This window comes from Rhizobium phaseoli, assembly GCF_010668805.1.
Lineage (GTDB): Bacteria > Pseudomonadota > Alphaproteobacteria > Rhizobiales > Rhizobiaceae > Rhizobium > Rhizobium phaseoli_A.
On record NZ_WUFT01000019.1, the window covers coordinates 1 to 54293 of the forward strand.

The window sequence follows — 54293 nt, forward strand, 5'->3', positions numbered from 1 at the left end:
TGATCCAACATCCTGGAAATCGATCGGCGTTCGTCAAAACTCAAATGCGAAAAGGTACGGATCAAACCACGGCTCCCGAAAAGCAGGCAGCTTAGCGCCTTTGTTGCAGTTCGAGATAGAATGTACCCCGCTACATACAGATGTCGCATAAGACAGATTATGGAACAAGAATACGCCATTTGGTTACAATGACATAAATCGTCATCCAGCTCAGCGCGTCCCACTATTTCAAAGCGGTCCTCCGAATTTGGGTTTTGAAGCACATCTCCGACTTCCACTCCGGAGGTTGCCGCGTGGAGCCGCTGAGCATTGCCCACAGACTGTTTCGAGACCCGTGTCTCCGACGATGCGCGCTTGGCGACAACGGGGTCAGAGATTGCTTCGACAGCATTCAATGGAAATTGCCCGTGGCTTCGACGCAGTTATTCCTCAGGTGTCGGGATGACTTTTGATGGCCTTTGGAGCTCCGCCGCGGCGGCGGAAGCTGCTGCATCTCCCGTTCCACTGGAAACATGAACGGTCGGGGTTGCAAACTGGATGCCTTTTTCCGCGAATGTCTTCCTGAGCATGGCAAGCGCCTTCCGGCGAACGCCGAATTGTTCGCCGGGTTTCGCCATGAATTTCAGCCGAATTTGCACACCGTAATCGGCCATCTGCTCGATGCCCTGCATTTTCAAGGGCTCGATGATGTTGGGCCCGAGTTCGGCATCCTCCAGAAGTTCGACGCCGATGCGCTTGATGGTCTTGCGAACCTCCTCAAGGTCGCTGTCATAGTTCAGGGTCAGCGTAATGATGTCGATCACCCAGTCGCGGCTGAGGTTCTGCACCGCGCCGAGTTCGCCGAAAGGAACGATGGTGACCGGACCGCGATGGTGTCGCAGGCGGATGGATCGCAGCGAGAAACCTTCGACCGTCCCTTTATATTTTGCCGCTTGAATGTACTCACCGATGCGAAAGGCATCGTCGAACAGATAAAAGACGCCGGAGATGATGTCCTTGACGAGCGTTTGTGCACCGAAACCGACGGCGATGCCGACGACGCCGGCGCCCGCCAGCAGCGGCCCGATCTGAATGCCGATTGCATCCAGGATCATCAGGAAACCGACAGCCCCGATCGCCAGAAACAGCACGTTGCGAAGGATGGGAAGCAGCGTATTCAACCGCTGGCGCCGACGCGCTTCAGGTCCGTCCAGGTGCCCCGCCTCCGCACTTCGCGACGCCACCGCCATCTGACTGTCGATCAAAGTGCTTGCGAGCTTCCAGATGACGTCGGTCACCAGCAACACGATAACGATGCGGATACCTGCACGGATCAAACGTGTGGTCACCGTTTCGGCAGCGGCAAGGTCACTGAGATTGACATTCCAAGCGCGGGCAATGAGCAGCGCGGCGACCACGATCAGGCCGTTACGCAGAGTTTGCATGATAACGACCGACCATCCGACGATGGCCGGATCTTTGATGGCGTGCTCGCCACCGGATCGTATAATACGACCGATGACATCACGCGCCACGGAAGCGGTAAGCGGCAGAAGCGTCAAGACGATCAACGTCCAGAATGCCCCGCGCAGCCCGGACACCCATAACAGCCACGATAGCACGATGCTCGCGCTGAAGCCGACACAGACCAGCCGGTTCACCGGCGACCCATCAGAACGGAAATGCCGCAGCCAAATCATGACGATCAGCGTGATTGAAACGACACAGAGCCACGCCGCTGTAAAGAGGTCGACCAGGATGGGTGATGCCCCGATGGTCTGAAACACTTCGATGATTGCCCAGCCCGCCGCCATCACAGCGACGATTGCGAGGAGCCAGTAATACCAGAACCATGCCAGCGAGGTGACAAGCGTCAGAAGCCGCATATGCGGCAGCCGGGCACCGGGCGCGATAACGATGCGGCCCACAAGCACGCCGAGGCGCACCATCAGCGCCGCTGACAGCAGAATGAGCGCAATATCGCGAAAGACGGCAGGCCAAGGAAAGAGGATAAACGCGCCGAGGCTGCCGATCAGGTAACCGGCCAACGCAAGAAGACCCATTGAAAGCCGGCTCGCATGGAGCTTGATCCGCTGCCGGACAGTGTCGGCAGGCGCGGTCAGCACAAAATGAAGAAGCCCTCGCCCGGACCACCAGGCAAGGCGCTGCGCAGCGAATCCGCCTGCAATGAAGAGTGTCACCGCCAGGATCAGTCCGACGGCATCGATACGATCATCCATTTGGAAAACCCGGATCGCCGTTTGAACCTGTCCCGGAAGGGTTGGAACGGCATCGACGAGCGTGAGCAATCTCTGGCGCAAATCCTGCAATGCGGTGGCAATCGACGGCGGTGCCGCCTCTTGCGGGGCCGCTGCCGGCTGCGCCTGTTCCTGAGTGCTTGGGACGATCCGGTTGACCAGCGCGCGTCCGGCATCATCATTCGGCAATTCGATGATAACCCGGATCGGTCCCGAGGAATTGGTCTGTTCGGCCGCTGTGGCTATGGTTACGCTCGCGAACAGAAGCGTCGAAAATATCACCGTCAGGAGTGTGGACACTCTACCGAAAAAATGACGGTCGTCGGTGATGCGCATATAGCCTGGTCCCCGCGAAGCTGGCATCGTTTCTAGAGCATGTCGCGCAAAACTGTGCAGCGGTTTCCCAGGCAAAGTGCGAAGCGCTTTTGCCGGGCAAAGTGCGAAGCGCTTTTGCCGCAACGACATGCGTAAAAACAAGGAGCTAAAGCGCAAGGAGCGAATCTGAAAGATCGCAACGCGCTTTAGCAACTTCGGACGTTGTGAAGCGTTGCGTAATCAACGTCAATCGACGACCTGTCTGACGGCGCAAAGCTTACCGTGCCCCCGCCCCCGAAAACTCGCCGATCAGCTGTGCCGTCGCTCATGATCGCACGGTTTTGAACCCTGCCCTGATCTCCTGACTGAAGAGTTCCGGCTCCTCCCAGGCCGCGAAGTGGCCGCCCTTGGAGGCGCGGTTGTAATAGACCAGCTTCGGATAGGCCTTCGACAACCAGTGCTTTGGCGGTTTGTAGACCTCTCCGGGGAATATGGTGACGGCGACCGGTACTTTGACCTCCGTGAGCTTCGCGCCCGACATGGCGTTTTCGAAATAGATGCGGCCACTCGAGGGGCCGGTGTTCGTCAGCCAGTACAGCGTGATGTTGTCGAGGATGGCATCCTTGCCAAGCGCCTGTTCCGGATTGCCTCGGGTGAACACCCAGTCGGCGATCTTGTCGTAAAGCCAGGCGGCGAGGCCAACGGGAGAATCCGCAATGCCGTAACCGACCGTCTCCGGACGGGTGCTCATGATTGCGGCGTAGCCGAAGCCATTGTTGAGGAAGTCCCGCGCCTCATCGAAGACGACTTTTTCGTCCGCAGACAGGGTGTCGGGAGCAGGTCCTCCATTTCTAAGGGCCTGGGCTGCATCCGATGGGAATGTCGTGGCCCGCTCGATCCTGTTGACGTGGATCGCAAGCAGCCCATCGGGTGCCTGGCGACCCAAGGCGTCGCTGATGATCGCGCCCCAGTCGCCGCCTTGCGCGACGTAGCTGATATAGTCGAGCCGCTTCATCAGCACGTCCCAGGCAGCCGCTATCCGCTGCGGGTTCCAACCCGTCGCCGGAGGTTTCCCGGAAAAGCCGAATCCTGGAATCGAAGGGATCACCAGGTGAAAGGCGTCCTCAGCCGAGCCGCCGTGCGCCGTAGGATCCGTGAGCGGCCCGATGACATCGAGCAGTTCGAACACCGAACCCGGCCAGCCATGAGTCATGATCAGCGGCAGCGCGTTTTCATGGCGGGAACGGACATGGATGAAATGGATGTCCACACCGTCGATATTGGTGAGAAATTGCGGAAAGGCATTCAGCCTGCTCTCAGCCTTGCGCCAGTCGTAGGACGACTGCCAGTAGCCCACCAGCGCCTTCAGCCTATCGGGCTCAACACCCTGCGAACGATCCGTGACGGTTTCACCGTCGGGCCATCGGGTTTCGGCAAGACGCCGCCTGAGATCGGCGAGCGCTGCCTCGGAAACCTCGGCCTTGAACGGTCGGATCTCCGCGCCTGCGGCGGCGGTGACATCGGCAGCCTCTGATGCGAGCGGAAGGAAAACCGCGGATATGCCGGCCGCCGCCCCTCCCAACAGCAGCGAGCGTCGAGACATAGGCCTGTGGTTCAAAGAGGTCAGCAGTGCCATGACGCGTGTCCTTTCATGACATCGAGGGTCAACGGACAGGTTCGACAAGGGCTGCCCCCTTGGTGACCACATGGTTCAATTCGGTCAGTCATATCAGTTCTTCCTTATCCTGTCGCCCGACGCTCTGCCGTCCGCATCCATGCGCAGCGAGCTTTTCAAATTGGCAGCTGGTGGCTATTTGGGTGGGTCGACGGAGCGCCGACACCTCGGGAAATCAAGAGGCTTCCTCTCATTTTCCTCGGCTGCCGCGCGCTGATAGCGTGGCCATATATTGCGTAGACAGGGCGCATTCGGACCCGTCGTTCAGGAAAGGATCTCGTATGTCTGAGAACAAAGCCGCAGAAGCACCGCATTGCGACATCGACTTCATCGAGATCGATGAGTTCCTCACGCTGAGGAGAATGATTGTTCGCGCCACTGCGTCAAAAGGCACCGTGCTTTTCCTGCATGGGTTTCCGGAAACGCTGACGGTCTGGAAGCATATCGCGAGCACGCTTGCTCGCGACTATGACGTTCACGCCTTTGATTGGCCGGGCTACGGCCAGTCGTCGCGCCCGATCCTGCAACAATTCTCCTACGCGCCGCAGGCCTACGCGGCGGTATTGAAGGCCTATATCGAGAGGGCAGGCATCGACCGGTCGAACCTCGTGATCTATGCGACCGATATCGCCGCCCTCCCCGTTCTGCTGCTTGCTCTCGAGGAGCCGGCGATCGCCAGGCGGATCATCGTCGGAGACTTCGCTCCGTTCGACCGGCCGCAATACATGTGGGAGAGCCTGCAGAACCTCAAGGCCGAGCCGACCGCCTCGCCGACCCGAGCCTATATGAACAAGACAAGCGACGAGATCCTTCAGAACGTGCACAGGCGCGGCCTATCGCCCGCTGAGCAATTCGATCTGCCGACCGACGTTCAGCGGGACATGGCCCATTCGTGGAGCCTCGACGGTATGACGTCAGCGGACGCCTTTGCCCATTATTACGCAAATTTCACGCGCGATCAGAACGTCCTCGAGGCCAACCTCGAACGACTGAAGACGCCGGTCAAAGTCATCTGGGGCGAAAAGGACCTCTACATCAAAAAGGAAATGGGCATCGAATTCGCTGCCAAGATCGGTGAGAAAATCGATATTCTGCCGGGTATCGGCCACTTTCCACATCTTCAAAATGCGGAACATACGGTTGAAGAGATTCGCGCATCATTCAGATAAGACTTGGTTATCTTCCTTCTCCGATCGTGCGCGTAATCTGGGTAGAGCCCAGTCGACAAAAGCGCGTACCTTCAGCGCCAGAATCCCCTGGCGCGCGTAGACGATATGAATCGGTTGTGGTGCTCCATCGAAATCCCGCAGGATGGGCACGAGCGCGCCAGACGCCAGCTGGTCCGGAACCTGGTAATCGAAGAGCCGCGCGATTCCTGCTCCGGCGACGGCTGCTGCGACGCAATTCGCCGCGGTATTCACTTCCAGCCGGTTGCGGGGCGCCGCCTCCACCGGCCTGCCGTCGACGTCGAATGTCCAGAAGAATGTCGGCTTGTTGAAGACGATCCCGTCGCGATCGATGAGATCGTCCGGACACTCAGGTTCGCCATGCCGCGCGAGATAGGCAGGGCTCGCGCAGGTCAGCAGGCGGAATTCGCCGATTTTGACCGCATGGAGGAAGCTGTCGGCGAGCTCGCCGAGACGGATGGCGATATCCACCTGCTCGGACACGAGATCGACCGTGCGATCAAGCGATAGCAGGTTCAGCGACACCTGCGGGTATTTGTCCAGGAAACTGAGCGCAACCGGCAGGACGTAACGGTTCCCATATTCGATCGGCATCGTGATCGTCAGCGCGCCTCTGGGCGTCTGGTATTCGCCCGACGCCCTTCGCTCCGCCTCATCGAGATCCGCTATGATTTTTCGGGCGGCGTCGACATAGTCGCGGCCGGCATCGGTGAGCTGAAGATTGCGGCTGGTGCGGACGATGAGGTTTGCGCCGAGATGGCGTTCAAGCTCGGCCACCTTGCGGCTGACGCTGGGCAAAGGCGCGTTCAGCCTCCTGCTGCCGGCAGAGATGCTTCCGGCGTCGACGACGGCCAGCAATATGCGCATCGCTTCGAGACGATCCATCGGTCCCCGCCCGTAAGATATCGCTTCTGCTCATCAGACAATCCTAATCCAGCAGCCTGCGTATGGCCATGATCCCCTTTGCAGCATCCGACCAGGATTGACGCCAGATCAAAACGCCGACGCTGAGGATCGTTGCGACGATGAAGGGGATCGGCCCGATGAACCAGAAGGCCGCAGCGACGGTGAAGTAGTAAGATCGGACGCCGACGCTGAACGAGCGAAGAGCCGGGTTCAGAACCAGAGTGAGCGCGTTTGTCCAACTGACGATGTCCCTGTCTTCATCGCGCGACGGGCTCGCCCCGATCGCCGCAAGGCAATAGTTGATCTGCCGGACCGCCCAGATGAAATCGGACAGGCCGCGCAGCAGCGTCGCCATGATCAACAGAACCTTGCACTGGAAAAACCAGGCGGGATCCTGCGCCGCAAACTTTGCGATCAGCCCGCTGCCCGATCCATAATTCGGCTCCATGAACAGCGCACCGCTGAGCCCGACGATGACGATGAGGTTGGCCGATCCGAAGAAGGATGCCGAATTGATCGTGTGCCCGAGGATCGCCGCGTCGCCGATGAAGTTGTTGTCTCGCGTCAGCACCTCCCGCATCCAGGCCGCGCGAATGCGCACCATGTCGACGGAAAGACTGTCGTTTCGCCGCGGCCACCCCATTGCCATCAAAGGCTCGAGTGCCACCCAGACGAGAAGGAAGAATACGATCGCCGCGACGTTCAAAAAATCCATGGTGTCCCCCGAACTGAATTGTGTTTTTCCAAACAATACTTCGAGGAAACGGCGGCTCCAAGCGTCTATCGCCGTCCCAGGGTTCCTTCGGTGCGCACAGGCGCCAGGCGCTACCCGGCGGCGCGGCGCGAGCTTCTATGGCGTGTCGCATGCAGCAGCAAGATGAAAAGTCGATATTGCGTCCGGTCGAAAGGGGGCTAAGATTGGGGGCGCCAGCCGCGTGACGTGGTCAACCGGCAGGTCAGACTTGGGGATACGGAATGGACCTTGCCGAAGAGCCTGGCATCTTCACGTGGGACTTGGCGACCGACACGGTTTACGCGGATTCGGCGCTGGCAAACCTCTTTGGGCTTGATCCAGAGCAGACCATCGCCGGGCTGCCGATCATAAAATACCTCGACAGGATTCACCCCGACGACAAGCCATCCGTGGCCAAGGCGATTTCAGACTCGGTGGTGACGGGCGATCCCTACCGCCACGACTATCGGGTATTTGATCGAAGCGGGCAAATCGTAGCCGTTGCCGCCTTCGGCCGCTGCTTCAGGGATGAAACCGGAAACCCGTCGCACTATGCTGGTATCGTATTTCGGTCGAATGATCACGTCCAGCAAGACGACTTGTCTGCTCACTGCAGGGAGGCGCTGAGAATTGCGCAGTCATCCGGCCTGCAGACGACGGCCGATGCGCTTGAGGCGATTCTGAAAGAGCTCGCCAAGCCGAAGCCTTCCGACGCTATGCCGATTCATTGATTCCCCTCCCGCATTGGTTTCAATGATTCAGCTCTTGCCCCTACCCTCAGCCGGTCACCGCCGCCTCGCCTCCCAGGCATGGCCGGCAGATCCCGCAAGGAGCACCTCGAACGGCAGGCGTCGAACCAGTCTGGCAGCAACGAAGGTCGCAGCGATCGCCGCGGCTAGCTTCGCCCAAGGATAGTCGCCGAGCTGAACATGGGCGTTTGCATCGACTGATGTGGCCTTGGCTTTGAGGGCCGCTTCGGCATCCTCGCGCAGCGCGGCTATGCGGACCCGCAGCAGCCTTAACTCCTGCCGCAGGGCGTTCAGGTCCTGATCGGCTTTCTCACGCGCGGTCTCGGCGGCGGCATCCGCAAACGGCGGCTCACCTTCGGCGATCAGTTCATCGGGGTCGAGCGAAAGGTGGCCGTCCCGGTTGATCGATGATTGCATGGACATGTCCTCCAATGACGGGTGGGAGAAAATACGGCCCGGCATTGCCGCCGGGCCGCGGGCTATGGCAGGTGCTCATCAGTGGTCGCGTCGGAAACTCTGGCTCTGATGGGATCCGCCTTGCGACTGGGTTTGCGATTGGCGATTGTCATCCTCCGACGGCGCGGCACCGCTGCCGCTCAATGTGTAGGCACGCACCTTGGCGCTTCCATGCGCGCTGTCGCGCATTGCGACCGGGCGTGCATCATCAGAAGCCGACGCCTCGAAGGCACTTTCGGACACAGCGAGGTCTTCTGACGCTTTGCCGCCAGAGGATTGGCCGGCAAAACCGGTATTGGATGCGCCCTGCTGCCGGTCCTCTAACGACCAGAGGTCCGCCCGCTCATCCATATCGATGCTGCCCTCATCGTCCAGAATATCGTGGACGGTCTCATAGAGCGCGTCATCGATATCATTGACCTGGACGAGGAAGCCGCCTCGCCGCAGCCCTTCTGCGTAGACCGCACGATCCTCATCGGGAAAGAAGAAGTCCGCCAGCGCGTCGAAGAAGCCGCTGCGGTCGTCGCTCATCGTGCCGGCAGTTTTTCCATCCGCCTCATATCCTGGCATCAACCTGATTCTCGCAACCGGCACGCCCGCGTCCTCCAGACGAGACACGGCGGATTCGGCTTCCGAGCGGCTGTCGAAAAATGCGGTGAGGCTGCCGCCCCCTGTCGGGTGCGAGAAGGCTGGATTGGTATCGTTGTAAAGGCTGCTCACGGGAAATCTCCTCTCGATGCATAGACCCACGCCGCCGGTCCGGCGGCTGGTTTCCTGATCAGAAAAACAGGTGGGCGAATGGAATGTTCCAAGCGAATGCGAGGGAGGTAATCGCGGCTCACCGACATTAAAATGAGGAACGGTTTCGCATCGAGGATCGTTGTCCCGCGCTACCGCAATTCAAGGCGTTCTAGCGGTTGACGTCAAACCGTCGAGACGCTAGCACGGCTTTTGACGCATTGGGGATATTTCATATGGACATCTTTACGGCAGCCGGCCTTACGGCTTTGCTGCAGGTCATTGCTATCGACCTCGTTCTTGCCGGCGACAACGCCGTGGTTATCGGTCTCGCTGCTGCCGGGCTTGAGGCCACGCAGCGCCGAAAGGCGATCATCGTCGGCATAGCGGCCGCGACCATCCTGCGTATTCTCTTTGCCAGCGTTGCTGTGTATCTCTTGGCAATCGTCGGCCTGCTGCTGGCCGGCGGACTTCTGCTCCTGTGGGTCTGCTGGAAGATGTGGCGCGAACTTCGCGCCGGCCATGGCGACAATCATGACGCGGCGGGCGCCAAAGGCGCGCCGAAAAAGACCTTCTTCCAGGCGGCGACCCAGATCGTCATCGCCGACGTATCGATGTCGCTCGACAACGTGCTCGCCGTCGCCGGCGCCGCGCGCGAACATCCAAGCGTGCTGATCATCGGTCTTGCCCTGTCGATCGCGCTGATGGGTATCGCCGCCAACCTGATTGCCCGGTTGCTCAACAACCATCGCTGGATCGCCTATGTCGGCTTGCTGATCATCCTCTATGTCTCGATCGACATGATTTATCGCGGCGCCGTTGAGGTTATGCCTTACATGCAGTGAGCCTACGTGTCGGGTCGGGGTTCAGGCCCCGATCCTCACTTCGATTTCGAAACTCATCTGATCATAGGCCGGCACCACATGGTCCGGCGTCTTAGCCATCACCGCGTCGTAATCGAGCGGCGTGTGCATATGCGTGAGGATCGCTCGCTTCGGCTTCAGCCGGCCGATCCAGTCGAGCGACTGTTCCAGCGACAGATGGCTCGGATGATAGGTATATTGCAGCGCGTCGATGATCAGCACATCAAGGTTCTGAAGCTTATCGACGGTCTGCGGCGGAAAATCGCTGATATCACTGCAATAAGCCACATCGCCGATGCGGAAACCGAGCGAGTGAATATCGCCGTGCTGCTGGATATGCGGATGAAACTGTATCTTGCCGCCGGGGCCGCGGATTTCGACGGGTTCGTCGAGGTTTTCGATGACAACAGGCAGCACGATCGGCGGATAATTGCTGCCTGGCGGCGTTTCCAGGCAATAGCCGAAGGCCTCCCGCAGCCTGTCCATCGTATATTGGTCGGCAAAGATCGGCACCCGGCGGCGGGTGTTGTGAAAATAGCCACGCAGATCGTCGATACCATGAATATGGTCTGCATGTGGATGGCTGTAGAGCACGGCATCGACATGGTCGGCCCCTGCGCTGATCATCTGCTCGCGAAAATCCGGTCCGGTGTCGATGACGACGGTGGTGACACCGCCATCCGGCGCAAATTGCTGCACCATGAAGGCGGCGCGCGTGCGCCGATTCTTCGGATTGTCGGGATTGCAGGCGCCCCAGTCGCCGGTAATGCGCGGCACGCCGGGTGACGACGAACAGCCGAGAATGGTGAAGCGTCGCCGGTAGAGCACGCTCTCAGACCCTCGGCATCTTCGTAAACAGGCGCAAAGCGTTCTCCGTCGTGATCCGCGCGACGTCGGCATAGGAAAGGCCGATCGTCTCGGCGAGCACCTCGGCGGTGTTGACGACATAGGACGGTTCGTTGCGCTTGCCGCGCCAGCGCTTCGGCGCCAGATACGGCGCGTCGGTTTCCACCAGCAGCCGATCCCGAGGGATCGTCTTGGCGATCTCGCGCAGCTCTTCCGATTTCGGGAAGGTCAGGATGCCCGAAAAGGAGACATAGCCGCCGAGTTCGACGCCGGTTCGTGCCAGTTCCGGACCTGCCGAGAAGCAGTGCAGGATGAAGGGGAAGGCCCCCTTCCCCGTTTCCTCGGTCAGCATCGCTGCCATATCCTCATCGGCGCTGCGGCTGTGGATGACGAGCGGCAGCTGTGTGGCGCGCGCCGCCGCGATATGGCGGCGAAAGCCGGTCTGCTGGTCCTCGGGCTTCTGCGTATCGTAGAAATAATCGAGGCCGGCCTCGCCGATCGCCACCACTTTCTCATGGGCATTGGCAAGGCGCACCAGATCTTCCGTCTGAATATCCAGCTCTTCGTCGGCATTGTTCGGATGCGTACCGACCGAGCAGAACACCGAAGGATATTTCTTGGTGATCGCAAGCAGCCCGTCGAGCTTGCGCACCCGCGTCGAAATCGTCACCATCTGCTTGACGCCCGACTGATGGGCGCGCGTCACGATCTCGTCGCGCTCCGCCTCGAAGTCGGCGAAATCAAGATGGCAATGTGTATCGATCAGCACCGCTCAAGCCTCCGGAGCCACGTAGCGCGGGAAGACAGGCGTCGGCGCTTCGAGCGGTGTTCCGGCAACCAGACGGCCGGATTCGCCGAGCGCAGCAAAATCGCGCTTGTCTTCAGGTGCCGCGACCAGATCGAGCAGCTTGCTCGATGACTCAGGCATGAAGGGCTGCAGCAGGATGGCGATCTGGCGCACGACTTCGGCTGTGACATAGAGCACCGTGCCCATACGCTCGGGATCGGTCTTCTTCAGCGCCCACGGCGCCTGCCCGGCGAAATAACGGTCGGTCTCAGAAACGACCGAAATGATCGAGGCGAGCGCTCGGTGGATCTGCTGCTTGCCCATGTCCTCGCGTGTCGAGGCATGCAGCGCGTCGGCCTGCGCCAGCATTGCCTTGTCCTCGTCGGTCAAAGGCCCGCATTCTGGAATCTTGCCGTCGCAGTTCTTGACGATCATCGACAGCGAGCGGCTGGCAAGATTGCCGATGCCGTTGGCGAGGTCGGAGTTGATGCGGATGCCGATCGCTTCCTCGCTGTAGCTGCCATCCTGGCCGAACGAGACTTCGCGCAGGAAGAAGTAGCGCACCGGGTCGAGGCCGAAATGGTTTACCAGATTGACGGGATCGACGACGTTGCCGAGCGACTTCGACATCTTCTCGCCCTTGTTAAGCAGGAAGCCATGGGCAAAGACCCGCTTCGGCAGCGGCAGCTTTGCCGACATCAGGAAGGCCGGCCAATAGACAGCATGGAAGCGGATAATGTCCTTGCCGATAATGTGCACGTCGGCCGGCCAGTATTTTGCCAACGGACCGTTCTTGTCCTCGATATAGCCGGTCGCGGTGATGTAGTTGGTCAACGCGTCGACCCAGACATACATGACATGCGCCGGATCGTTCGGCACCTTGATGCCCCAGTCGAAGGTCGTGCGCGATACCGAGAGGTCTTTCAGGCCAGACTTGACGAAGGAGATCACCTCGTTGCGGCGCTCGGCCGGGCCGATGAAGTCGGGATTTGCCTCGTAATGGGCAAGCAGCTTCTCCTGATATTCGGAGAGCTTGAAGAAATAGCTTGCCTCTTCCACCCATTCCACAGGCGTGCCCTGCGGCCCGTAACGCACGCCGTCAGCGCGCAGCTCCGTCTCGTTTTCCTGGTAATAGGCCTCGTCGCGCACCGAATACCAACCGGCATAGCTGTCCTTGTAGATGTCGCCATTGTCGGCCATCAGGTTCCAGATGTTGCGCGATGTCTCGTGATGACGCTCCTGCGTGGTGCGGATGAAGTCATCGTTCGAGGCATTGAGCAGCTTGGCCATTGCCTGGAATTCGCCCGAATTGCGATCGGCGAGCGCCTGCGCGGTGATCCCTTCTGCGCGCGCCGTCTGCTGCATCTTCTGCCCGTGTTCGTCGGTGCCGGTCAGGAAGAACACGTCCTTACCGTCAAGGCGCTGGTAGCGCGCCATCGCATCCGTCGCGATCAGCTCATAGGCATGGCCGATATGCGGCTTGCCATTGGGGTAGGAAATCGCGGTGGTGATGTAGAAGGGTGTCTTGTCTGTCATGGCGGCCAATGTCCGGCTAAGTCTATAAAAATGGTCAGCCGCTCTTAGCGCATGTCACCGTCAAGCGAAACATCAAGTTTTACCGCCGCCAATGATTTCCGGGACGTTGGCGTGGTGAACTTGACTTAGCTTCTGCCGCAATCTACCCGTCATGGAAAAGAGGGCGGGACAGAACGAAGTGCCAGTTTTCATCTATCCGGTTTGTCGTGGCCGTGCGCCGTCGGAGGCGCTTGATTGACATTCGAACCTCTCTATTCACTTTCGGGCCTGTTTGTCGGCGCGCTCGTCGGCATCACCGGCGTTGGTGGCGGTTCGCTGATGACACCCTTGCTGGTGCTGCTCTTCGGCGTCCATCCTGCAACCGCCGTCGGCACCGATCTTCTCTATGCGGCGATCACCAAGACCGCCGGCACCGCCGTTCACGGCATGCACGGGCGCGTCAACTGGAAGATCGTCGGCAGCCTCGCGATCGGCAGCGTGCCGGCCGCCTTGCTGATGCTCTGGCTGCTGGCGGGCGTCGACCGCAAAAGCATCGGCGTCACCAACACGATCACCTCGGCGCTTGGCTGGCTTCTTGTCATGACCGCGATCATGCTGATCTTCCGAGCCCAGATACTTGAATTGGCGCGGCGCGCCTTCGGCGATCGCACGCCGCCCCAGCCGCGAACCATCCTTGCCCTCACCGTCGTTCTCGGATTCCTCCTCGGCGTCCTCGTCACCCTGACCTCAGTCGGCGCCGGCGCGCTGGGTGTGACGATCCTGTTGGTCCTTTATCCCAGGCTCGACGTGCGCGAGATCGTCGGTTCGGACATCGTCCATGCGGTCCCGCTGACCCTGATCGGCGGGACGGGCTATTGGTTGATCGGCGAAATCGACTGGCCGATGCTGTTTGCCCTGCTCATCGGCTCTATCCCCGGCATCATCATCGGCAGCTTGCTGGCGCCGAAGCTGCACGAGCGCACCATCCGCATCGTCCTCGCCCTGACACTCGCCGTCGTCGCCTGGAAGCTCTTGACCGGCTGACCGGAGCATCAGCATCCCGAGGTTAGAGGCCCGGCTGCTTGATGTCGGCGAGAATGCTGATGATCGTCTGTTTGCGGTCGAGATTATAAGCATCCGAAATGGTAAGCCGCTCGGTGATCTCGGAATAGAGCCGCGCCAGCCGCTCAGCCGCCGCGATCTGCCCCTCGCCTGCCGCTGTGCGAGCCCGGTTCATGATGTCGTCGCCGACATGGCTGACGAAGAAATCGAAGATCGTGTCACTTTCCCTGCCCGAAAGCGCGTCGGCCAGCCGATGCATCGCCTTGCGGGCCGTCGGTCCTTCGGCCGATAGCATCTCGTCATAGGCGGTGATGATTTCGCCGCCGCCGTAGTTCAAGAGTTTCAGCGCCTCGCCGACGCTGCCCTTGGCGGCCGAAAGCACCGCCCCGCCCTCGCCGGATATGCCGAGATGAGCAAGCGCCGCGACCAGCGCATCGTCGGCCAGTGGCGCCAATTTCAGCGGCAGGCAGCGCGAGCGGATCGTCGCCAGCAATCGTCCCGGCGCATGTGAGAGCACCAGGAACAGCGCCCGTTTCGGCGGCTCTTCCAGGATCTTCAGGATGGCGTTGGCCGCATTGCGATTCATGTCGTCAGCCGGATCGATGATGACGATCCGCCAGTTGCCGGTGCCTGAGGTCTGCGAGAAGAATTTGCCGGCGCGGCGGACCTCGTCGACGGTGATCGACGACTTCACCTTGCCGGTCTTTTCATCCACCGGCCGGGCAAGATGCAGGAGATTATGCGAAGCGCCGGAGGCGATCTGCCGGCTGACTGATGAGGCCGGATCCGGATCGCCGATCGTCGCCGGCGCACTCTCGGGATCGGGATGCGAGAGCACGTGATTGGCGAAGCGGAAGGCGAGCGTCGCCTTGCCGATGCCTTCCGGCCCCTCGATCAGGATAGCGTGGTGGCCCTTGCCGGACCGGTAGGATTGCGCAAGGAAGGCTTCCGCCTCCGCATGGCCGAACAGCCTGGTATTTTCCCCCGGCCAGATGGCGCCGTCGAGCAGTCCGGGCCTCTCGTCACTCATGATGGGCCTCACTCATGATGAGCGGCTTCCGGCGTTCGGGCGCGGCCTGCCGGCGACATGAGCTGTTGGACGATCGCCAGGATCTCGGCGGCGATCGCCTCCTCGCTCTGCATGGCGTTGACCACGTGACAGCGCTCCGGCTCGCGGGCGGCGATATCGAGAAAGGCTTCGCGCCGTTTCTCGTGCGTTTCGAGGCGTTCTTTCTCGAAGCGATCGGGAGCGTCGGCGGCGGCGCGCTTCTGCGCCCGTTCCAGCCCGATCTTGGCGGGGATGTCGAGGATCACGGTGCAATCCGGTATCACGCCGTTGATGGCGATGCGCTGCAGCGTTTCGATGAAATCGGGCTCGAGATTGCCGGTGATGCCCTGGTAGACGCGGGAGGAGTCAATAAAGCGGTCGCAGAGCACGACCTTGCCGGCGGCAAGTGCGGGCCGGATCACCTCTTCGACATGGTCGTTGCGCGCCGCTGCAAACAGGATCGCCTCCATCCGCGTGCCGAAGGCTTCGGCAGCCCCTGACAGCAGCACGTGGCGTACGGCCTCGGCACCCGGCGATCCGCCGGGTTCGCGCGTCACCAGCACGTCGCGACCTTCGCCCCTCAGTGCCTCGGCGAGGCGGCGGATCTGCGTGGATTTCCCAGCGCCTTCCCCGCCTTCAAACGTAACGAACAATCCCGTACCGGATGACAATGACAGCTTCCCGCATTCCGGGCGCCACGCGCGCCACATCTCTTCTATCTATCCGAAGATATCAGGGAGGAAAACCTTTCGCCGCGGCGGCATATTCACCTTTCCCGGCAAATTGTATCAGAAAGTCAGGCGTTCAAGCCCAGGCGTTCAGCCAGGCGCGGACTTGTCCCAGAGCCAGGAGAAGAACAGCGATTCGCCGAGTTCCAGCATGGCATCGACCGCCCGGCTGCTGAGCGAACCTTCGCCGACCGCCTGCACGGTGTAGAGCGGCACTTCCCTGAGCAGCCGGCTGCCCGCGAAAATCCTGAGTGTGCCTGCCTGTGTATCCGGCGTCACCGGCGCCGTCAGCGGCCAGCGATAGACGATGCGTGCCGACAGCCTGTCGGGATTGCTGATCGGAATGTAGACGCTGACCGGCGCCTTGGCGATGAGATCGACAGTGCGCGCCGTGCCGCCATAGACGCTGGCGGCTCCAATCACTTCCTTGTCGGCAAAGATCTGCCGGCCCTCGAAGGCGGTCAGTCCCCATTCAAGCACCCGCTTGGCCTCCTCCGTCCGCTCCTTGTCGGAAGGGATACCGGCAAGCGCCAGAAACAGCCGCCTGCCGTCGCGCTCAACCGACGCGACGATCGAATAACCCTCCCCCTCGGTAAAGCCGGTTGCCAGCCCGTCGGCGCCGAGATCGAGCCCGAGCAGAGGATTGCGGTTGCGCTGGAAGATCTTGTTCCACTCGAAATCCGGCTGCGCGAAATAGAGATAGAGATTCGGATAGGATTGCTGCAGGGCCGCAGCCAGCGTCACCATCTCGCGCGCCGTCACCTTGCTCTTCCCATCCGGCAGGCCGGTGGAATTGCCGAACTCGGCCTTCTCCATGCCGAGTTCACGGGCACGCCGCGTCATCGACACGGCAAATTGCTGCTCGCTGCCGGCCATGCCTTCGGCCAGGATGATGCAGCTGTCATTGGCGCCCTGGATGGCGATGCCCTTGATCAGGTCCTCGACGCGCACACGCGATTTGAGGCTGGCAAACATCGTTGCCGTCCTCGACGGCGCGCCGCCGGTTCTCCAGGCATATTCGGAAACGGGATATTCGGTATCGAACGTGATCTGGCCCTTTGTCACCGCCTCGAAGACGAGATCCATCGTCATCAGCTTGGCGAGTGAAGCCGGCGAAAAGCCCTGGTCTTCGTTCTTGGCGAGAAGCACTGTGCCGGTAGCGGCCTCGATCATATAGGCCTGCGTCGCCTTGGTGGCGAAACCGGCGGCACCGCTATCGGCCGCAAGCGCCCCGGTGGTGAACGGCATCAGGCATGCCAGAGCAATTCCAGCAAAAGTACGTAGCGGTTTTGCGTCCGGAATTGCGGCGAAACAAAAGCGAAGCACAGGCTCCAGCATCAAGAGTTTCCATCGATCGAGCGGCGTATCGTAAGGAGGTTAGAGCGAGAGGAAATCCGATGCAATTGCCGCGCTCAGCGCGCGGCGAATTTGGCCTGCTGGCGCTTGGCGGAAGCAAGGATCGACTCCTGCGTCAGCCCGTCATTGCGCACCATCACCGCGTCGAAGGCGAGATCGACGGTCACCGTCTTCACGTCCTCGTTCTGGTAACCGAGCGCCAGAGAACCCAGCGGCCGTTCGTAGGGCATGGGACCAATCTCCGGCAGCACGACCATCTGGTCGAAGGCCTGCGGGGCATTGTTTGCGGACGGTGCCGGCGGCGCGACCAAGACATGGGCACCGGGAGCAAGAACGGGTGCTGCATTATAGCGCGCGCTCGGCGTCGAGCCAGCATAGGAGGTCGCCGACATCGGTACCGGCACGTTGGACGGCGTCTCGTAATCTTCCGAACTCTGCAGCTGGTCGCGGGTGATCTTGCGGCTGTTGGAGGCGACCATCACGCCGGTTGCGATCTGACCTTCCGGACTGACGCCGGGAATACGGCTGCCCTTCGGCGCGTAGGAGGCCATCAGATAGGGCATGTCGTGGCCGTCCATACGGGCGCGGCCGACATATTGTACGCGCACCTTGCCGGTGCCGCTGTGCTGCAGATCCAGCATGTCGGCCGTCTTGTTCGAAAGGTCGATGATCCGGCCCTCGTGATAGGGGCCGCGATCGTTGACGCGCACGATGACGGAGGAGCCGCTTTCGAGATTGGTGACGCGTGCATAGCTCGGCAATGGGAAGGTCGGATGCGCCGCGGAAAGATGCATCTGGTCGTAGACTTCGCCGTTCGCCGTCAGGCGCCCATGAAAGGCCGAGCCATACCAGGAAGCGACGCCGACCTTATTATAGGCAAAGTCTTCCTTCGGATAATACCACTTGCCCTTCACCTCGTAAGGGTTGCCGACGATATAGCGGCCGCCGCCCTTGGGGATATTGTTGCCGGTGGCGACCCGCGGGCTCGCCTTCACGCCATATTCGGATTCGGAGAAATATTCTTTGCCGTGGGCTTTCTTCTTCGGCACCGCCTGCGTCGTGCCGCACGCCGCAACCGTCGCACACATCGCAGATATCGCCAGCCACCGTGCTGTCGTTGCGAAAGACGCCGCCCCGTATCCCAATGTCATATGCCCCACGCCGCTCAACGATCGTTATGGTTAAGGAATTTTGCCCCATACTGGGCCAATAACGCCTTATCCCCACCCGCCTAACGAGGATTTAATCTTGCTAAGTTCGTGGCAAATTTACGAACGATTTCGCAGCGATAGCGAGAATTCCAATGATTATGGTTTATAAATCACTAACGCGAGCCTTGCCGCCCCACCCTTCCGCTGCGGCAAAGAGACCTGAAATTCTCGTGTCGAAGCGGTGCATATGGTCAACATTCGGCCGCTTCAAAACACCCGACAAGCTCCAAACTGAAACGCTGTCGGCGATATGACGCTATGCACTCGCGGTATCTCCTACTGACCCTCCGCAACTGCGCGGGAACGAAATCTTCGCCACGGGCTTTGAAGGTTTATGCCTTTGGAGGATCACCATGAACGATGAAATCATTATGCAGCTCGAGACGGTCAGCCAGCAGTTGCATGCCCGGTCTCGCGCGCTTTCTCAGCGAGATCAAGACAATGACATCGCAATCCTAATGTCGGCACTCGCGGTGACGATGGCGGCAGTTCGATCTCTTTGCGAGGATATGAACCAACTCAATGGTCCAAAGGGCCTCGGATCTGACGGAGGTTAGATCCGATGTCTCCGGCGCAAGTCACTTGCTTCCGTTGGATTGTCGCGCAGCGTTCATCGAAAAGTAGATTTTAGCCGCTATTCCGACCCCGCTTCTCATCTCATATCGGGTTCCGGCAATGGATCTTGCGACAGTCCTTCTTCTACACAAGTCTTCCTTCATCGTGGGAGCAATCTGCTTCTTCTACGTGAGGTGGCGTTCTGGAGCGACGCCAGGGCTCGGCGTACTTGCCGTCGGTTTCTCCTTGCTCGCGATCGCTTCAACGCTCGCAGGTCTGGATGAGCGCATTCACATGTCCAGTGATGCCAGGACATTCCGGAGTTTTTCGCTTGGCGCCAATGGTTACGGGCTGATGGCGGTGGGTCTTTTCGGCCTCAGCCGGCGTCATAGCTCTCTTCGAGACTGGTGGCCGTTGCTCCTGCCCGTCGTTCTGACGCTGAGTGCCGCGATCACGCCGTGGTATTTGGACAACGGGCTCAGAGCATCCGTGTTCAACGGCAACGCCACGATTCTGCTTGCCTTGTCAGGGTTCGTGATCGCCCGCGACTTCTTTCAGGAGCGCCTTACTGCGCGGTTCGGTCTTTCCGCGGCTATTTTTGTCGCGACGTCTCTCTCAGCTCTGGTCGTGGTCGGTTTCATCTTTCCGAATGATGCGCCTCTTCCCCCGCGCTACGCATTCTTTCTGCTGATCATCTGTCATTTCGCCGTGGCTCTATTCGTGCTCGTGCTTGTGCAGGAACGAGCCGAAGAGAAGCTGACCAGACTTGCCAATACCGATATGCTGACCGGCGTTCCCAACCGCCAGCATTTCTTCAACTCGCTTCCTAAAGGCCTCGGACCCGGAGACGCATTCGTCCTTATCGATATCGACTTTTTCAAGAGTGTGAACGATCGGTTCGGACACGACAAAGGTGATATAGTTCTCGTAAATGTTGCTCGGACGATTGCTGACAGCATACCCCGGTCCAGCGTCTTTGGTCGGCTGGGCGGCGAGGAATTCAGCCTCTTTCTTCGCGGCGAAACCGAAGCCTCTGCTTTCGCACTCGCCGAGCAGGTACGTGAGGCGGTCAACGCCTTGAGTCTCGTCTTCGACGGAAAACAGGTCTCCCCGACCGTCAGCGCAGGTGTGGCGCTGTGGGAAGCGGGCCTCACGGAACAGGACGTCCAGAAGCGTGCGGATCAGGCGCTTTACAGCGCCAAAAATAACGGTCGCAACAGAGTGGAGTTGTTCACCGGCATCGGGTTGACCAATGGCATCCCTGCACTGGAACTGCGATCGGCCCGCGCAGGCTGACAACAGCGGAGATCGGTCACGCCCAGACAGACTGGCACGCCAAGCGGAATGCCGGCAAATGCTACAGAGCAAGTTGACGCTGCGGTCAAAGCTGCTAAAACCCAGCCATCGAGTGATTGGGTCGCAAACCGGTAGTAACAGCCGGTTGAAAGAAATCTACGGAATGTCGATTTCTAACCCTTTCAACAGATGGAAGAGTGTCCGAGTGGTTTAAGGAACCGGTCTTGAAAACCGGCGTGCGGGAGACCGTACCGTGGGTTCGAATCCCACCTCTTCCGCCACGTTTCTATGATTTTATTGTATAATTTCCGATTTATTGGCTAGATTTTCACGCTTATCATAACCGTGTTCGAGTGTGAAAAACCGTGTGAGGCGCTTTCCTCCCATGCGTTTAACTTCGATCTTATCGTGTTCACACTTGTGGAAAACTTATACACGCAATGCCGTGTCATGGCGCCAGCCCCTGCCAACATATAAACTTTCCGAGATCGAAACGCGGAACAGTCAATGAGGCCTGACAGACTTCGCAATCTGCTTCAAGAGATGGAGGCGCGGCTGGTTCGAGCTGAGAAGTCGTACGCGCTCAACGATAGCATCCTTCAGAAACTGACGTCGACAAAGGCGGAAGTCCGCAGGCACTTAAGTAAGGTCGACTCCATTCGTATTGCGGATGTCGACGCACTTGAGCAACGCATCAGGAACCTCCAGATCAGCGACGACAGCCTCGGACTACCCAATTTGATTTTGGGCATGAAGATCGGCCTGAACCAACTCGGCCCAGAAGACTTGCTGGAGGCAACTCCTGGCCAAAAGCTTGCAGCTTTCTCGTTCGAGTTCGAGGATGGAACTCTGAGGGTAGTGGATCAGCCTCTGCGGCCGGGCCTGCGCGAGCGAGATATTGCTTTAGCCGCCCTTGAAGCGGCCCTAGAGCAGGGGGAGTATGTAAACCAAGATTTGGCAGCTACGAACGCCTCCCCTCGCCTCAAGGAAGCGTTCGAGCGGCTACAGGCAACAATGCGCAGCCATACAAACATCGTGCAAATCGGAGCCCGCGCTCAGATCTGCAATCGCCTCGTTCATGGGGACATCGATGAACTATCAACAACCCTCTTCAGCTTGTTAATCGGACATATCGAGAGCGTTTTTTCTGCCCTCGCGCAATTTGAGGACTGGCGGGTTTTCGCCGAGAACGCGGCCGCCCTTAATATCGACGCCGGCTCAGTCGCCAAGTTGGTCGAAGGCACAGCCCAATTAGTGAGACAGATTCGAAACGAGAATATTGCTGACGAGTCTGTTGCGGACGCGCTCGATACCGCCCAGGCGTGGGTCGTCGAGCCGAATTCGCCGGATAAGCGAGACGTCCTGGCGTTGGCGCGTTCACACGAGAATCTTTGGTCGATCGTAACAAAAGCGCTTCTTGCGGTCGGCCGTGACGTTTTCGCAGCCGCGCGCAAGAAGTTGGCTTCGGTGATACTCGGCGCCCTGTTGCTAACGGCACCCGTCATCATTCCACTCATAGGAAAGGTTCCCGGTGCGCAATGGATCGAAACGGTCTACGACTATTTTAACGCTGCCAAAAACAAGCCGTCGAGCGTCGAATAGAGCGATGAAATGCCACCACTCCTGATCGCGAAGCGCCGCACCCTTATGGGTGATCTCGAGGATTGCAGAATCCAGGACGCGCTCTACCGCACAGCCTCGGTCTACCTATGCCCCGAATGTGCCCGCTACGTGCGGCCCTACAGTAGCTATAGCGGATCGCCCACATTCAAGCACATGACCAAATCGCCGAAGTGCAGCTTTTCTGGGAGCGTTCGACGGAAGCGGTAAGGCAAAATGAGAAAAGCCGCCGGCTGGTGAGGCCGACGGGCGCCGTCCTGCGGGTAGGTCGCGTAAGATAACCAGCCGGCGCGCCGCTGGTGTAGTCGCGGGTGGTGATCGCGCCGGCCTATGGTGTTGGTGAGCGCTCAGCCGCGTCATGCGGCGACCACGGCTGAGCGCTGATCGGCGAAGGCGGGCCGAATTAGGATCGTTTGCTAGGAGTGATGAGTTCCCAAAACTCACCAAGACGGTAGGTCTTGAACATCAGCCAGTCCATCGCAGAGCCGCGCATTCCGTTGCACTCGCGGCAAGCTGCCGCCATGTTGTCGCGTCGCGTCCATCCTTTGCGGCGTCCAGCAATCAGGTGCTCGAGGGTGGCAGCGTCCGGCCTGTTGCGATCCTTGCCGATGACCATGAGGCGGTTGCAATAGCAGCACTTCCCGCCTTGCTTTTCGAACAGTTCAAGAATTAGAGCTCGCTTGGCCGCGGTTTTCATATGGATTCTCGCAGGCAGTGAGATGGCTTCCATCGACCGTGCGGAACGGGCGGCCGGCCATTCCACCGGTGATAAGTTGGATATAGTAGATCTCTCTTCCCATCGCCGACCGTGAGCGCGTCATCACGCTGGCGACGTGGTCACCGAAGGTCACGGTGTCGCCTGCAGCGAAACGAAACTCGGCGCACAAGTAGATGCGGATGGGTCGTCTGCCAAGCAATGCGCGCGGCAACAAGCTTCTGTCGGCGTGGCTGATCGGTGCATGGATGGTCATAATGTGCTCCTCGTTTGTGTGTACGTAATTGTTAGTATTTGTATAGCGAATGATTTCATGGCGGTCAACTGCGAAATGCGGTAAATGTTTGCATACTGCGAACACGCCCGCTGATGAGGAAGCATAATATGGCGAAGACTGCCGCTATCGGCATTCGGATAGAGCCGGAACTGAAAGACGCCATCGAAGCGGCCGCTAAAGCCGATCGCCGGTCCGTCGCGTCGTATATCGAGAAGGTCATCGCCGATGATCTGGAAAGGCGCGGGTTATTGCCGCCGGCGGAACGGTCTGGACAATGATCTTTTCACACACAGCCAGAATTCTCGCGTACCTTGTTCTCATCGTCGGGGCTTCACAACTTGCGCTCGGTTTGGCCATCGCGACCGAGGCGCTGCTTCCGCATGAGCAAGCGTTGGCGCGGTACGCCCCTGGCGCTCCCAATTCCGGCGCTGTGATCGACCGCGGCATTCAAAAGTTGCTCATCGCTGTGGTGCTAGGAACGCTCTCTGAGATCAGCTTCCGCCTTCTGAAGATCCGCGGCGAGCAATAGATCTTCCGATCTTGACCGCACTCACCCGACTCACCTAGCTTCCCATCGCGGTCCACCAATCCGCACGCATCCCGACCCACCACACGGGGCAAAAGCGACCTGCATTCGTGCCGGCGGCAGCAAATGGTAATCGTCCGATGGTGGGCAATGAACAAATCAGACTTCCAGCAGGCCGCCCTCACATATGCTCGCGCTACCCAGCCGCTCGATCCCGACCAAGGCTGGAGGATCGAGGACGTTCAGCTTGCCTTCATGGCCGGCATGGAGGCGCTAGCCGTTCCTCGGCTATTGTCTCGACCTGAGACCGCCCGCGTCTTGAACGTTTCTTCATCCACAATTCACGATCTGGTGCGCCATGGAGAGCTGGCATTCGTGCACGCTGGCCGCGGCACGGTCCGTAAGCACCTGACGTTCAGCCAGGACGAGATCGTCAACTTTATCAAGCGCCACACGCAGCGGACCTATCAGGATGACCCTGGGCCGCCGACGGCGCGGTACGGCACGCGCAAACGTGCACGCGAGCTCGCCGTGGAGAGAGCGACAGCAAGCGGCGGAGACTTCACGGCTCAACGTGAAGCTAGGCTCGCTGCCGCGAAGGCCAACAAGAAATGACCACGCCCCCTCGCCTCATCGGCCGCAAGGAAGCCGCAGCCTACTGTGGAATCTCGCCGACATGCTTCTCTATGTGGGTTGCTCGCGGCATCATGCCTCCGACGCTACCTGGTACAAGAAGGTGGGATCGCCGCGCGATCGATGCAATGTTGAGCGCTCTCAGCGGGATCAGCGAACCCGACGCCATTGACGACCGCAGCGCGCTTAAGAAATGGCGAGAAAAGAAAAATGGCTATGACAGTCCGCGCTTCGGTCTGGATGCCAAGAGCGAAAACATCTTGGTAGCAATGTCGTACAATACCGATCTCAACACGCTCGATGTCCTCCCAGGCGCCGGGCCAGTTTTGATGGGTCGCCTAGTCGGAAAGGGGTTGGTAAAAGGCCAAGCCGCCGAGGGCCAGCAACGGTACATTATCACCGAAGAGGGACATGCCGAGGCAGTCAGGATCTTCGAGATGTGGAAGCGGCGGTAGCACGACCGCCTGTGATACAACATATAGCCATTCATTTCCTGAGATTTACAAGATCAAGTGCCCGTGCTGTTATTTTGTGCGGGAGGCGGAGACTGATTCGAGGATCTAACATGGCAAATATGCTTTTGGATTATTCGCGGCGCGTCGAAGCGTGGAGCAAACTTCAACACACTTTCGCGCTCGACCTCAAGGAGTGGCGTTATGATGCCCATGGGCGCTTGATCCGCTTCAGCGATTACGGGCGCCGGGACAGTGAGTTTGGTTGGGAGCTTGATCACTACCCAATTCCAAAATCCCTCGGCGGCACCGATGACATGTCGAATATTCGCGCATTGCATTGGCGCGGGAACGCAACGCATGGCGGGCTGCTCGGCCTCGGCCTGGCGTCACTGTCGAAGCAGGAAAAGCAGCCAGGGCTGGGCGGCCTATTTGGTCTCTATTCCAAATCATAAACAGCCGCCTCATCAGCCGCGTCCCGAAGCCCCTTGTATGACGCATGCCGCAGCTTCCCGTCATGTGTCCACGCCCGATATTCGATCTCGGCCACGAGCTTCGGCTCGACTAAGACTGCATTTCGCTTCCGTCCGGTATCGACAGCGGGCTTGCCGATTTTCAACTTGTCCATCTGCTCCCGGAGCTCGCTCGCGGAACGCTCGTTGAAGCCGGTCCCAACTCCGCCCACATAGACCAGTTCGTTTCCCTTGCGCGCGGCGAGCAACAGCCGGCCGATCCCGCCGAACGATGCCGTCGACTTCTCATAGCCGACGATCAAGAATCCATCGCTCTGGACGCATTTAATTTTCAGCCAATCGCCAATGCGGCCGCCTCGATAGGTGCTGTTGCGGTCTTTCGCGATGATGCCTTCAAGGTCATGTTCGCAGGCGATGCGCAGAAGCGTTTCGCCGTCCGCATCGATCTCCTCCGACAATCGAATAGCATCTTCCCTTCCCGGCGGCACCAGTCCCTCGAGGAGATGACGCCGAGAGGCAAGTTCGGTTCCGGTAAGGTCATGGCCGTCGAAATAGAGAAGATCGAACGCCATAAAGATTGCGTCTCTGGACGAGCGCTTGCCGCCGCGGCCGCCGAGCGACTGCTGAAGCATTCCGAAATCCGACCGGCCGTATGCATCGAGAACGACCGCCTCCCCATCCAAAATAGCCGTTGAAACTGGGAGTCTCTTTGCCTCGGCCGCAATAGCCGGGAAGCGATCCGTCCAGTCATGGCCACCGCGCGTGAGGATGCGAACGCCGGAGGGTTCGATGTGAACCGCCAGGCGATAGCCATCCCACTTCACCTCATATGTCCATTGCGGGCCTTTCGGCGGCCGCGGCTTCAGAAGCGCCAAGCACGGCTCGATGCGCTCCGGCATCGGGTCAAGGATGAGTTGCGGCTGGGCGGGATCGCGCCGCCGGCGCGCTCGGCTGCGGATTGGTGCGTCAACGTCACCGAGCAACGGCTTCGAAGGTGTGCGGGGCGGCTTTGTCATCACCGCAGTTCATCAGCAACGTCTTAAAAAGCAATTGACCAAGATTGATTATCGAGTATTGGCGGCTTTGAAAACAGAAGCATTCGTGTCTGGGATCCGGGTGTGATTTCCGAGCAACCGGGATACGCCCCGGCTTTATAGCTTGGCCGTCCGACCAAGCTATGACTGGACTCGCCCTAGACTTCCCGGATTCCATTTGGTAGCGAGTAATAGCAACAACTGGTTGTAGATTTTCTGCCGCGTTGACTCAAAGGTCGCGCGATTTATCCGGGGACAACACTCGCATGCCAACCCAAGTAAGACAGACTCGATATTTTTTTGTAATTTCGGCGGCTCTTTTGAGCGCCGCGAGCATCCTTCATGGATGCCAGAGTGACACACGGAACGCCCAAACATTTAGACCGAACGACAAGTTTCTTTCGCACAAAGGTGGCTCGTCGAGCCGTGCTGAAAATGCGCCGAGCCAACCTAACGCGGGGCCGAGCGGTATGGGCCAAGCCGGCAATGGTATGGGAGGTCCAGTTGGCCTGGGTGGCCCTCTGCACTAAGGCAGCGCCGTTGCGTTCGCCTCGACGATCGGCGTTGTGGACGGAAGACCTGTCTAGCGACCCCGCCTGCGGGTCAGTTCCGCAGGCGCCTCCTCCAGGCGAATTCGCGGTATCTAGCTCCGCGACGAGCATTACGAAGTTCAGACCGATTCGGCACGTGCGACCGTCGACTTCTCCCGCCCGAATGACCACAAAGCTGTCGCGCTGGACGCACCTGACCAAGATTGATTATTGACTCCCCTCCCGATGCGAACATAATAAGAACATCGGCGAGGCGGCCGCCAATCTGAAAACTGAAGTATGGAGCACGGACATGCGAGAGCAGCCGATCGGCGAAGCCGTGGAAGATGAGCGCGAGGAAGTGATCGCCTACCATGGGGGCGACGAGCGCGCCGCAGTCGGAACCCTATTGGAGGATATCCGCCACCTTCGCCGGCAGCTGGTGCTAACCGAGGGCGCCATGGGCCGAGGTATCAGCCGCGGGTGGCGGCCGAGCTACGAGCGAGGCTGATATGCTTGATCGTCTTCAACCAAAAGCCGTTGCCTTCGACGTGGCATTTAACGACTGGTGGCGGTCGCAACCAGGTTCTTTCCGAGACAGCGTTAGCCCATCGGCCGCGCGCACCTGCTTTCGCGCTGGATATACCGCCGGCAAGCACGCCACCGAGCGCCGCTTTGTCTTCAAAGCCGGCCGCATGCGGATTACCGTCTGGGCAGCGGGCGTCACCGAAGCGAAGGCGAAGGCCGAAATGGAGGCTGATTTCCGGGCAGTAAAGAAGGGGTGGCCGAAGCCGAAAGCGGGCTGGCAGCTTCAGGAGGTCAGATGAGCGACATCGACAGGCCGGCGCTGACGAAAGCCGCGCTGATGTATGTCCACTATTGCGAGGAAGCGGGATGCAAGGAATGGGGCGGCTGGGGCAACGCCCCTTCCCCGGCTGCGGCGACCCGCTGGTGGTGCTTCGAGCATTTCCCGCATAAGTCATACGAACAAGAACAGGCGCTCAGGCGGAAGCTCGAGGCGGCGGAGCACCGCGCGTAGGTGGGCAGTTGTAGGCTTCCTTATTGCAAATCCCAAGGGAACACGCTTAGGTGGATCCGAGGGATAATGAGGGACTCACCACCATGAGAATACGTGTCGTGGCCGCTGTTGCGGTGGCCGCCCTAGCGGGCTGTCAGGCAGCTCCAAGGTTCACAGCCTACAAAGCAGGAACGGTGCAGAGCGAAAGACAATTTGCTTTCGACCAGTGCAAGATCGCCTCGCTTCAGGAGATACCCCAGAGCATGGCCATCAGCACCAGCCCTGGCTACTATAATCCGGGAACGCTGAGCTGCAACACGGTGGGTGGGTACACCAGTTGCAATCGCATCGGGGCGGTAGACATTCCGGCGACCACCTCGACATACGACCAGAACGGCGGCTTGAGGGATCGCTACCTGACGCGTTGCATGGCTTCCAAGGGATACGCCATGCTGGAGAAATTACCCTTGTGCGGTTCCGAGAAGGAAAAGCAGGCGGCACTTTACCAGCCTCAACCAGCGAGCCCGGCGCAGATGAAATGCACAGCAGGCGTAGCGCTGGACCAGTAATAAGCATCCGGGAACAACTGCCGATGCATTGAAAGATGATGATGTGAACCTGCGGCCAGCCCAAAGGCCACCTCCCCACTTAAGCAAGGCTGATAGCGGCGAGAGAATTCAACTTCCATGCAAGCAAGAGGGAGGAAGTAGGTCAGACCATGAAGCTGCATCAACCACGTCTCAAGATAGACCGCGCTTTCGCAAAGATAGATGAGGCAAAACGCGCCCTGGGGTCGACCGGTGTTCATCGGTTTGTTGCAAGAACCGACGCAGCAGGTGACCGCTTCATCCGTCTCAGGTTGTTCGATGTTGACGACATCATACATGTGATAATCGGTGAAGCCGCATATCAACTGCGGTCCGCATTGGATGTTGCAGCAGTGGCCTTAGCTCGGTATAACGGCGCCGCGAGTGTCAACCACGTGTATTTTCCATTTGCTAGAACGCAACATGAATTCCTAGCCAAGGGTACTCAAGGAAAAATGGTCGGTCTCGCTCAGCCGGTTCAGGATGCGATTGCGTCGTTCGCTCCATATCGCGGAGGGAATGAGTTACTGTATGGTCTGAATGATCTGTGCAACACCGACAAACACAACAATCTCCTTGCGACGATTGCGGAGATCGGAAACATTACATCCGCCCATCCGTCCGCAAATTTTCTTGAGCGCATTTCTATTGGAGCTTTCGCGGGAAGGTTTGCTGCAGCGGTGATTGACAGTGGGAACCGAGCGCTTGACGGACTAGAATTCAAGCTCGACCCAAATGATGGCGATGTTGATCAAATCGCCACTTTGATGACCACAAAGATGCCAATGGCGGTTGGGCTCCTATTCTCAGGAACAGACAATCTGGATGGCAACGAGGTGTTCCAAACAATGTCGGACATGGCTGCGTTAGTTGGATCAATCATACAAAAACTCGAAGCAGCCTCCCCATAAATCGTTGTTGTTGTTTTGCTGAGCCGACAGCTCGGCCGCCGTTTGTCACAAACGAAAAAAGCCGCCCATCCTAACCGGATGGGCGGCTTGTGTGGTTAGTTCACCTGGGGCAGAACTGGCAGGACACTGTCCGGTGTAGCCAGCATACGAGTACGCACTTTGACCATGTCAACGTCCTGCACTGCGCAGTCGTCCTCGATCGATACAGCGGCGATCATGCCGGCAGACTGACCAGCGAGACCCAGCGCGGCTTCCATGCGGAACATATACCAAACGACCTTCGTCACGCTTGGCGCGGTCGGAACAATAATCCACTCACAAGTTGCCTTGTCAGGTACGATTGCTTCCAACGGGATTGGGCATTTGGCGTCGGCACCGCCAAAGCCGCTCTGGCTCTGGCCGCCAGATGAATAGACCGACATGCCAGAACCAAGATTGATCGCAACGCGTTCTGTCGCGTGCTGGTCCATCATGTAGGAAGACGCGGATACAGTCTTGTTGGACCGCAGCGCCGAACCATCCGCAACGCCGTAGAAGTCGTTACCGTTGAGGACGAACCCGGTGTTTTTCATCTGCCAAACGGGATCGCGCAGATAGGCACGGTTGGGCCAGAAAACTACACCCTCGTCCCCTGGATCAAGGAACGTCGTAGCATCGATGCAATAACCGCCTAGACCAGACTTCAGGGCAGCCGGTATCCGCGAATCTCCACTGAACATGTGCCAGTAGAAGAACCCGCGCGTGAAGTCTCGCACGTCCTTGATGATGGCGAGGCGTTGAGCATCAGTCGTTGCTAGGCTGTAGTTGAGGCCAGACTGCGGGACGTCTGTAGAAAGTCGTGACGTCCCGTTATTGATGTCATATTCCGTCCCGTTCACCAGGTCGGTTTTGATAACGCCATTGCCGAACGGCTCGGTCGGGTTTGCCGCATAGAGACGCCCGAGCGCCTCATATCGCAAGGCGTTATAATTCGGTGGCGGGGTACTATCAAAGGCCGCCATCGTCCCGGCTGCGGAGGTAAACGCGAGGCGGAAATTCAGGCTTTGCAGCGCCGGATCTGGATCGCCCGTAGTAATGGACGGCGGCAAGATGACATCAGGCAGAAGGCCGGACGCAGGCGTCGCCGGGGTGTTGTAGGGGTCGACAACCGTCGCTCCACCGACCGAGGACGCAGGCAGGGACATGCCACCCGAGCCCAAGTATCCGTTGAACGCCTCGCCGCCCGTTCCTTTTGCTTCCTTGCCGATTATATAGGGAATACCAGCAAGCTGTACTGGTTTACCCTCATAGTCGGCGCCGATGACACGACGGCCCCTGAATTTGCGACCTTCTGTCGTTGTCAGTTCGCCTCCACGCCCCCCCCACGGCACGAGGCCCGCCCATCCGGTTGAGAAGTAAATCGGCACGTCCATGCCTGGAAGCGTGCCTGTGGTTTTTGAGCCATCGAACATCCGGCGGAAGGCCGCAACGAAGGCTTTACTCTCGACGCTGAGACCCGACTGACTGTTGGCGTCAGCGCGCGCGTAGTAAACCGTATTGATCCATTTCAGAACCTCGCGGAATAGACCGCTCACGGAGGTGTACGAGGTCGCGTCAATAAACCCTAAGCCGGCGCCCGCCATGCCGGCCATATCCCAATCGGAACGAGCCAACCAGTCACCGACCATGGCGACAGATCGACCCTGTCGTTTTGCTTCATAGGCGGCCTCAGCGGCAGCTTGAGACCCACACAGCACCAGGACGTCGACTGTCGTTACGGCGCCATCATTTGCCGCGTTGAAATAGTTGATGTGCCCGACACGAGTCTTGTCGAGATAATCGCGGATGGCGGTGCACATATCCAACTCTTCCGCCTCGGTGAGAGCGGAATTGCACACGTACGCGCAACGGATACGGCGCTGGCTGAAGCTGGGGTTGCCTGCCGCGCCGCCGATACGGATGGTCGGGTTGGTGGCCGGTGTGGCCGACGCGGTGGTGAAGACCTCTTTCTTGACGCCGTGGTGCGACAGGCGGACAGATGTGGGTCCATCCCTGGTAACGCTGGTGAAGCCGAGGCCGTTGAACGGTGCTGATTGTGTGGAGCTGACCGCCGTCGCCATCGCCCGGAAGTTGGCGAAATTCGACGCAATTTTCGCGCCTATGGAGATGCCAACGCCGCCGGCGTCTTGCGCACCCATGGCGCAATCACCTACGGCACCTGAAGTTTCGGAAAAGAAGCCGAAGGAGAAGCTGTTTTGCGGCAGGCTTTGAAGAGGAATGCCGGTTTCGTAGTAAGCCGTATTCGCAGACGTTGTAAAATAGCCTGTTGAATTGAACGTTGGCGCCCCGACCTTCGTCAGATTATACGTGCCCGGCGTCTTCCAGTTGATCAGCCAATCGGCCTCAAGGCCCTCAGGGTCGGCTATATAGAGGCCGACTAGTTTGGACCACCAAGGCTTAGAGGCTTGGTTCCCACGCCAGATAAGTCGATCCATCGACTTCTTGCGGTTTTCGCGTGGAACAGACGGCAGCGCGGCTGCGAGTGAAGTTGTTGCGGATTGATAGGCGAAGGTTACCGGAACGTCAGGGGATCCACCCCCGCCATGCGCAGCGACAAGCGCTCCGCCGAGTGTGAGGAGCGCCGCAAGCGACACCCCCCGCCTCAAACTCGATTTGAGCCCCGCCATGTTACGCGGCAATCCACTGGAACTTGTCGTTCGGCTCGGCGTAGACGTCGTAGTCGGCGCCACTGCGAACTAGGAAGCGCTTGCCGGTCGTCGCGTCAGGCGTCGGCCCGACGGATACCCACGAGTCGGCGGCCGCGTTGATGCGGAAAATCGCCTGGCCAGAGCCTGCGTTTTCACCCGGGGCGAAATTGGTGGACGTCACACCAGTTGCCGGCGCCTCGCTCCACGCGATCTTGCCGAGGATGGCCTGAGACTTGTCTCTGGCGAAGAGGGAGCCGGGATAACCGCAAACGACATGGAGGCCTGAGAAAGCCATGGTAGTCTCCTGAAAATGTGGTGGTTGGTGGTCGGCCGGTGAGCCGTGGTCAGCGCGTGGTGCGGCTGGTGGTGCGTTCGAACGCTCTGTCTAGGCGCTCGTTCATACTGTCGATGCGGTTGCCGACGCCCTCGATGGCGCGGAGCAACTGGCTAGTTTGTTCGTGCATGCCTGCCTTGGTTGCAAATATTTCGGCCGCATGTAGCTTGTGGGCGGCAAGGTCTTTCTGTGCTGCGTCAGCCTTGTCTTCCGCCGTCTTGATGCGGGTCTCGCTGGCCTTTTCGCTTTCCTTGACGCGGCCGTCGATTTTCCACCAGATGCCCCATCCGGCGCCGGCGACCGTGAGAAAGAACAGCACGGCTTTCATGATCTCTTCAGGAGTCATTTGGCCGCCGCCTTGCCGGCTGGCTGCTTGCCGCCCTCCAGACCAGCGTCGCGGTCGGCGTAGAAGTCGCGCAGCGCCAGGTGGCGCCGGATGCATGACAGCAGCCGTTCGCGATCGGTGATCCACAAGCGCTCAAGCTGCGCCTGCGTCAGCGGCTTGTCGCCGATGTCGACCGGGCCAAGGCACTTGGTAGTCAGTGCGCTATCCGGCCGCGTCAGCTTCGGCGCCGGTGGCGGAACAACGATCCTATCGGACCTTGTTAATGCGCTGCACGCTGGGAGCGCCGATAGCAGTGCGGCCAGCATCAGGATCTTGGCTAGCTTCACGCTGCAATTCCTTAATTCTAGAATGGAGATTATCGGCCTCAGCCTGCATCTCGGCGATGCGGGCCGCCTCGCGTGCTTTGGCTTGGTTTTGGACGGAAGCCTGCCGCTCAATCTCAGCGTCGCGCGCCGTTACGGCGGCCGCTTTAAGCTCGGAGATTTCGGCTTTGTACTTTGTTGCCGCGGCGTCATAGCCGTTGCTGTAGATGGCCGAGACGCCCCACCAGATGGCCGCGGCGAGCAGCAGGGCAGCAATCCCGTAGCCCACCCATTTATTCGTCAGGAGCGCCATCATGAGCTAAGCCCCGACACGCAGATCTCAGCTTCGCCGGCGCGCTGGGCGTCGCCCATCTCTCGGCGCTTGACCAGCCCCTGCACGATGTGACCGCCGGCCTTGTTCCAAGCCGTCTGAGCTTCGCAGGCCTCGCGATAGCGCCCCGGCACGGCAAGCCGCGCCGCAGTCGAGTTGACCATGCCTGATACGCCAAAGTTATAGGCGCCGGAAATCATGGCTGCCTGGACACCGACCGGGAACCGCGTGAAGCCTTTGATCTGCTTGGCCAGTGGCTCGTAGTAGTCGCGCTTGACGCGCGCTTCGAGGATCGCGTCGCACTCGGCCGGCGTTTTCGTGAGCCCGGGCGGAACGGGCTTGCCATCGATCTGGGTCTCGCCATGGCAGATGTCGTAGATCTTAGCGAAGGGATCCCAGTGCGACTTGAGCACGAGGCCCTCCCACGGCTTGATCAGCGTATCGGTCGCGAGGATGACCGCGGCCGGTCGCTCCGGCTCTTTGAAATACGAGCCGCCACCGGCGAGCACCGCTGCAAGAACAGCTGCGGCAATGGCCGACTTGCCGCGCTTCGTGGCGACAATCTTATTGATCGGCAACGGGTGCCTCCTTGTTCTGGATGAGCAGCCGCGCGACATATGCGCCGCCAAGCAGCGCAAGCGTCAGCCACCACGGCAGGTAGTCGCCGACGACCGGCACGACATTGAGGATGATGTCGGCAAGCGCGGCGAGCTCGATGAGGCGGAGCGACCAGGCTTTTTTATAGACTGCGGCCGCATCGGGGATGAGCACGCGCGCGAAAGCGTCACGCGCGCCTGAGAAAAGCGTGCGAAGCATGGTGGGCTCCGAGGATTTGAGAGTGATTTAGATGTTCAGCGCGGCCTTGAAGGCGGCGACTGCCAGCGTGGCGCGCTGATCGGCGCCGGCTTCATTGAGATCCAGGAGGCGGCTTGGCCTTTTAGCGCGGCCGCGCATCAAATGATGTCAGGGAGGTGGGGTAGCCAAGACTCGACATCTTCACCCTTCGCCATATTTCCTTAACACCATCAAGGAGGGAAATATGTTTCGAGCACTAGCCGTTTCTCTATCTGTCAGTGCCACAGCTATCCTGTGCCAGCCCGTTTTTGCAGCTGACATGATCGAGGGCTATCGCCCACCACCGGCTACGCGCTATGTCGTTTACCACCCTAAAAAGGTGTATGTCAGGAAGACCGTTCACGAGTGCGGTCAGCTATTGGTGGAGTACCGCCCGCCGTATCGTCCTCACACGGAGATTGTTACCATCTGCCATCCACGCAAGTATGTCCTTACCAGATACTGACGGCCGATGTTTCAGGAAGGCGGCAAGCCGGGCTGTCACCGATCACAGAGGTTCGAACGGTCGCAAAGAATTGCGATCGATCCATGGGGGCCTAGGAAGCAGGGTTAGGTCAGTCTCGCTTGGGGCTTATCTGCAGCATGTATGGGAAATAGTTGCCGCCCCGTTTCTCTGGGTTCCAGCCAAGCCAGAGCTTGAGATAAAAGCCGAACAGCAGCGGCAGATCACGCTTTACAGTGAAGGCCGAGTCGATGTCTTCAACGCCGAGCAATTCGGATTGCCAGCCGTTGCAGGGATTTCGCCATGTCCAGCGAGTCCGCTGCCACCAGAGTTTGATGCCCTTGGCGGCAGGATCGAACCCAGCAACGCGCTGAGGAATATAGCCGTCCAGATCAGCGTTCAGCGTCGAGAACCATCGCCACCGACCAGGAAGAACTGGGCCGTGCTTCATTGACCAGGCCGCCAGGGGTGGTGACAGGAGATAAGCAAGCCCTACCAGCGCCAGGTTGGCCGGTAGATAGACAAGGTAGCGAATGATCATAGCTGGGACGCCGCGCTGAAGAATTCATCGATTTGCTGAGCCGAGAAGCCCATGGCAGCAAAGCCGGCCACCATCATCGGACTGTCCTTCACGAACGTGCCGCTGTACTCAAACGCGTCCTGGATCTCGCCATCCTGCTGCGCCACCCACACCTTGACCTGGTCAAGAAGGCCGGCCCGACGAAGCGTAACTCGAAACTGACGCGCCGAGACGGCCACCACAGGCAACGGCTTGTTGAGATACGCAACCACTGCCGCGTTGTCGGAAGCCAGCAGTTCGTCAGCATAACCTTCCTGAAGCTGTTCAAAGAGGCCGCAGATGTCGCCATCGGCGTTTCGCATCACATAAGGCATTTATCCATTCCTCTTGCAGGGGAAAAAGAAACCATCGTTCCAGACCCACAGGCCGCCGCTAGCGCCGGCCACCTGCCGAACTTGTTTGCTTGTGTTTGTCCAAACATTCCCCGAGCCAACGGCATAGTTGCTGGCAACTTGGATTGCGCCGACGTTGCCGCCAGCTCCGCCCAGACCAGCAACAAGGGTTCCTTGTGCCGGGTCGTGAATGAGCGCCGACGCAGTAGTGGCTGAAGCTGAATAATAGAAACGTAGCTTTGCTTTGACCTTCACCCCGTTCGGCACGGTCAGCGCCAGTAATGCGGACGTGGCTGATATGGCTACGTTAGCGGCATCATTGACTGAGGTCGTAAACGTGTACTCATCTTGGGCGTTCATGATGAACTCCCGGATGTTCGAGCTGCCGTCGGTGAGCGCGACGCCGATCGGCGCCAATACATCGTAGCCGCTCAGAAGCGAGAGACTGACGCCGGTGACGGTTGCCGATGTCGAAAGCACGACCTCGCCGCTGCCGTCGGACTGCTTTCGCAGCGCGTAAACGAAGTATGTCGCTCCAGCCGCCTTCACCCCGGTATCGAGACCGCCAGCATTGCCGGCGACCCATGTGCCATTGATATTCTTTGTCAGCGTGCCGGCCGAAATTGCGACCTTGCTCAGCGCTTTGACCTTGAAAGCGGCGATGTCGAGATGCGTGAGCGGCGTCGACGCATTGGGAAGAACGAGGCCGCCCTGGACGAAATCGGGACCGAGCAGCGGGGCAAGCCAGGTGCTGAGATCGGTGAGTGCGAGGCTCTTCGTGTCGCCCGCCACGCTGTCCCAGATGCCCAGCTTATCGGCGCCCGTCGGCGCTGTCTTAGCCGTTGCGGCATTGATAGCGGTGCCGAGGCCGCTGAAGGTGATGGCGCCGGTCGCAGTGTCGAGCACCATGAGCAGTCGATCGCTGCCGCCGTCATACAGGTAGAGCTTCAGCTGGCCCGCCGTGGCAGTGGAGACCCAGCACGTCCCGGCTACAGCATAGGCTGGCCGAGAAGCGCCGGAATGGCCACTGAGGAGCGCCTTGAGGCTGTCGTCCATGCGTGACGCCATCAGGCTCGGAGTGGCCGGGCCTGTGGTAGGGACGCTAAAGGTTGTTGCTTGGCTCATTGGACGTATCCATACCCTTTCGCCACATAGTCGAAGGTCCGCGCGACTGGCGTACCCGATGAGTTTCTAAATCTGATGGTGAAGCCCGAAGCGGTCTTTGCCGTTATCTCGGAGTAGTCGCCCGTCAGCATGTCCTGCCCGGCGATTGCTATCCCACTGAGCACATAGTAGGGCGGCGAGAAGTTGATCGTGCGCCCTAACGTCGACACCAACAGATCGTTCTCACCGATGATGCGGTCCGGCATGTCCACGGTTACGCCGAGCGCTTCGACCACCGGAGTGACATCGAACTGCAGAGACAGAAGCCGAGCACGGAACCGGTAGGCTCGAGCCGATACATCTGCTGTCGTAAGCTCCGCCCAGTCGCTCCATGTTGGCGATCCGGATGGATTATCGTTGGTCGAAGAGACCTCGACGCGCACGTTCCACAAGGAATCGGACGCCAGGCCGAAATACTCCGACACGCCGAACCAGTCGGAACGCGTGAACAGATCGAGACTCGCGACTTCACCGAAGGCGCTGATGCTGGTCGAAACACGCGATGTGTAGACAGCGCCGAGGTCAACGATGTTCGCAAACTCGTATGTCCCTTCCGCCTGAAAGCCCCCGATCGACAGAAAGAAGTCGTCGACCGAAAACCAGTCGACGAGCTCGAAGACATCCGACGCCGTATCGAGCCGCAGTGCGCCGCTCGCTGCCACGACGTTGGTCTTGCTTCCCGTGAACCCGGGATCTTCTTGCAAAGCCTCGACAGCGTTGAAGGCGGTCAGTGGGTTGACCGTGCTAACCACCAGCGCCGCATTGTCCGACATCAGGCCGGCATAGTTCACCGCTTTGATCAGGTAGGTGCCGACCATCGCCGGAACCTGCGCCTGCGAGCCAACCACGTTGGTCCGCAGCTGCGATGCCGTCTGCCACGTCGCCCCCGCGACCGCCGGCGAGAACCGGATTTCGCTGTGAGAGAGTGCCTGATCGACCTGCAGCGTCCATTGCAGCATTGCCACGTCGCCGCTGATGGCGACCCGGAAGTCCTCGATATCCGCAGGATTGGAGGCGAAGATAGCGCAGATGAAGGACCCCGTCAGGAAGCCGGACAGCTCGCCGTTCGCGAAGACGGCACGGATGCGAACATCGTAGACGCCCGTCGCTAGATCCACGAGACGGATGGCCGGCGCGCTGACGCTCGACGTGGTGATCCATTGGCTGTCGCCATTCGCCCGGTACTGCACGATATACGAGGCAGCAGCGCCAGCATCCGGCGCCTGCCAGGCCATGTCGATGGCTGATGTAGCCGGCGACGTGGTCCAGACAGTCTCGACATAGGAGAAGCCTGTCGGGGCCGAGGCGCGATAATCCGGAACCGGCGCAATCCCTGTCTCGAACTCCGGGATCGTGCCGGTGTCGGCAGTGAGGATCGCCGGAGCGTCGTCAACAAGCTCGATGCGAGCCGATAGATCCTGCCGCGCGGAAACGCTCTTGACGCGAAGCACGACGCTTTCGAAGCCGTTCTCGCCAAACAGAGCAAGATCGCCAGTTGCCGGCAGCTCACCCGTGTCTGAAAACGCGAAGCTCCTGAACTCGCCATCGATGCCAGCGACTTGACGCACCAACGTCGAGCCGTCAGCCAGGCGGAACCGCATGGAATAGCTCTTGCCGGCCTCCATACGCAGCGTGTCATCGAGGACGACACCATCGGGCGACGAACTCACCGACCGCACCCTCGCCGACCCAGACCCCCACAGAACGATGTCATGGTTGACGCGGACACGATCGCCGCGCGTGCAAACGAGGTTTTCGAAGTCGGTATCGAGAGAATAGGTCTCGCGCTGCAGCCGAAGCTGGGCAAGATGGTAACGCCCATGCTTCCAGATCAAGTCCTTATCGGTGACACCGGAAAAGTCGAGACCCTCGAACTTGGTTGCGTTGGCTTCAGTATAGCCGTCATCATAGACGACGCGCTCGTCGTTCAGGTAGCCGTTGTCACGGTTGATGAAGCTGACGCGGAAGCCGTGCGGCATGTCGACATAGGCGCGCGTGGACGAGAAGTTTGCCGAATTCCGGGGCGAGAAGTGCTGGACGATCGGCGAATCCGCGATATCCCAGACGACACCCCACCGCCCATCGCGAAACGATACGGCAGCGCGGCCGGCGGCAGCGATCTCGGTGAGCCGGTCATAAACCGACTTCTGATCGTTAGCCACGAGGTCGAAAGTGAATCCCTTTGCTTCGCAGTAATCGTGCCAATCCTGTAGGCTGACGAGGTCAATCGATGCGCCATCCACCGGACGAGCGTTCCCATTGCCCTGCAAAACCTGCCGAAAGTGATCGGCTGGATTGCGGGTAACCTGGCCGGAAGACCATGTCGTGCCATTCCATGCCCTGATCTTCGGGCTGGCAATGCAGTTGAGCGTGTTGACCGTGCCGTTGAGCTGGCCCGTCGCCCTGATCCGCATCGCGATCAGCGTCAGCGGCTTTGAGAAGCTGATGACCGGATCGTTGCGCCGGCCGCGTACGGCCGTCCAGTAGACGGTCTCGGCAACATTGTCCTTGCCGCTATAGTCGGGCGAGGACTTGCTCAGCCGGACATCGTATTTGCCACGGGTGACAGCCTTGCTCAGCGTCCGCCGTATTGCCTGCGGCGAATTTGCCGTCAGATCAAAGGTGCCGAGTGCGATCCAAGTACTGGCGCTGGAGAGCTTGTACTGAACATCGACGGTGACCGTGTAGTTGACGCGGGAACCATCTTTTGCCTTCAGCCGATACACGCCATTTGGCGCGCCGACGTCCACCGAGATCTCGTCGACATTGTCTGCCGTAGTTCGCTGCACCCATCCGGTAGGCCCGTCCAGCTCAACAGAGACATCCTCCTGGTAGACTGGCTTGGTATAGAGGGTAACAGGCGTGACGGTGTGGTCTTCGATGATCTCGTAGTCGACATCCTCGAATTTAGAGATTTCAGTCTCGGCGATCTTCAGATCAGAGACGGCAATCGGCCCATAGCCGACCACGAAGAGCATGCGCAGATACTGGTCGTCGCCGACCAGCTCAGTGTATGCGCCAGCTGCGTACGGCGGGGAGATCCGGTGCGTGCCGAAGATTTCGGGGATTGCGCCGTATTGCGCAGCCTGGTTTTGCGCGCCGCCGATTGAATAGAGCGTTGTAGTGTTGGGCAGCGACGAAGGCTTCGCCACCGGGAACAGCGCGTTGATTGCCAGTGTGCCAGCAAGCGAAATGCCGGCTCCGATTAGGCCGGTGGCAAGCGCTCCCGCGGTGGTGCCAACCAAGCCCGGCAGCAATGCGCCCGCCAACCAAGGCGCAAATACAGCAGCTGCGAGAGCCACAACAAGGCCAGCAATCGCGCGAAGTGCGCCCTTCCCTGGCACCTTAACGATGTTGACGGAGACTCCTGGCTTGATGCGCACGCGCGGCCAGTTCTTCTGCTCGATGACGTGGCCGCCGATGGAGACATGCAGACGAACAGGCTTCAGATCACAAAAAGAGATGATTTCTTCGATCGACAGGCAGGCCGGGACTTCGAAATGCTCGCGCTCCTCACGGAGAGGCGAACGACGCAAATAGACGTCGACCATCTCACCAGGGGCAATGATCTGGGGCGTCACGCTTCGGGCTATCAACATGGATTGTCCTGTAGAACCCGGTGATCCGGTCGCGCCATCGCACGTCGGCCATCCGTTCAATTTGAGAGGGGTGCGGCCCTTCCGAGTGCAGCATGCGCCCGGCGCCTACGAATACCCCGACGTGGCTGTCGTGCCGTCCGGCGCGCATCAGGACGCAATCGCCCATGGCAGGAGTTTCGACTTTAACCCAATCGCGCTCGCGCTCCGCCTTCATCAGCGGCCCGATATCGCGGCGGTCAAACCGCCTTGCCTCCATCTCGGCGACATAAGTGGGCACCAGAATTCCAAGAACGTCGCGGTAGTAGAGGTAGAGGACGCCCCAGCAGTCCGCCCCGTCGTAGCCTCGGCCGTGCGGGACGTAGGGGATCCCGATAAAGCGCTCCATCAGAACAGTCCTGGGAATGCGCCCGGCGTGAACTGGCCAGCTGGATGCGGCTCATTGATCAATGCATCGGCCACAAGCGTGGCCGTGATCGTATGATCTCCGATCGTGACGTCGGACATCTGCAGCGCAGGCATGGTGATTTCGACGGTATCGAGATCAGATGCAAAGATGATCTCCATCATGACACTGGCTGGCGTAGCGAAGCTCCGCAGAACGGCAACGAGCGAGCGATCAATGTTGTCCATCGTCAGCTGCACACGCGGCGGGCTGTCGCCGCGATCATCCGGAAGCGTGAATTCAAACGGCAGGTATAGGTATTGCTCGCCGCGGCTATCCGTCCCGTAAACCAGCGGCTCCTCCGAGAGGCGCGTCGTGGCATCGCTGGACAAATAAATCGGCTCTTCAAGATCCTCGTGCGTGACCGTCAGCAGACAGATCGGCACCTCTCCGGTCTCTTGCGCGAAGGCCGCGCCAAGAAAGTTTGGCGAAACGTTGCGGCTCATGGCAGCACCTCAAGCGCGAATGAAACCTGCCATGAGTTGCCATCAAGCGATGCCTTCGGCGGCTCCTTGATGCGGACAAGCAACTCTGCGCCGCCGAGCCTATCGGGGAACCAGAACGCCTGCGCGCCGTCGCTAATGACATCGGAAATAAAACTGAGGAAGGAACGATACTGACCATAGGTCATGATCATGGTGCCGTTTTGGTCCCAGACGTTGGATGTGGTGCGCCGACGGGCCTTTGCAGGCCCGATCGACGTTTCAGAATATATGACGTTATTGGGCCGCGTTTCCTGGTAGGAGGAAAGTGTGAAGCCCTTCGGCAGATCATTTGGCCAGAAAGCTGTCATCGTCTCGCCAATCCACTTTGAAGGCCAAATTGCGACTGCACCGCCCCGCGGGACCGTGAGCCTGGCGTTGACATCTTGTCGGCAACCATATCGTCGATGACCATCTCAATTGTCTGACCAGAACTCGTATTTCGCTTTGTCTGCGAAACCTTGGAGCCGTTGTTGTTGATGATCTTGACCTCGACGTTTGCTCCCGATGCGGATGCACGCCCCGATGGCGACAGTGTCGGCGCGACGAGTCCGCCCCTCGCCAAGTGAGCAACGGTTCCGGAGTTGATGGCATCCAAGAGCCGGCGATGCCTTCTCGTGGATGCTGCGTTGATGACGTACTCACCGTTGGAGAGCATCGCCGGAACGCTATCGCTCGTCGGGCCACCTGGGCCAGTTACGTGGCCGCCATCGGCAAAGAGGCCGATGCCACCGCTTGCGGCAAGCTGGCCAGATCCGGCGAATGGAGTTCCCATTAGGAACTTCAGCCACCCGCCCCCACCGCTACCGCCGCCGCTACCAAAGGAGGCAAGCCCATTGCTCAACTGCCCGAGACCATTGCCAAACTGACCAAGGCCGCGTGTAGTGTCGCTGGTCTGTCCAGCGAGCTTGTTGAGCGCGTCAGCCGCCGTCTTCGAGGACTGAACCTCAAAGTGCATGGCATCTTTCTTGGAATTCCAATCGCCACCCCACGCCAGGCCGTTTTGTGCAGCGAGAGCACTTACACTGGACGGCATGTCGGTAACGAGACGCCTGCCCATCGGGTTGGTGCCAGGATTGATGTCGATGGCATCGCCGAACGCGTGGTTCGACAGCTTGTTTGTCCCAGCAATGTTCCGGAAGTTGTAGCCGCCCAACGACTTTATCTTGTAGCCGACGCCCTCTAGACCATCGATCAGCCCCTGAAAGTTTGCAGCAAACTGCTTATTGACACTGGCAACCAAACCGTTGCTCGTCGACACCTGAGCAAGATCGATGCCTGTCTTGGTGGAACCGGCTGGTATAGCGGCCAGCGGGGTGCGAGTGACAGCAGTTACCGGAGCCTTGCCGCTTACCGCTCCCGTTACGGCTGTGGAAATCGCACCACTGATGCCGTTCGCCGCGCCGCCGCCCTGCCCCGTTACGCTCCCGATGATCCCGTTGATGATCTGATCAAAGAGTTTGTCCCAGAGCTTTGATACTTGGTTCAGAATCGCATTCTGGATGGCGTCCGCAAATGCCTTGCCGATATCACCGCCATTGTTCAGCAGTGCGTTCTTGAAATCGCTCGCGAACGAGTGGAGGTCGTCACGTAGTTCGCCGGTTTTAATCGACTGCCTGATCTGGCCGGCTTCTTGGCTGTTCAGATCTTCCGGCAGGCCGTACTGGCGGAGTGTCGTGGTGACTTTCTGGTCTTCTTTCGACAGCGAGTCATATCGCATGTCGTTGAGCAGATCCTGCGAGAGCTTCGCCTTTGAGAGCGTCTCCGAATACTGCTTATAAAGATCAACCTTCTTCTGGATCTCGGCGCGCTGCGCGTCCGAAAGCGAGCGACCCTTGTCTTCCGCCTGCTGAAACAGATCCAGCGCGAAGCGAGCCGCATCTGCCTCAACGCCATATTTGCCTAGAAGGCCGATTTCCTGCTTGACCTGGCCGATGCGGTCATCGGCCGCTTTCTGCAAGTCTCGATAAGCGTTAGCCGCCTTGGTGGCGGCTGTCTCGGCGGTTTTTGCAGCCTTTTCTGCGCCAGGGAGACCCTCAAGCTCAATGTTTGGACGCCGCTCCGGCGTCGGCCCAATTTCCGGCGTCATAAAGCCGGGGTTTTTTATACTGTCGTCACCCGGCTGGGCATTTGTTTCTAACTTGCCGGTCTGGGGGTTGAAACTCCGCCACGTGGACACCGGCAGGTTTCTTGACGCGGCATCATTGACCTTCCCGACGCTTCCGGCGGCCGTTAGAGCGCTGGCTGAAAGCTTGTCAAAGATGTCCTTGAATTCGGAGATCGCAGGGATGCCGGTGCTTTTCAGAGCGGCGGCAAGGGCATCTTGAACTCTTTGGACATCTGCCGTCTCAACCTTCCCATCGCGGGCAGCATCGGCAAATTTCTTAAATGCGGTCTCAACGCCCTTGATGATCTCAGGGTCTTCGCCAGCCAGACGTAGGTCGGCAACGAAAGCTGCGACTGAAATACGGGTATCCTCGACTTCCTTTCGGACGTTCTCGAGGGTTTTCGTATTGATGATGGTCGCACCCTCTTTGAGGTCTGCGGCATCCTTAGCGCGGGCGAGCTCATTGGCGTATTCGCGCAGGGCCGGGATTACGTCACCCCATCGCGCCGCAAGATCCTGAATAAGTTGAGCCTGCTCCTTGAGCTTCTCGGCGCTTTGATCGCCGCCCGTTGCGACAGATTGGAAGTATTGGATCGCAGCTGCACCGCCGGCTATCAGCCCGATCGTCACCAGGGAGACGGGGCTAATCAAGCTAGTAAAAGCTGCGGCCAGCCCGCCGATAACCTGCTTGCCGTTCCCCATCGTCGCGAGGACCGACGAAAGCTGAGTACCCTGCTGCAGAGCGATCTGCAGCGGGTTCATGCCCATCGCCGAGGTTACGGCAATATCTTGGAACTGCGCTGCGATATTCGCGGTCTGGAATCCGCCGCCATTACGTTGTGATGGCGTAGCCGCTAAAGCGGCATTGCGCCCCTTGATCGCGGCCGTCGATGCCAGCGCGGCCTGCCGTTCCCGGCTGATGGCCGTGGCCATTTCATTGGCAGAAATTGCACCAAGCGCGTGCGCCTGCTTGATGTCAGCAACGGCGGTCTTGTACTGGTTGATAGTGGCAAATAGCGGCGAATAGCGAGCCCGAAGCCTTTCAAGCTCCTTGCCCTGATCCGCAAGCGCGCCGGTCCATTCCTTTGACGCCGCCTTGCCGATACCAACCATACCGTTGATGCGATTTTGCAGAGTCGACGAAACAGAGCTGTCGATCGACTTGCCGACGGCGGTAAACTGCTTCTGAACACTGCCAGCCAGCGTGCCGAGATCCTGCTCGATGCGCTTGATGCTGCGGCGGAGTGTGGCCTGGTCGGTCGAGATACTGATAATCAGATCGTCGGTATTGTCAGCCATGCTGCGCGCATCCTAGAATTGAAAAAGCCCGCGCTTGGCGGGCCTGGGGGATTGAATGCAGATCTGCAAAGAGTGCGGGCAACAAAAACCGGATAACGAGGTTCAACTCGGGATCTGCGACAACTGCTTCAACTACGGAGCTCGGTCGGACGGAACGCGGCGTTCAAGTGGCGGCAGCAGCCGCGGTCAAACGCAAAACTCGGATGTAATCCTGACAACCTCGATTGATGTGCCAAATCGGCAAGTCGATCGGGTGATCTCAATAATCGCTTCAGAGGCAGCCCTCGGGATGAACATCTTCCGAGATATTGCGAATAGCTTTCGAGATCTGGTCGGCGGCCGGGCGGACTCGTCACAAAAAGCATTGAAAGAAGCGCGCCTGGCCTGTCTAGACGAGCTCCGGCGGGAGGCCGCCGCTTTGGGAGCAGATGCGGTGATTGCCGTCGATCTAGACTACAATCAGCTATCCACATCTGGCAGCGGCGGCGGCATCCTATTCGTGGCCGCAAGCGGCACCGCCGTTAAGCTGGCGCCACTCTAGCCATACTTCGCGACCAATGCCGCCAATTCATCCGCGCTCGGAGCCGCGGCTGGTTCTTCTGCGCCCTGCGCTTCGTTGTGGCCGTTGATAGCCTCGAAGAATTCCGTCAGCGTCGCAGACCAGAAATCGGCAGGCCGCCAGCCGAGCCCGCCAAGACCGATCCGCATCCATTGGCGGAAAGGCATCTCTTCGTCTCGCTTGTGGTCTACGCCGTCTCGCCGACGGCTTCCGCGTTTCCCTCGTCACCATCGAAGTGATGTGCCAGGATCACCGAGAATGCCGCCGCGCAATCCGGGAAATGCTTCAGCTTGATTTTGGTAATAGCCTCGAGCGCGTTGCCCTTGACCGTCAGAAGCTCAATGCCGGCGAGCGTAGCCGCGGCCTCAACGCCTGACAGCCGCATAAACAGATCGTTCAGCGACTTGCATTGCAACCGGGTGGACACGGCCGACAGACGACCCATCTCAGCGGCAAGCACGAGCTCGACGCCGTCGATGACGAGGCGCGCTTCGCCGCGCGCCTCATTGACTGCATGCTTGTAGGTGGTTTCAACTGCTGTGGCAGCCATGGTTTTCTCCTCTTTCGCCATGATTAGGGTTCGAGCGTGAACGTCAGAACGTCAGCAGCAACGAATGTCGCGCTGAATTCCAGGTTCGGCTCGACGTCGCCGCTAAACGAGAAGTCGGTCACCATCCACGCGCCGGTATAGGTGCCGTCGCCAGGAACGATGACCTTGGCATTGAACGCCTCGGCCGCGCGCACGTGGTTCATGAAGATGTCAGATGCCGCGCTCGACACGAAGTTGCCGGAACCACTGAAGGTACGGTTCGAGATGCCTGGCCGGCTGGTCTTCTGGACTGGGCCGCCTGGATTGGTGCAGCTCGGGATCGTGGTATCGATCTCGGATGCGGACATGTTGAAGCTGCGGGTCTTGAGACCGCAAAGGTTCGTGAAAGTTTCCGTGGGGCTTCCGCCGTCGCCGATCTGAATCAGCAGGAGGCGGCCAAGCTGCTGGCCATCTGCCATGTGCAAGTCTCCAATTTGATGTGGTGGTGGGTGGCCGGCGCGAAAGCTACGGCTTTTCGGTGTTGGCCACGAATTCGATAACCGCGTGGCTGGTCAGCCCGTCAGAATCGCGGAAAGTCCGCGTCTGTCGGTGCATGATTGAAATCAGTCGATTGGTCGGCAGCGCGATCGGTGCCAGATGCAGGCTTTCGACGACAGCGTCAGCAACCTGCTTTACTTCAGGAAATCCCGGCTTCGTCGACCAAGCATGAAGCGTCAGATAAACCTGTCCGCCGCTAACGCACGTTGCGTCGTCGCGAATGGTCTGCGCCTCACCTATGGTGACATAGGGATAGGTTACCGGAGACGGCGGCTGGTCGTACACCCTGCCCTGCACGAGCACAGTCAAAGGCGCATCCGCCTTCAGGCGGCCGACAAGGGCACCCTGTAATTCAAGTTCTGCGCTGGCCATCGGCTATCCCTTCCCCATTGCCTCGCGCACCGCCCTGTTGACGGCCGCGCGGATCTTGGCGGAAGCCTTCTTTTTGTACGCGCGCCAGGTAGGGAAGATGTAAGGTTGCGCAGCACTGCCGGGGTGCATCCCAGTGCCGCTTGCGGCCGCATTCTTCTTACCCAGGACCGTTCCGCCGCCCTTGACGGTGCTGTGCGGTGCGGTCCCGAACTCCAGAAAACGCCAAATGTATTCCGCGAACACGCCGGCGGCTGACGGATCCTTGGTCTGGGCAATGCCGACCTGCTGCTTATTGGGATTGTTGGCCAGGCGCTCGCCGCTGAAGCTCTCGCGGTATTCGAGTGTTGCGCCAGTCGGAGCGCGCTCGCGCATCAGTTCCGCGGCCTCTTCGGCAGCCTGTAGCTTCGCCTCAGCAGCATACTTCTCGACGTTCGGCGCCAATTGATTCAGCCGGCGCATTAGCGCGTCGCGCCCTTTTAGCTTTGCCATCATCGCCATCAGGTCGCGACTCCCTGCGTGGCCATGATATCCAGCCAGGCGTTCTTGTTGTCTGGATCGACAGTCGCCGTGATATTGAACGATCGGCTCTGCTGCCGAGCATCGACAGCGCGCCACGCGGGGGACACCGCTCGCGCAGCAGTGCACGATCTGATCCGGATGATGAAGGGCTGAACACCGGTGAGCCTCGCCGCAAGTACCGGCTCACCGCCCTTGAGCGGAATAAGCTCGGCCGCTGCAGTAAACTTCGTTTCCCAGTCGCCAGACTGCTCATTCCCGAGGCCGTCATCGACGATCGCTCGGCGCTGGAAAAGTAGCTTTTCACGCAGTTTGCCTGCGCCGCACGCATCGGTCATTTGCTGTCGCCTTTCGGACGCTGGCACGCCACCGCCTTGCCGGCCGCTTTTGCGCCGATCGCGCAGGGTGTGGTTACAAGTGCAACCGTGTCGGCTTTGTAAGCGAGTGTGACGGCGGGCGTAGCCCGCCAATCATAGTCCCCCAGAAACCGAACCCACGGCATTAGAGCGCAACGCCTGGGTACTGGATCCCCATTGCAAGCACACTGGTCGACTTGGCGAGACCCAGAAGGCACACGTATTCACCAGAGCCTACGTCGGCCAGGGCACAGATGCCGCCTGGAGTATCGGAAAGGTAGTAGGCGCTGCCGGCGACGAGCGTGCCGCCGATGGTGATGTCGCCAGACTTTTGGAACGCCACCGGCTGGCCGACGGATGCACCATTGAGGGCAATAGCCTTAGCCTGCCGTGCCTCCGCTGTGGCCGAGTTGCTGTCGGCGAGCATCCACCGGTTGGTGGTGGCGGCCAGATATATGGCCTTGCCTGCAGTGATGGTTTCGCCGGCGATGCCTGCGTCGCGCTCGGCATTGCTTGCTGCCAGGACGTTCGCTGGCGTGATAACGATGTCTGCCATGTAATTTCTCCTGCGGCCTACGCGCCGCGTCTATAATTGCAAAGCAGCGCGTCGAACGCAGACCAGCCGGGCAGCGCGTCGTTTTCGCGCTTCTCGTAGGCTTCAGCGATCCAAAGCAGCATTGCGTGTTTGATGGATGGCGGCAGGGCGACGTAGCCGACGACTGCTGTCAGCGTGATGCGCGACCCGTTGCGTGGCGCCGGCCACTGCTTGCCGTATGCCGGCACGATCGAAGCCTCGAGGCCATCAAGCCGCGGCTCGGTATCTCCCGCAACAACGATCGAGTCTGTGCCGTCTGTGGCCACATATGCAATGGATGTGATCGACTGCACCGGCGCCACTGGAAGCCGCGCAAAGTCGCAGAAGTCGTCGCATTTCACTTCGACGGTCTGCGTCGCCAGAGGCGTGTTGCAATACCGCTCAACGTAATCGCGGGCAGCAGAGATCAGAGTCTCGAAAAGCGCGTCGTCGTCATTATGGAGAACGACGCACTGCCGCTTCGCTTCCTCGACGGATATCGGCTCATCAGGCGCCTGCGTCACCTTCTGTGGAAACCACATTCGCCTTGCCCTTCTTGGTCTTGATCGGCGCGGGTTCGGCGCCTGCCTTTTCAGCAAAGCCGGCCGCGATAAGGCGGTCTGCCTCGTCATCTTCGAATTCGTACTCGTCGCCAGGCGACAGGTTGAATTCTGGGCCGGACAGACCGGCGGTCATTTTCAAAAGCATGTCGCCTCCGGATTGGATGGCGGGCCAGCCCATGAGGGCCAGCCCGCTTGCCGATTAGGCCTGCTTCAGGTGCTTGATGGCGGCCGTGTCGCCAAGCTCGCCGTCAAAACGGATGTACCCGGCCACGCCAAGATTCGGCCAGAACCGCTCGCGCATCACTCCGATAACCGGAGAGCCGACCTTGCGGACAAAGTACTTGCCGAAGTCGCCAAACAGTACCGTCCTATTGCCGGTTGCGATGCTGGCAATTGCCTGGTTGATGGCATAGCGGTAACCGAGCAGTGAGCCTGGAACACCCTTGGTGACATCGCCCATCTGCCACAGATAGTTGCCCTGGCCGTCTTTGAGCTTGCGGATTGCCGCGAGCGTCAGGTCGTTGAACTGGAAACCAACCTTCGGGGCCTGGCGGTACGCCGGATCGACGGAATGGACCAGATCGATCAACTCGTCGGAGGCGATGGCGACCGCCGAGGCCGCAGTCTTGCCAAGGGTCGATGCGGTCGCAACGCCGTTCGGTGCGGACGAACCTGTACCGACGGTGAGCTGCGAATTCGCGACGCGGCCCAGGCGTTCGCCCAGCAGGGCGCCGAGAAGCGTCTCCATATTGAAGATGCTATCCTGCGCGAGCTCAAACGAGAACTTCACGAATTTCGTGTCGTACACGTACGCATCGAGCTGCTTCTGGCCGAAGACAGCGTCAGCGGAACCGTCATCGGTGATGTCAGCTCCTTGGGTGTGAGCGTAACCCGTGCCGGATGTATCATCGATCGTCGGGAGCAGGATGGTGTTGCCGCCGGACGTGTTGATCTCGGTCGTCACACCAGAATCGTACATCGGCCCGAAGGCCTTCATCGACTTGATGATCTCATTCGCCAGCTCGGTCGGCACAGTGTAGCCGCCGGCGGCGCCACTGGCAGACGACTGCGCACGGTACTCCTCACCCTGCTGGACGCCGGCCTTAAGCACTGCGCGCTCTTCGGGCTCCAGCGCACCCAGGTCTGCACCTGTGGCGATGTATTTGAAGAACACCGAGCGATAGCTCAACGGATCGCCGACGTCGGAGCCAGGTGCACGATCTTCGCTACCGGCGCCGGGTCGGCGCTCTTGGCGGCGCTGCTCAAAGCGCGCTTCGATTGCAGCAGTGCGCTCTTCGCGCTCAATCTGCTTTTCGATTTTGTCGAAGTCGCCCATGATTTTGTCGTGTCGGGCTTCGAGCTCCGCAGTGCGAGCTTCATCGGTGTTCTTCTTGATTTCGTCGAGGGCCTCGCGAGCCTGTGCAACAAGGCGGCCGCGCTGCTCCTGCATTTCCTTCAGGGACATGCAATTCTCCAGATATGTATTTTTGGGTGGGTTGAATGGCAGGACGTTCGTCCGGCCCTCCGGCTGTCGGCCGGGTGACTACGAGGCGTCCTGCCGGATGCCCCGAATTCGTTGTTCCATCGCGGCGCGTTTTTCGGCGACGCGACGGCGCGCGGCCGCGGCGTTTTGCGCGGCACCTTCGGCCCTGGCCGCCTCAAGCGAGCGAAGGCCTACGCTGGTGTCGGGATAGGCTGGGAAAGTCACGATCGAGATTTCGCTTATCTCAACCTTTTCCAGGGTTCGGCTGGGCGGTTCCGTTGTATCGTCCCAGCTCTGCTTAACGGCTCTAAAGCCAAAACTCATGCCGTTGACATCGCGACGCTCGACAAGCGTGCCGACGTCTTTCCCGAGGGTAGTGTCAGGCAGATCAACCTCGAAGCGTAGTCCGACGTCATCCTCCCATAGGCGCAGCGTGCCGCTTGTCGTGCGGCCAAGCACGTTGTCGCTCTGATGGTTGAAGAGGCAGCGGACGTCGCCCTTGATCGTCTCGGAGAAAGCGCCCGGCGCGATCTGCTCGATGAAATAGTCTGCAATACCGGTTGGGGTATTGAACTTGGCCGCGTATCCGGCGAGCGTCTTCGCGCCAGTGTCGTCGGCGCGAAGCTCAATCTGTTGCGCGATGCGCTTCTCTGTGTCGGTCATGCCGCAACGGCCTCATCATCGGTATTGTTGTCGTTGGCAGCCGCCGCAGCCGGTGAGGTGCCGAGCGGCACCGTCGCACCTTGAATGTAGAGTCGGTCAGCTGGCCCGCCTTCAGCTGGCAGGTTTTCCAAGGCACGGATCTCGTCTGGCTTGCGGATGCCGTTTTGGATAGCAATTCCATAGCCTTCCATGCGGGTCTTAAAGTCGCCTCTAAGGAGACCATCGAGCGCATGCTCTATATATCGGCCGCTCGCGCGGCCAAAGAACTTCAGGTTCATCTCGTCCTCGAGCGCCTTCGCCCACTGGCCGATCAGGTGCTTGACCAGGTGCAGATCCTGCTGCTCGGCGTTACTGAACGTCGCGCGTGTAAGATCCTGCAGAAATACTGGAGGCAGCTGCCATGCACGCGCGATCTCCTCGACCTGGAATCGGCGCGCCTCGATCATCTGACCCTTGGCAGGATCGATCCCGACGGGCGACAGTTTGTAGCCGGCCGGAATTGGGAAGATTGGCTCGTCCGCGTTCTTAGCTGCATCCACAGACCGCTTGATATCAGCCTGTGCGCGCTTCATCGCTTCGGCGCCGGCCGGCAGAGGCCCTTCCAATGCGAGCGGAGGGACGCCGCCACCGGCAAAGAAATTCGAACCGTAATCATTCATGGCCAGCGCAAGCTGGATTGCCTTAGACGCCTTGTTTATCGGCCCATAGTGCCGAAGCCCGCAAGGCTTCAGCATGAATGGCACGTCAATCACATCGGCCGCGTCGTAGGTTTTACCTTCGAATTCGTAGGTGACCTTAAAGCCGACACGCTTGATGTTGGTTTTCGTCGGATCCATTGGCCATAGCGAGTCGATGCCCTGCGGAGTACGCTCGATGTAGGCCAATCCGCGGCCGCCGGTAAAAACCTGCTGCCAAAACCACTGCCAAAATTTGAACGCGCCGACCGTGTCGTTCGGGGCCGAGTTCACGACCATCTCGAGCCTGCCGCCAATACGCTCGCCGCTGCCCTTGCGGGTGCGGTAGGCGTGCCGCGGCAACGCCGCCAGGGTGCGGGACATGAATGCCACTGCAGCCATGACGGCCGGTACGTTCAATGCATTGTCGATCGTGACTTGTGGCAGATTTGCGCTCTGCACGCCGAAGAACGCCAAAAAATTTTCGGCGCTCACCGGCACTGTCGGATTTTCAATACTCGCGCGCGTTTCCGGCGCTTTCACCGCGTCGTGGCGGGAAAACCAATGTTTGATAGCCATTACGCCGCCATTAGTTGGAAGTTCGGATCATCCCAGGGGGAAGCGACGGGCGCGATTTCAGCGCCGCCGTCTGCCGCCGCGCCGGCGGCCATTGCAATAGCGACCGCCGAGTCGATGCGCACCGAAGCACGTGTTTTCACAAACCACCTGTTTCCATGCGGATCCGGTGGATGGTTGAATGTCGCGCCCATGAGTGCCGACATCAGGACTGGACTGCTGCGAAGCCGGATGCGCCCATCAATGATGAGGTTTTCCAGTTCAGTTACAGAGCCGGGCATCCATAGCCCGAGCGGCGCTTTTTGACCGGCGGCCTTAGCTGCATCGAGGCGCGCCTCAGATGGCCTGGCCCTCACCTTCCCGCCTTGCGGATGGGGTAAGGTCTCGGCCTCTACACCGAACGCATCGAGCTCATCCTTGAACTTTGCGAACGCGTAATTGTCATAAGCGATAGACCTGATGTTGTAGGTGCTGTTGATCTCGGCCACTCGAGCGGCAATTATGTCGAAGCGGACGCGGGGGCCAGGTGGAGCATTCAAAAACCCGTCCCGAACCCATATGTCGTAGGGCTGTTTGTCTGCGGCGGTGCGTGCCGCCAGTGTATCGCCCGGTGTCCATGCCTCAATCCAGGCATCATAGGTCGGCAGGACTGCTATGGTGCTGTCGGCTCGAACGACTTCGACCGTGCCAGTCGGCACGGCACACGCGACAACAGCCATGTCCTTGGTGCCAGCGAGGTCGATGCCCAGGTAGACATCCTTGCCGGCGTGCTCCTCTGGATCAAACGGCGCCATGACCGTCTCGACCGTTGCACGAGACATCCAAGCCTTGTCGGCGTCCGTCCAGACGCAGAAGTGCAAGCGAAGAACGTTATTCAGCTTGCCAGGGACTGCCCTCGCCTCGGTAACGACACCGGCGAGGTAATCAGCCGTCAAAATTGTACCGAGAAGCGGATTTGCCTTCACCCAGCACGACGGGTCCGTCATCGGGTCGTCGTCTTTGTCTAGGCCGCAAATAAAAGCAAAGACGCTGTCGCTGCCCTCCCACGCCTCACCAACGAAAGTAAAATCGTCGTCAGGCGTTTGGGTGCCGGCCACAACCTTGACCGCTCGCTCCCGCTCTTCCCAGCAGACTGAATTCCTGTCGCTACCGGAGTTTGTGATCATCAAAAGCAGAGGGTTCTGCCGAAACTTGAAGCCGCGCTGCAGCATTTCCATGATGCTGCGGTCAGGGTGCTCATGAACCTCATCGCAGAGCGCGAAATGCGGTCGCGGCCCGGAACCGGTCTTGCCTGCTTCTTTGGAGATCGGGCGGAAGAACGACTGCGATCGGTGATGGGCAATGTTGAATTCTTTGCCCAGGCCGCCGCTGAATTTCAGCCGATCGTTCAAGGCTGGTGCCTGCCGGACCATCTTGCACGCGTCCTGAAACAGGATCTGCGCTTGGTCTTTTTTTGCTGCGGCCGCATAAATCTGCGCGCCCGGCTCATCGTCGGCCATGAGGCCATAGAGGCCAATGCCGCCTGCGAACGGCGACTTGCCGTTGCCTTTGCCTTCCTCGATGTAGACCGTGCGAAAGCGTCTGCTGCCGTCTGCTCTTCTCCATCCGAAGATGGAACCTAGTTTGAAGGCCTGCGACGGATGCAGCTTGAACGGCTTGCCGTCGAACTGGCCGTCGCTTAGGCGCAGTCGCTCCTCGAAAAAACGGAAAACTCGCGTGGCAGCCGCATCATCCCAATACAAGCCGCGCTCATGGCCATTGGCCAGATCAGCAAGATGGCGGCGGCAAGCATTGCGAACGTGAGGGCCGGCAATGGTAGCTCCGTCCAGAACACTTCGAGCATAAGCAGACACGCGCTTTAGTGCTGCCCCCTCAGTCGAGGAGGTCGTCTTTCTCTTCGTCGCCATCCGGCACCGCAACCTTTGTGGCGTCAGCCGGGGTCGCCCCCATCTGGCCGAGGCATTGCCTGAGAAGGTTCATCGCCTGAACGCCCACATCCTGATTGGCCATGATGCGCCCCTGGATATTCGCGGCCATGCCGACGAGCATCCGGTGCGATTCCGTCAGCCAAGGAATCTCTTTTTGGAAAAGGAGCCACGCCGAGCGCGACTTATTTGTTTCTGTATCTGTCAGCCATTTTGGCGGAGCCCCGAGCGGGCCTTTGCCTTTGGGCTCTTTGCGTCCCTTGAACCGGCCGGCATTGATCTTGTCTCTCCCCTCGGTCTTCGCTTTGCCGAGGGGATTTCTCGGCCGGGGCATGGGGCAAAATCCTAATCAGGAGGGGTCAACTTTTGAAGTGCAGATGCCTGCACGATGCGGCAACACCGGTTCCTCGGGGCGCCATTCCACAACTTTGGAGCACCCCCTCCCCATCAGAGGGGCCAGCCGTCCGGCCCGAACCGGACGACGGTCTTGCCGTTGTCCTCGAGTTGCCCGCGCGAGGCATGGCATGGCCCGCATGTTGAGACGAATGGTCCGCTGTAGAAAAGCTCAAGGTCACCTCGATGTGGCGTGGCATGGTGCACCTCA

The 54293-nt window shown here is 59.6% G+C and carries 63 protein-coding genes and 1 tRNA gene; 19 read left to right on the top strand and 45 right to left on the bottom strand.

Annotation, left to right across the window (positions count from 1 at the left end; genetic code table 11):
- Window positions 1–422: 422 nt before the first annotated feature.
- Window positions 423–2573, bottom strand: coding sequence for a mechanosensitive ion channel family protein (locus GR197_RS24880; protein ID WP_164014641.1), 2151 nt, complete (start codon window positions 2571–2573; stop codon window positions 423–425).
- Between the two features lie 304 nt (window positions 2574–2877).
- Window positions 2878–4188 carry an epoxide hydrolase family protein gene (locus GR197_RS24885; protein ID WP_164014376.1) on the bottom strand — a complete coding sequence of 437 codons (1311 nt, stop codon included), beginning with the start codon at window positions 4186–4188 and terminating at the stop codon, window positions 2878–2880.
- A 320-nt stretch (window positions 4189–4508) separates the two neighbouring features.
- On the opposite strand from GR197_RS24885, the gene GR197_RS24890 reads away from it, so the two are divergent.
- Entirely contained in the window at window positions 4509–5396 is an 888-nt protein-coding gene (locus GR197_RS24890) for an alpha/beta fold hydrolase (RefSeq protein WP_246724683.1), read from the top strand.
- Here GR197_RS24890 and GR197_RS24895 read toward each other — a convergent pair.
- A complete protein-coding gene (locus GR197_RS24895) occupies window positions 5385–6299 on the bottom strand; it encodes a LysR family transcriptional regulator (RefSeq protein WP_164014378.1) in 915 nt (304 codons plus the stop codon). The two genes, GR197_RS24890 and GR197_RS24895, sit on opposite strands and share 12 nt — an antisense overlap.
- A gap of 43 nt (window positions 6300–6342) precedes the next feature.
- Window positions 6343–7035 carry a DUF599 domain-containing protein gene (locus GR197_RS24900; protein ID WP_164014380.1) on the bottom strand — a complete coding sequence of 231 codons (693 nt, stop codon included), beginning with the start codon at window positions 7033–7035 and terminating at the stop codon, window positions 6343–6345.
- A gap of 260 nt (window positions 7036–7295) precedes the next feature.
- Between GR197_RS24900 and GR197_RS24905 the strand changes: the two genes are divergently transcribed.
- Window positions 7296–7784 carry a PAS domain-containing protein gene (locus GR197_RS24905; RefSeq protein WP_164014382.1) on the top strand — a complete coding sequence of 163 codons (489 nt, stop codon included), beginning with the start codon at window positions 7296–7298 and terminating at the stop codon, window positions 7782–7784.
- 54 nt (window positions 7785–7838) lie between these two features.
- Here GR197_RS24905 and GR197_RS24910 read toward each other — a convergent pair whose 3' ends face one another.
- Together GR197_RS24910 and GR197_RS24915 are read right to left on the bottom strand one after the other, a co-directional pair.
- Window positions 7839–8219 carry a hypothetical protein gene (locus GR197_RS24910; RefSeq protein ID WP_164014384.1) on the bottom strand — a complete coding sequence of 127 codons (381 nt, stop codon included), beginning with the start codon at window positions 8217–8219 and terminating at the stop codon, window positions 7839–7841.
- A gap of 78 nt (window positions 8220–8297) precedes the next feature.
- On the bottom strand, window positions 8298–8978 hold the full coding sequence (locus GR197_RS24915; protein WP_164014385.1) for a hypothetical protein: 681 nt from the start codon (window positions 8976–8978) through the stop codon (window positions 8298–8300).
- 254 nt (window positions 8979–9232) lie between these two features.
- On the opposite strand from GR197_RS24915, the gene GR197_RS24920 reads away from it, so the two are divergent.
- Entirely contained in the window at window positions 9233–9841 is a 609-nt protein-coding gene (locus GR197_RS24920; protein ID WP_164014387.1) for a TerC family protein, read from the top strand.
- A gap of 21 nt (window positions 9842–9862) precedes the next feature.
- Here GR197_RS24920 and GR197_RS24925 read toward each other — a convergent pair whose 3' ends face one another.
- The 3 genes from GR197_RS24925 to metG are packed head-to-tail and all read right to left on the bottom strand — an operon-like array spanning window position 9863 to window position 13028.
- Window positions 9863–10687 (bottom strand): MBL fold metallo-hydrolase, encoded by an 825-nt coding sequence (locus GR197_RS24925; RefSeq protein WP_164014390.1) that lies wholly within the window; start codon window positions 10685–10687, stop codon window positions 9863–9865.
- A 4-nt stretch (window positions 10688–10691) separates the two neighbouring features.
- Window positions 10692–11474, bottom strand: coding sequence for a TatD family hydrolase (locus GR197_RS24930; RefSeq protein ID WP_164014392.1), 783 nt, complete (start codon window positions 11472–11474; stop codon window positions 10692–10694).
- Between the two features lie 3 nt (window positions 11475–11477).
- Entirely contained in the window at window positions 11478–13028 is a 1551-nt protein-coding gene (metG, locus tag GR197_RS24935; RefSeq protein ID WP_164014395.1) for a methionine--tRNA ligase, read from the bottom strand.
- A 234-nt stretch (window positions 13029–13262) separates the two neighbouring features.
- Between metG and GR197_RS24940 the strand changes: the two genes are divergently transcribed.
- Window positions 13263–14051, top strand: coding sequence for a sulfite exporter TauE/SafE family protein (locus GR197_RS24940; protein ID WP_164014397.1), 789 nt, complete (start codon window positions 13263–13265; stop codon window positions 14049–14051).
- Between the two features lie 22 nt (window positions 14052–14073).
- On the opposite strand, the gene GR197_RS24945 is transcribed toward GR197_RS24940, so the two are convergent.
- The 4 genes from GR197_RS24945 to GR197_RS24960 all read right to left on the bottom strand — a co-directional run bounded on the left by GR197_RS24945 (window position 14074) and on the right by GR197_RS24960 (window position 18352).
- Complete coding sequence (locus tag GR197_RS24945) at window positions 14074–15099, bottom strand: DNA polymerase III subunit delta' (protein ID WP_164014399.1); 1026 nt, start codon at window positions 15097–15099, stop codon at window positions 14074–14076.
- An 8-nt stretch (window positions 15100–15107) separates the two neighbouring features.
- A complete protein-coding gene (gene tmk, locus GR197_RS24950) occupies window positions 15108–15788 on the bottom strand; it encodes a dTMP kinase (RefSeq protein ID WP_164014401.1) in 681 nt (226 codons plus the stop codon).
- Between the two features lie 147 nt (window positions 15789–15935).
- Complete coding sequence (locus GR197_RS24955) at window positions 15936–17093, bottom strand: D-alanyl-D-alanine carboxypeptidase family protein (protein ID WP_164014404.1); 1158 nt, start codon at window positions 17091–17093, stop codon at window positions 15936–15938.
- A gap of 164 nt (window positions 17094–17257) precedes the next feature.
- Window positions 17258–18352 (bottom strand): septal ring lytic transglycosylase RlpA family protein, encoded by a 1095-nt coding sequence (locus tag GR197_RS24960; RefSeq protein ID WP_164014405.1) that lies wholly within the window; start codon window positions 18350–18352, stop codon window positions 17258–17260.
- A 413-nt stretch (window positions 18353–18765) separates the two neighbouring features.
- On the opposite strand from GR197_RS24960, the gene GR197_RS24965 reads away from it, so the two are divergent.
- The 4 genes from GR197_RS24965 to GR197_RS24980 all read left to right on the top strand — a co-directional run bounded on the left by GR197_RS24965 (window position 18766) and on the right by GR197_RS24980 (window position 21865).
- On the top strand, window positions 18766–18969 hold the full coding sequence (locus GR197_RS24965) for a hypothetical protein (RefSeq protein ID WP_164014407.1): 204 nt from the start codon (window positions 18766–18768) through the stop codon (window positions 18967–18969).
- 118 nt (window positions 18970–19087) lie between these two features.
- Window positions 19088–20263, top strand: a complete 1176-nt coding sequence (locus GR197_RS24970) for a GGDEF domain-containing protein (protein ID WP_164014410.1) — start codon at window positions 19088–19090, stop codon at window positions 20261–20263.
- A gap of 191 nt (window positions 20264–20454) precedes the next feature.
- Window positions 20455–20544, top strand: a tRNA-Ser gene (locus GR197_RS24975).
- 226 nt (window positions 20545–20770) lie between these two features.
- Entirely contained in the window at window positions 20771–21865 is a 1095-nt protein-coding gene (locus GR197_RS24980) for a hypothetical protein (RefSeq protein ID WP_164014412.1), read from the top strand.
- 421 nt (window positions 21866–22286) lie between these two features.
- Here GR197_RS24980 and GR197_RS24985 read toward each other — a convergent pair whose 3' ends face one another.
- Together GR197_RS24985 and GR197_RS24990 are read right to left on the bottom strand one after the other, a co-directional pair.
- Window positions 22287–22580, bottom strand: coding sequence for an HNH endonuclease (locus GR197_RS24985; RefSeq protein ID WP_164014414.1), 294 nt, complete (start codon window positions 22578–22580; stop codon window positions 22287–22289).
- Entirely contained in the window at window positions 22546–22854 is a 309-nt protein-coding gene (locus tag GR197_RS24990; RefSeq protein WP_164014416.1) for a hypothetical protein, read from the bottom strand. Before GR197_RS24990 ends, GR197_RS24985 begins: the two co-directional genes overlap by 35 nt.
- 128 nt (window positions 22855–22982) lie before the next feature.
- Here GR197_RS24990 and GR197_RS32100 point away from each other — a divergent pair, with 128 nt between their 5' ends.
- The 5 genes from GR197_RS32100 to GR197_RS25010 all read left to right on the top strand — a co-directional run bounded on the left by GR197_RS32100 (window position 22983) and on the right by GR197_RS25010 (window position 24941).
- On the top strand, window positions 22983–23153 hold the full coding sequence (locus GR197_RS32100) for a hypothetical protein (protein WP_204330379.1): 171 nt from the start codon (window positions 22983–22985) through the stop codon (window positions 23151–23153).
- Window positions 23150–23404 carry a hypothetical protein gene (locus GR197_RS24995; RefSeq protein ID WP_164014418.1) on the top strand — a complete coding sequence of 85 codons (255 nt, stop codon included), beginning with the start codon at window positions 23150–23152 and terminating at the stop codon, window positions 23402–23404. The genes GR197_RS32100 and GR197_RS24995 overlap by 4 nt, the downstream gene beginning before the upstream one ends.
- 123 nt (window positions 23405–23527) lie before the next feature.
- Window positions 23528–24016, top strand: a complete 489-nt coding sequence (locus GR197_RS25000; protein ID WP_246724684.1) for a helix-turn-helix transcriptional regulator — start codon at window positions 23528–23530, stop codon at window positions 24014–24016.
- Window positions 24013–24489, top strand: a complete 477-nt coding sequence (locus GR197_RS25005; protein WP_164014421.1) for a helix-turn-helix transcriptional regulator — start codon at window positions 24013–24015, stop codon at window positions 24487–24489. The genes GR197_RS25000 and GR197_RS25005 overlap by 4 nt, the downstream gene beginning before the upstream one ends.
- A 110-nt stretch (window positions 24490–24599) precedes the next feature.
- The gene (locus GR197_RS25010) at window positions 24600–24941 is read left to right on the top strand and encodes an HNH endonuclease (protein WP_164014423.1); all 342 of its coding nucleotides are present in this window, start codon (window positions 24600–24602) and stop codon (window positions 24939–24941) included.
- On the opposite strand, the gene ligD is transcribed toward GR197_RS25010, so the two are convergent.
- The gene (gene ligD / locus GR197_RS25015) at window positions 24926–25975 is read right to left on the bottom strand and encodes a non-homologous end-joining DNA ligase (RefSeq protein ID WP_164014643.1); all 1050 of its coding nucleotides are present in this window, start codon (window positions 25973–25975) and stop codon (window positions 24926–24928) included. The two genes, GR197_RS25010 and ligD, sit on opposite strands and share 16 nt — an antisense overlap.
- Window positions 25976–26836: 861 nt before the next feature.
- On the opposite strand from ligD, the gene GR197_RS25020 reads away from it, so the two are divergent.
- From GR197_RS25020 to GR197_RS25040, 5 genes are all read left to right on the top strand, one after another.
- The gene (locus tag GR197_RS25020) at window positions 26837–27034 is read left to right on the top strand and encodes a hypothetical protein (protein WP_164014425.1); all 198 of its coding nucleotides are present in this window, start codon (window positions 26837–26839) and stop codon (window positions 27032–27034) included.
- A 1-nt stretch (window position 27035) separates the two neighbouring features.
- On the top strand, window positions 27036–27350 hold the full coding sequence (locus GR197_RS25025) for a hypothetical protein (protein ID WP_164014427.1): 315 nt from the start codon (window positions 27036–27038) through the stop codon (window positions 27348–27350).
- Complete coding sequence (locus GR197_RS25030) at window positions 27347–27562, top strand: hypothetical protein (RefSeq protein ID WP_164014429.1); 216 nt, start codon at window positions 27347–27349, stop codon at window positions 27560–27562. The genes GR197_RS25025 and GR197_RS25030 overlap by 4 nt, the downstream gene beginning before the upstream one ends.
- An 83-nt stretch (window positions 27563–27645) precedes the next feature.
- A complete protein-coding gene (locus GR197_RS25035) occupies window positions 27646–28110 on the top strand; it encodes a hypothetical protein (RefSeq protein WP_164014431.1) in 465 nt (154 codons plus the stop codon).
- Between the two features lie 149 nt (window positions 28111–28259).
- Entirely contained in the window at window positions 28260–29039 is a 780-nt protein-coding gene (locus GR197_RS25040) for a hypothetical protein (protein ID WP_164014434.1), read from the top strand.
- A 95-nt stretch (window positions 29040–29134) separates the two neighbouring features.
- Here GR197_RS25040 and GR197_RS25045 read toward each other — a convergent pair whose 3' ends face one another.
- The 15 genes from GR197_RS25045 to GR197_RS25120 form a co-directional block, all read right to left on the bottom strand.
- Window positions 29135–31705: an FAD-dependent oxidoreductase gene (locus GR197_RS25045; RefSeq protein WP_164014436.1), complete on the bottom strand. Its 2571-nt coding sequence runs from the start codon at window positions 31703–31705 to the stop codon at window positions 29135–29137.
- Between the two features lies 1 nt (window position 31706).
- Window positions 31707–32021, bottom strand: coding sequence for a hypothetical protein (locus tag GR197_RS25050; RefSeq protein ID WP_164014447.1), 315 nt, complete (start codon window positions 32019–32021; stop codon window positions 31707–31709).
- A gap of 49 nt (window positions 32022–32070) precedes the next feature.
- Entirely contained in the window at window positions 32071–32388 is a 318-nt protein-coding gene (locus GR197_RS25055) for a hypothetical protein (protein WP_246724685.1), read from the bottom strand.
- A gap of 14 nt (window positions 32389–32402) precedes the next feature.
- Window positions 32403–32534 carry a hypothetical protein gene (locus GR197_RS32680; protein ID WP_281409534.1) on the bottom strand — a complete coding sequence of 44 codons (132 nt, stop codon included), beginning with the start codon at window positions 32532–32534 and terminating at the stop codon, window positions 32403–32405.
- 118 nt (window positions 32535–32652) lie between these two features.
- On the bottom strand, window positions 32653–33024 hold the full coding sequence (locus tag GR197_RS25065; protein ID WP_164014451.1) for a hypothetical protein: 372 nt from the start codon (window positions 33022–33024) through the stop codon (window positions 32653–32655).
- Window positions 33021–33617, bottom strand: coding sequence for a lysozyme (locus GR197_RS25070; RefSeq protein WP_164014453.1), 597 nt, complete (start codon window positions 33615–33617; stop codon window positions 33021–33023). The genes GR197_RS25065 and GR197_RS25070 overlap by 4 nt, the downstream gene beginning before the upstream one ends.
- Window positions 33604–33855, bottom strand: coding sequence for a hypothetical protein (locus GR197_RS25075; RefSeq protein ID WP_164014455.1), 252 nt, complete (start codon window positions 33853–33855; stop codon window positions 33604–33606). Before GR197_RS25075 ends, GR197_RS25070 begins: the two co-directional genes overlap by 14 nt.
- 593 nt (window positions 33856–34448) lie before the next feature.
- A complete protein-coding gene (locus GR197_RS25085) occupies window positions 34449–34877 on the bottom strand; it encodes a DUF7338 family protein (protein ID WP_164014460.1) in 429 nt (142 codons plus the stop codon).
- A complete protein-coding gene (locus tag GR197_RS25090) occupies window positions 34874–35230 on the bottom strand; it encodes a hypothetical protein (protein WP_164014461.1) in 357 nt (118 codons plus the stop codon). Before GR197_RS25090 ends, GR197_RS25085 begins: the two co-directional genes overlap by 4 nt.
- A complete protein-coding gene (locus GR197_RS25095; protein ID WP_246724686.1) occupies window positions 35231–36304 on the bottom strand; it encodes a hypothetical protein in 1074 nt (357 codons plus the stop codon).
- Between the two features lie 65 nt (window positions 36305–36369).
- On the bottom strand, window positions 36370–39993 hold the full coding sequence (locus tag GR197_RS25100) for a host specificity factor TipJ family phage tail protein (protein ID WP_348643296.1): 3624 nt from the start codon (window positions 39991–39993) through the stop codon (window positions 36370–36372).
- Window positions 39965–40396, bottom strand: coding sequence for a C40 family peptidase (locus tag GR197_RS25105; protein ID WP_164014466.1), 432 nt, complete (start codon window positions 40394–40396; stop codon window positions 39965–39967). The genes GR197_RS25100 and GR197_RS25105 overlap by 29 nt, the downstream gene beginning before the upstream one ends.
- Entirely contained in the window at window positions 40396–40899 is a 504-nt protein-coding gene (locus GR197_RS25110; RefSeq protein WP_164014468.1) for a DUF1833 family protein, read from the bottom strand. The genes GR197_RS25105 and GR197_RS25110 overlap by 1 nt, the downstream gene beginning before the upstream one ends.
- Window positions 40896–41246: a hypothetical protein gene (locus GR197_RS25115; protein WP_164014470.1), complete on the bottom strand. Its 351-nt coding sequence runs from the start codon at window positions 41244–41246 to the stop codon at window positions 40896–40898. Before GR197_RS25115 ends, GR197_RS25110 begins: the two co-directional genes overlap by 4 nt.
- Window positions 41243–44341: a M15 family metallopeptidase gene (locus GR197_RS25120; protein WP_164014472.1), complete on the bottom strand. Its 3099-nt coding sequence runs from the start codon at window positions 44339–44341 to the stop codon at window positions 41243–41245. Before GR197_RS25120 ends, GR197_RS25115 begins: the two co-directional genes overlap by 4 nt.
- Window positions 44342–44396: 55 nt before the next feature.
- On the opposite strand from GR197_RS25120, the gene GR197_RS25125 reads away from it, so the two are divergent.
- On the top strand, window positions 44397–44882 hold the full coding sequence (locus tag GR197_RS25125; RefSeq protein ID WP_164014474.1) for a YbjQ family protein: 486 nt from the start codon (window positions 44397–44399) through the stop codon (window positions 44880–44882).
- Here the strand turns inward: GR197_RS25125 and GR197_RS25130 are convergent.
- The 14 genes from GR197_RS25130 to GR197_RS25195 form a co-directional block, all read right to left on the bottom strand.
- Window positions 44879–45067, bottom strand: coding sequence for a phage tail assembly chaperone (locus GR197_RS25130; RefSeq protein ID WP_164014477.1), 189 nt, complete (start codon window positions 45065–45067; stop codon window positions 44879–44881). The genes GR197_RS25125 and GR197_RS25130 overlap by 4 nt on opposite strands.
- A gap of 20 nt (window positions 45068–45087) precedes the next feature.
- Window positions 45088–45450: a hypothetical protein gene (locus GR197_RS25135; protein ID WP_164014479.1), complete on the bottom strand. Its 363-nt coding sequence runs from the start codon at window positions 45448–45450 to the stop codon at window positions 45088–45090.
- 23 nt (window positions 45451–45473) lie between these two features.
- A complete protein-coding gene (locus tag GR197_RS25140) occupies window positions 45474–45908 on the bottom strand; it encodes a phage tail tube protein (RefSeq protein ID WP_164014481.1) in 435 nt (144 codons plus the stop codon).
- Window positions 45909–45954: 46 nt separating this feature from the next.
- Entirely contained in the window at window positions 45955–46359 is a 405-nt protein-coding gene (locus tag GR197_RS25145) for a DUF3168 domain-containing protein (protein ID WP_164014482.1), read from the bottom strand.
- A gap of 3 nt (window positions 46360–46362) precedes the next feature.
- Complete coding sequence (locus tag GR197_RS25150) at window positions 46363–46857, bottom strand: HK97 gp10 family phage protein (RefSeq protein WP_164014485.1); 495 nt, start codon at window positions 46855–46857, stop codon at window positions 46363–46365.
- Window positions 46857–47213: a head-tail adaptor protein gene (locus GR197_RS25155; RefSeq protein ID WP_164014487.1), complete on the bottom strand. Its 357-nt coding sequence runs from the start codon at window positions 47211–47213 to the stop codon at window positions 46857–46859. The genes GR197_RS25150 and GR197_RS25155 overlap by 1 nt, the downstream gene beginning before the upstream one ends.
- Before the next feature lie 163 nt (window positions 47214–47376).
- A complete protein-coding gene (locus GR197_RS25160) occupies window positions 47377–47787 on the bottom strand; it encodes a hypothetical protein (protein WP_164014488.1) in 411 nt (136 codons plus the stop codon).
- Between the two features lie 17 nt (window positions 47788–47804).
- Window positions 47805–48347: a head-tail connector protein gene (locus tag GR197_RS25165; RefSeq protein ID WP_164014490.1), complete on the bottom strand. Its 543-nt coding sequence runs from the start codon at window positions 48345–48347 to the stop codon at window positions 47805–47807.
- Window positions 48313–48513 carry a hypothetical protein gene (locus tag GR197_RS25170; protein ID WP_164014492.1) on the bottom strand — a complete coding sequence of 67 codons (201 nt, stop codon included), beginning with the start codon at window positions 48511–48513 and terminating at the stop codon, window positions 48313–48315. The genes GR197_RS25165 and GR197_RS25170 overlap by 35 nt, the downstream gene beginning before the upstream one ends.
- A gap of 54 nt (window positions 48514–48567) precedes the next feature.
- Complete coding sequence (locus GR197_RS25175) at window positions 48568–49833, bottom strand: phage major capsid protein (RefSeq protein WP_164014494.1); 1266 nt, start codon at window positions 49831–49833, stop codon at window positions 48568–48570.
- Window positions 49834–49911: 78 nt separating this feature from the next.
- On the bottom strand, window positions 49912–50514 hold the full coding sequence (locus tag GR197_RS25180; protein WP_164014496.1) for an HK97 family phage prohead protease: 603 nt from the start codon (window positions 50512–50514) through the stop codon (window positions 49912–49914).
- Complete coding sequence (locus tag GR197_RS25185; RefSeq protein WP_164014499.1) at window positions 50511–51767, bottom strand: phage portal protein; 1257 nt, start codon at window positions 51765–51767, stop codon at window positions 50511–50513. The genes GR197_RS25180 and GR197_RS25185 overlap by 4 nt, the downstream gene beginning before the upstream one ends.
- A complete protein-coding gene (locus tag GR197_RS25190; RefSeq protein WP_246724687.1) occupies window positions 51767–53671 on the bottom strand; it encodes a terminase large subunit in 1905 nt (634 codons plus the stop codon). Before GR197_RS25190 ends, GR197_RS25185 begins: the two co-directional genes overlap by 1 nt.
- A complete protein-coding gene (locus tag GR197_RS25195) occupies window positions 53637–54023 on the bottom strand; it encodes a hypothetical protein (RefSeq protein WP_164014501.1) in 387 nt (128 codons plus the stop codon). The genes GR197_RS25190 and GR197_RS25195 overlap by 35 nt, the downstream gene beginning before the upstream one ends.
- Between the last annotated feature and the right edge of the window lie 270 nt (window positions 54024–54293).

Bases quoted from the DNA above. Each gene is read 5' to 3' on its own strand.
- GR197_RS24880 (WP_164014641.1), bottom strand. From the start codon at position 2,573: ATGCGCATCACCGACGACCGTCATTTTTTCGGTAGAGTGTCCACACTC.
- GR197_RS24885 (WP_164014376.1), bottom strand. From the start codon at position 4,188: ATGGCACTGCTGACCTCTTTGAACCACAGGCCTATGTCTCGACGCTCG.
- GR197_RS24890 (WP_246724683.1), top strand. From the start codon at position 4,509: ATGTCTGAGAACAAAGCCGCAGAAGCACCGCATTGCGACATCGACTTC.
- GR197_RS24895 (WP_164014378.1), bottom strand. From the start codon at position 6,299: ATGGATCGTCTCGAAGCGATGCGCATATTGCTGGCCGTCGTCGACGCC.
- GR197_RS24900 (WP_164014380.1), bottom strand. From the start codon at position 7,035: ATGGATTTTTTGAACGTCGCGGCGATCGTATTCTTCCTTCTCGTCTGG.
- GR197_RS24905 (WP_164014382.1), top strand. From the start codon at position 7,296: ATGGACCTTGCCGAAGAGCCTGGCATCTTCACGTGGGACTTGGCGACC.
- GR197_RS24910 (WP_164014384.1), bottom strand. From the start codon at position 8,219: ATGCAATCATCGATCAACCGGGACGGCCACCTTTCGCTCGACCCCGAT.
- GR197_RS24920 (WP_164014387.1), top strand. From the start codon at position 9,233: ATGGACATCTTTACGGCAGCCGGCCTTACGGCTTTGCTGCAGGTCATT.
- metG (WP_164014395.1), bottom strand. From the start codon at position 13,028: ATGACAGACAAGACACCCTTCTACATCACCACCGCGATTTCCTACCCC.
- GR197_RS24945 (WP_164014399.1), bottom strand. From the start codon at position 15,099: ATGAGTGACGAGAGGCCCGGACTGCTCGACGGCGCCATCTGGCCGGGG.
- GR197_RS24955 (WP_164014404.1), bottom strand. From the start codon at position 17,093: ATGCCGTTCACCACCGGGGCGCTTGCGGCCGATAGCGGTGCCGCCGGT.
- GR197_RS24960 (WP_164014405.1), bottom strand. From the start codon at position 18,352: ATGACATTGGGATACGGGGCGGCGTCTTTCGCAACGACAGCACGGTGG.
- GR197_RS24965 (WP_164014407.1), top strand. From the start codon at position 18,766: ATGAACGATGAAATCATTATGCAGCTCGAGACGGTCAGCCAGCAGTTG.
- GR197_RS24970 (WP_164014410.1), top strand. From the start codon at position 19,088: ATGGATCTTGCGACAGTCCTTCTTCTACACAAGTCTTCCTTCATCGTG.
- GR197_RS24980 (WP_164014412.1), top strand. From the start codon at position 20,771: ATGAGGCCTGACAGACTTCGCAATCTGCTTCAAGAGATGGAGGCGCGG.
- GR197_RS24985 (WP_164014414.1), bottom strand. From the start codon at position 22,580: ATGAAAACCGCGGCCAAGCGAGCTCTAATTCTTGAACTGTTCGAAAAG.
- GR197_RS24990 (WP_164014416.1), bottom strand. From the start codon at position 22,854: ATGACCATCCATGCACCGATCAGCCACGCCGACAGAAGCTTGTTGCCG.
- GR197_RS32100 (WP_204330379.1), top strand. From the start codon at position 22,983: ATGGCGAAGACTGCCGCTATCGGCATTCGGATAGAGCCGGAACTGAAA.
- GR197_RS24995 (WP_164014418.1), top strand. From the start codon at position 23,150: ATGATCTTTTCACACACAGCCAGAATTCTCGCGTACCTTGTTCTCATC.
- GR197_RS25000 (WP_246724684.1), top strand. From the start codon at position 23,528: ATGGTAATCGTCCGATGGTGGGCAATGAACAAATCAGACTTCCAGCAG.
- GR197_RS25005 (WP_164014421.1), top strand. From the start codon at position 24,013: ATGACCACGCCCCCTCGCCTCATCGGCCGCAAGGAAGCCGCAGCCTAC.
- GR197_RS25010 (WP_164014423.1), top strand. From the start codon at position 24,600: ATGGCAAATATGCTTTTGGATTATTCGCGGCGCGTCGAAGCGTGGAGC.
- ligD (WP_164014643.1), bottom strand. From the start codon at position 25,975: ATGACAAAGCCGCCCCGCACACCTTCGAAGCCGTTGCTCGGTGACGTT.
- GR197_RS25020 (WP_164014425.1), top strand. From the start codon at position 26,837: ATGCGAGAGCAGCCGATCGGCGAAGCCGTGGAAGATGAGCGCGAGGAA.
- GR197_RS25025 (WP_164014427.1), top strand. From the start codon at position 27,036: ATGCTTGATCGTCTTCAACCAAAAGCCGTTGCCTTCGACGTGGCATTT.
- GR197_RS25030 (WP_164014429.1), top strand. From the start codon at position 27,347: ATGAGCGACATCGACAGGCCGGCGCTGACGAAAGCCGCGCTGATGTAT.
- GR197_RS25035 (WP_164014431.1), top strand. From the start codon at position 27,646: ATGAGAATACGTGTCGTGGCCGCTGTTGCGGTGGCCGCCCTAGCGGGC.
- GR197_RS25040 (WP_164014434.1), top strand. From the start codon at position 28,260: ATGAAGCTGCATCAACCACGTCTCAAGATAGACCGCGCTTTCGCAAAG.
- GR197_RS25045 (WP_164014436.1), bottom strand. From the start codon at position 31,705: ATGGCGGGGCTCAAATCGAGTTTGAGGCGGGGGGTGTCGCTTGCGGCG.
- GR197_RS25050 (WP_164014447.1), bottom strand. From the start codon at position 32,021: ATGGCTTTCTCAGGCCTCCATGTCGTTTGCGGTTATCCCGGCTCCCTC.
- GR197_RS25055 (WP_246724685.1), bottom strand. From the start codon at position 32,388: ATGAAAGCCGTGCTGTTCTTTCTCACGGTCGCCGGCGCCGGATGGGGC.
- GR197_RS25065 (WP_164014451.1), bottom strand. From the start codon at position 33,024: ATGATGGCGCTCCTGACGAATAAATGGGTGGGCTACGGGATTGCTGCC.
- GR197_RS25075 (WP_164014455.1), bottom strand. From the start codon at position 33,855: ATGCTTCGCACGCTTTTCTCAGGCGCGCGTGACGCTTTCGCGCGCGTG.
- GR197_RS25085 (WP_164014460.1), bottom strand. From the start codon at position 34,877: ATGATCATTCGCTACCTTGTCTATCTACCGGCCAACCTGGCGCTGGTA.
- GR197_RS25090 (WP_164014461.1), bottom strand. From the start codon at position 35,230: ATGCCTTATGTGATGCGAAACGCCGATGGCGACATCTGCGGCCTCTTT.
- GR197_RS25095 (WP_246724686.1), bottom strand. From the start codon at position 36,304: ATGGACGACAGCCTCAAGGCGCTCCTCAGTGGCCATTCCGGCGCTTCT.
- GR197_RS25105 (WP_164014466.1), bottom strand. From the start codon at position 40,396: ATGGAGCGCTTTATCGGGATCCCCTACGTCCCGCACGGCCGAGGCTAC.
- GR197_RS25110 (WP_164014468.1), bottom strand. From the start codon at position 40,899: ATGAGCCGCAACGTTTCGCCAAACTTTCTTGGCGCGGCCTTCGCGCAA.
- GR197_RS25115 (WP_164014470.1), bottom strand. From the start codon at position 41,246: ATGACAGCTTTCTGGCCAAATGATCTGCCGAAGGGCTTCACACTTTCC.
- GR197_RS25120 (WP_164014472.1), bottom strand. From the start codon at position 44,341: ATGGCTGACAATACCGACGATCTGATTATCAGTATCTCGACCGACCAG.
- GR197_RS25125 (WP_164014474.1), top strand. From the start codon at position 44,397: ATGCAGATCTGCAAAGAGTGCGGGCAACAAAAACCGGATAACGAGGTT.
- GR197_RS25130 (WP_164014477.1), bottom strand. From the start codon at position 45,067: ATGCCTTTCCGCCAATGGATGCGGATCGGTCTTGGCGGGCTCGGCTGG.
- GR197_RS25135 (WP_164014479.1), bottom strand. From the start codon at position 45,450: ATGGCTGCCACAGCAGTTGAAACCACCTACAAGCATGCAGTCAATGAG.
- GR197_RS25140 (WP_164014481.1), bottom strand. From the start codon at position 45,908: ATGGCAGATGGCCAGCAGCTTGGCCGCCTCCTGCTGATTCAGATCGGC.
- GR197_RS25145 (WP_164014482.1), bottom strand. From the start codon at position 46,359: ATGGCCAGCGCAGAACTTGAATTACAGGGTGCCCTTGTCGGCCGCCTG.
- GR197_RS25150 (WP_164014485.1), bottom strand. From the start codon at position 46,857: ATGGCGATGATGGCAAAGCTAAAAGGGCGCGACGCGCTAATGCGCCGG.
- GR197_RS25155 (WP_164014487.1), bottom strand. From the start codon at position 47,213: ATGACCGATGCGTGCGGCGCAGGCAAACTGCGTGAAAAGCTACTTTTC.
- GR197_RS25160 (WP_164014488.1), bottom strand. From the start codon at position 47,787: ATGGCAGACATCGTTATCACGCCAGCGAACGTCCTGGCAGCAAGCAAT.
- GR197_RS25165 (WP_164014490.1), bottom strand. From the start codon at position 48,347: ATGTGGTTTCCACAGAAGGTGACGCAGGCGCCTGATGAGCCGATATCC.
- GR197_RS25170 (WP_164014492.1), bottom strand. From the start codon at position 48,513: ATGCTTTTGAAAATGACCGCCGGTCTGTCCGGCCCAGAATTCAACCTG.
- GR197_RS25175 (WP_164014494.1), bottom strand. From the start codon at position 49,833: ATGTCCCTGAAGGAAATGCAGGAGCAGCGCGGCCGCCTTGTTGCACAG.
- GR197_RS25180 (WP_164014496.1), bottom strand. From the start codon at position 50,514: ATGACCGACACAGAGAAGCGCATCGCGCAACAGATTGAGCTTCGCGCC.
- GR197_RS25185 (WP_164014499.1), bottom strand. From the start codon at position 51,767: ATGGCTATCAAACATTGGTTTTCCCGCCACGACGCGGTGAAAGCGCCG.
- GR197_RS25190 (WP_246724687.1), bottom strand. From the start codon at position 53,671: ATGGCGACGAAGAGAAAGACGACCTCCTCGACTGAGGGGGCAGCACTA.
- GR197_RS25195 (WP_164014501.1), bottom strand. From the start codon at position 54,023: ATGCCCCGGCCGAGAAATCCCCTCGGCAAAGCGAAGACCGAGGGGAGA.